Source organism: Paraburkholderia sp. FW306-2-2C-D06C, from assembly GCF_058781505.1.
The window spans coordinates 56,397-113,010 of the sequence record NZ_JBYSWU010000007.1 but is presented as its reverse complement, the minus strand read 5'-3'; the positions used below and the strand labels follow the sequence as shown (position 1 = coordinate 113,010).

Genomic DNA, 56,614 nt, shown 5'->3' with positions numbered 1-56,614 from the left:
GCAAGACCCGTGAGCTCGAGCGTCTCCTCGACGTGACGGCGAACCCGCGCCCGCCCGGTGCTGCTGATCCACGGGCGCAGGCGAAAACCCTCCGTCACTTCCGCACTGATGCGCACGTTCTCGAATACCGTCAGTTCGGGAAAAATCTCGGTGATCTGGAACGTGCGGGCGATGCCGGCCGCAACGCGCCGATACGCAGGAAGCGCCGTGATGTCGAGACCGTCGAACACGATGGTTCCCATGCTCGGCGGGAAAAAGCCGCTGATGAGATTGAAGAAAGTGGTCTTGCCGGCGCCGTTCGGTCCGATGACGGCGCGCAGCTCGCCCTTCTCGACCGTGAGCGATACGTCGCGCACCGCGGCCAGGCTGCCGAAGCGCTTGCTGAGGTGCCTGACTTCGAGCACGCTCATGAGTCGCTCCTGCGCTGAATGAAGCCGAGCAGCCCGCGTGGGAAAAACAGCACGATCGCGACGAACAGCATGCCGACGAACGACATCCAATTGACCGTGATGCTCGAAAGATAATCCTGCAGCACGACGAATACCGCGGCGCCGAGCAGCGGTCCCCACAAGCTGCGCATGCCGCCCATGACCGCCATCATTACGAAATCGCCCGACTGGCTGTAATGCAGCCCGCGCGGATCGGCAAAGTTGTTCAGGAGAGCGTAGAGCGCACCGGCGAACCCCATGAAGAAGCAGGACACCGTGAAGGCGATCCAGATATGCTGATCGACGGGAATGCCGAGAAAGCGTGCCCGCCGCTCATTTTCGCGGATTGCGATCATGGTGCGCCCGAACGGGGAGCGCAGGATGAAACCCATCACGCCGATCACCAGCGTAAGGCAGAACAGCACGAAGTAGTAGAACGCGTTGGCGTTCGACAGGATGTCGATCCGGGCGACGCCGAGATCGAGCGGCTGGCGCGAAAAGCCGCGCAACCCGTCGTCGCCGCCGGTGACGGAGCTCCATTGGAAGGCGATGTAGTAGAAGACCTGCCCGAAGGCGATGGTGACCATCGCGAAGTAGACGCCGCGTCGCCGGGCGATGAGCGCGCCCAGCAGTGTGCCGGCAATGCCGCCGAGCAGCGTGCCGCACAGCAGCGCGAGCGGCGTGCTCGGTGCGAGAAACTTCAGCGCCAGGCCGGCGCCATAGGCGCCGAGCCCGAAATACGCCGCGTGTCCGAAGGACAGCACACCGGTGAAGCCGAGCAGGAAGTTCACCGACATGGCTGCCAGTCCGAGTACGAGCACGCGCGTGCCGAGCGCGGTGTAGCCGCCGAGCAGCGGCATCCAGTAGGGCGCCAGCAGGAGCACTGCCCAGAGTGCTGCGATGACGGGCAGTCGGGGAGGGTGGCGGTATTCGCTCATGTCATCATGCCTTCTTCGCCGAGCAGGCCACGCGGCCGGATCAGCAGGACCACGGCCATCAGCACGTACATGATGGCCTCGCTCGCCGCGGGGACGAACACCGCGGTGATGCCCGAGGCGACGCCGATCAGCAGGCCGCCGAGCAGCGTACCGGTGAGGCTGCCCACCCCGCCGACGATGATGGCGATGAAGCTCGGCATCAGGAGGCCGGTTCCCATCGTCGGCTCCAGCCCGAGCTGGCCCGCGGCGAGCACGCCGCTCAGACCGGCGAGAAAGATGCCGACGGCGAAATTGAGCGCGCGCAGCCTGCCCACGTTGATGCCGAGCGCCGCGACGGTCTCGAGGTCGAGCGTGCCGGCCCGGATGCGTATGCCGAGCCGGCTGTAGCGCAACAGCATGAAGAGCAGTGCAACCGCGATGGTGACGGTGCAGACCATGAACAGGCGGTAGCCGGTGATGAAGAAGAGTTCGTTGCTCAATGACAGCGCCAGCGCGGGCGGAATGGTCACGGGCTTGCCCTGCGCACCCCAGATGAAGCGGGTGCCGTCCTCGATCATGAAGGCGAGGCCGAACGTCAGCAGCAGGCTGTAGAGCGGATCGCGTCCGTAGACTCGCCGGATGAGCACCCGCTCGACAGCGAGACCGATGACGGCCGTGCACATCGGCGCGATCAGCAATGCACCCCAGAACCCGACATACGGCGTGATCGTATAGGCAATGTAGCCGCCGATCACGAGAAAGCCGCCATGGGCGAAGTTGATTACGTTGCTCAAGTTGAGAATGAGCGACAGGCCAAGCGCCATCAGTACGTAAAACGCGCCGATGATCAGCCCGTTGGTGACGTTGAAAAGGAGTAGTTGAGTCATCGGCCGCTCATGTCCTGACGCAATCCGCGCACGAGCCGCGTCGGGCAGCTTGGGCCGCTGTGTTGCCGCGCATGCGTGGCAAGTTTATGGCAACGGTTTCCGGCACGCCCGCGCCGACCTTGTCCTCGGGATCAGACCGGCCACTGCAGCTTGCAGCCGGTCGCAGCTTCGGGCGGCGCAGTCTTGTCGCCGGCGACCACGCGCTCGACACGAAACAGATCCTCCGGGTCGCCCGCCGGCTGAGACAGCGCTTCGCCGACGAACGAGGAGGTCATCAGCTGATGGTCTCCCTTGCGGTAGTAGCACTTGTTGGGCTGCAGCTTGACGTTATCCGCGAGTTCGAACCCGCCGAGCGCCTCGGCGAGCTTTTTCGCATCGAGGCTCTTTTCCTTGTTGGCGACCGCGGCAAGCGTATGAACCGACGTGTAGCCGAACCAGTGGCGTGCAGTGGGGACTTTGCCGCCATTCATCTTGCGGATGTCGGCGACGAACTTCTCGACGCCCGGGACACCCGGTTGTTTCCAGTACCACTCGAACATCCAGAAGCCGACGCGCGCCTCCGGCGGCATCGCCTCGAGCGATTCGAGCTCCTGCTGAAGCCCGGCAATGTGGATCTGCTTTCCGATGCCGAACTGCGCGATCTGCTTCAGGCAGTTGACCATGTCGGAACCTTGCGGCAGCACCAGCAGAACATCGGGGTTGGCGGCGCGCGCCTTGATCAGGTACGCGGAGAAATCGGTCGTGCCGAGCGGCGTGAGCTCGTTGCCGGTCATCGTGCCGCCGAGCCTTTGCAAATCCGCCAGCGCGGCCTTCTGCAGCGTATGGCCGAAGGCGTAGTCCGGCGTAATGAAATGCCACTTCTTGCCGTACTTGGTGAAGAGGAGGTCCGCGACCGCGTTGGCCTCCATGCTGGTCGTATTGCAGACGCGAAATACGTTCCACTTGCAATCGCTGCCGGTGATCGTGTCGGTGTGGCCGCCCGAGACGATGTGCAACACCTTCTTCTCGTTGGTGACCTGGGCGATTGCCTGGGCGACGCCGGAATTCACGTCGCCGATCAGGAACGTGACCTGATCACGATCGATCAGCTTGCGCGCCTTCTGCACGCCGGTGCCGACGTCGTTCGCCGAGTCTTCCACCAGTAGCTCGATGGGGCGCCCGAGAATGCCGCCGTTGGCGTTGACCTGCTGCGCGGCGAGCCTGGCGCCCGTCACTTCATTCTGTGCAACCGCAGCATAAACGCCGGTCAACGGATCGACCATGCCGATGCGCAGCGGCGTCTCGCCACGTGCCTTGATGATGAAGGGCGAGGCGAGCTGCAACGCTGCAGCAGCAGCGACCCCCTTGAGCACCGTGCGACGGCGAACGGCGCGGATATGACTCGGAGCTTTCATAGGGGTTCTCCCTGATTTTTTCACGTCGAACCGGTCAAACGCCTGAATCCTGAACCGAAACGTGAGCATCCTCGGTCAACACAATCTTGATCTTGTTGGATGGGATCCACAAGTCCTCGTTATCCCGCCGGCCGGCTAACGGATATCCATTTTCGCGAGATACCAACGACGGGTTGGAGCCGATATCCGTCTCTCTCTTCGGAGATAGTGTCTTTAACCTGGGTGCCGAGGTGCTGGACGTAGGCAGCGCACGCTGCGACTTTCCGGGCGGCGATGCGCATGCGCTTTATCGCTCAGCACACAAACTATTGTCGCTGCCGGAAGAGACGCGGCTCTATATGTGTCATGACTATCCGCCGCAGTCGCGTCAACCGTGGTGGCAAACCACCGTAGCCGAGCAGCGTAAAAGCAATATTCATCTGCATGACGACAGCTCCGAAGAGGCGTTCGTCGCGATGCGCACTGCACGCGTCCGGACTCTTGATATGCCTACGCTCATTCTTCCCGCCGTGCAGGTCAACATTCATGCAGGCTCATTGCCTGAGCCCTACGATAACGGCACACGCTATCTGAAGATCCCGCTCGACGCGTTATAGAGCCTGCATAGGGAACGCCTCCGCGTTGCCACGATAGCGGTCGATTCACAACGCTGTCCAACTCTAACATTTAGCAAACTGAACTATTTTTCCTGTAATAAAAATCGGGAGAATTTACATCGACTCGTCGACACCGGTATGTTCGATAGCAACTGTGTTATGGAATTACGGAAATACGGCGATTCCTTGACAAACGCGCACTGCGTCACCTATTTTTCATCTGCCGCCAATTACGAATATTTACCTGCAAGTAATCTCCCTAGAAGAACTTGAATATTCAATCCAGATATTTAGATATTCTAAGCAAAGGGCATAGCTTATTGAATCTATGCTCTTTGAAATAAGTTGGCTCTCAACCGCTGTCTGCCTGCGATGCAACGCGAGTGTCCTGAGCTCAGACGCATTTCTTCGGCGATCGCGGCCTTTGTAAAAAGGTAGCTAAACTCAGCACCGAGGATAGAGATGAAACGAGACGAGGGTCTTACCGGCAGTCACCATCATCGGCAACACGGGTTGTCGGGTTTAGGAGCTTTAGTGATCCTGATGATGCTTCTCGGAGGATGTGGAGGAACGGACGGCGGTTCGTCGACGAATACGGCCGCAGCCATGCAACAGACGGCGAACCAGCAGTCTGCCGGACAAACGCAGTCGCAGACGGCCAATCAGACCTACATCGATCCAGTTGCCTATTCGGCCAATGCCAAAGACGGCCTGGATCCGTCCCAGGTCTCGGAGAATGCGGCAGTCATGCACTACCAGTGGCCGTTCGGCCGGACGCCGGTCAATTACACGACCACGACCGGCCATTTGACGGCCGCCGACTCGAAGGGCAACCCCGAAGCCACGATGTCCTACGTCGCGTATACCGCACCGGGTGCGAACGGTTCATCGCGGCCTGTCACCTTTATCTATAACGGTGGGCCGGGGTCGTCCTCGATCTGGTTGCGTCTCGGATCATTTGCGCCGACGCGGGTCGCTACATCCGACCCGGTCTTCGGGAACTGGCCCAATTACCCGCTGGTCGACAATGAAGAAAGCCTGATCGACACCACGGACATGGTGTTTATCGATCCGCCAGGAACCGGGCTTTCTGAGGCGATTCTGCCTAACACGAACCAGAAGTTCTGGAGCACCGATGCGGATGTCAACATCATCCGCGATTTCATCGAGCGCTATCTGACGGCTAATAATCGCAGCAGCTCTCCGATTTATCTGTATGGCGAGTCTTACGGGACACCGCGCACCGATATGCTGGCATTGGCGCTGGAATCCGCGGGCATCCATCTAACGGGGATCGTGCTTCAGTCGGCAATCCTGAATTACTTTGCGGATGCGATCGAAGCTGTCGCCATCACGAACTCGTCCAGCGCGCTCGCACTCGATACGGATACCCTGGCTGGATATTTTCCGGGCTACGCGGCAGTTGCGGCCTACTATAACCAGGCCTCGCCGGCGCCGATCAATCAGGATCTTTATGCGCTGCAGACGGAGCTGTTCGTCACGGCTGAATACAATCGGCTCAGGAGGTTTTCGCAGTCGTGGGTGCTCAGTCAGCTTGGCATCCCGGATGCATTGGGTACACCGGTATTCCCCCGTCCGGCAACGCTTCAGGCGTGGACGATTCCATCCGGTCTGACCCTGCAGGCGCTGCAAGGCTACTTCAATGTCAATCCTTTCTCGAACACCCTCATACCCGGCACGACGATAGGCCGGTACGACGGACGTGTGTCGTTGCCGAATTCAGATCCGCGATTGCAAAACGACTCCGATCCATCCGATATTCTGATCTCGCAGCCGTTCACGACGGCGCTGGCGACACAGATGCCTGACTATCTTGGGTATTCGGCGCCCAATGCGACTTACATGCCGTTGAACGACACTATCATTCAGGTCTGGGACTTCTCGCATGACGGCCAGCCTCTGCCCGATACGATCCCTGATCTGCTAGGTGCGCTGACGCTGAACCCGCACCTCCGGGTCCTCTCGGAAAACGGCCTTCATGATCTGGCAACGCCGTTCTTCAATACCGAGAAACAGCTGGCGCGGCTTCAGACGGTACCTGGCCTCAATCCGGACTTGCAGGTCAACTTCTTCCAGGGCGGCCACATGACTTATCTGGATGACGGCGCTCGCCCGCGGATGAAGCGGGATCTGGTGCGCTTCTATCGGGGCACACCGCTTCCGGATGCGCTCGCGCTCTGGACCCTGCCGCCACCGTGGCGCGACGAAAGCCCCGCCAATCAGCCAACCACCACGGCACAAGCGACGACGCCGTGACCGATGGGATGCGACTCGTCCGTGGTACTCCGTTCACTCTATCAATGCGAGTAATCATGTCTCTTTTCGATATGTTGCGGCGTATTTCCCCATTGATCGTCTTGGGCTGCTTTGTCGGCAGCGCGCATGCGCTGCCGCCTCAAGCGGTGGCGCCCGCGACTCCGCCTGGCGGAGCCAAGGGAGTCGATGGGCCGTTCTTTCCGCAGAACCGTGCTGCGCCCATCACGCCGTCGACCGGCACAACACTGCAGCAGCAGGCCCAGCAGCGACTCGAAGCGAGGTTGGGGGCAAACTCCGCTCTTGGCAACGGCGCGGCGGTGACGAAGGCGCAGGCGCAAACCCAGGGTCTCGGCTATGTCGCCAAGCACTTCGACCAGATCGATACAAGCCATAAGGGGAGCGTGACGATGAGCGACGTCAGACAGTATCTTCAGCAACAAGGCCGGTAGCGAATCGGCGCCGCTCGATTGACCTCAGGATTACCCACATCTGCGGGCTCTGGTGCAAATAGCGCGGTCGAAACGGTTGCAGTTTCGGGCTGAGCGAATTTGAGATCCGACGATGAATAAGTTTAAGAGTCTGGAGGAGTTGTTCGCAGGGCGGCACTTTGATCGCGAGGTGATCATCCTCTGTGTTCGCTGGTACCTACGCTACAAGCTCAGCCTGCGAGATCTGGTGGAAATGATGGCCGAGCGAGGACTGTCGCTGGCGCACACCACGATCTTGCGTTGGGTGAAGCGCTATTCGCCCGAATTCGTCAAACGCTGGAACAGTTTTGGCACGCCCAGCGGTCAATCCTGGCGTGTCGATGAGACGTATATCAAACTGCGCGGCAAATGGGTCTATCTTTACACGTCGAGCACTTCAATCCTGACGTTCTTGCGGAAGTCGGTGCGATCGACGAGGAACTTCAGTCCACGCCATGCCGACTCGATCTGCTGGAACGTTTCGTTGTGCAACGCTCGGCCTGTGCCCGCGTGTCCTGACCGTTGCTGTAGTCGCCCATCACCAGCAGCTTGAGTGGCAGCTCGACCTTCTTCTGTGCCCCACCCGTGTGCAGGTCCAGCTTGATGTTAACTCTGGCCTTCGGCACCTCATTCTGAAAGCTTCCACTCATCTTCAAATTCTGATAATTTTGAGATAACGGTAAGTACAACAAAGATTGAAATGCAGATTAATACCCCGCAACGATATGCGACGGATATCGGATAAATCTGAATTTATGAGAAAGATTGTCAAAATGCAGAAGTTCGTATGAATAATCACGAAGGCACCTTCACAGCGACCTGAAAAGCGTTTACTTTTGGTCCCCAACACGCGCTTTGAGTCGAATGGACCCCAGTCCGGAAATTCGATAGGAGCGCTGACAATGGGAACGTGAACGATGGCCGATCCGCTTGACGCCCTGAAAGAAGTCCCCCTGGGGGATAGAGTCGAGAAGTATGCGAAGGACCTGAAGACCCTGACGGGAAGGCAGTCGTACTTCCTTGACGTGCCAGGCACCGCGAACGCCATGGACCTGTCGGTTGTGTCCTTCAAGGCGGTTGAGCGAATGGGCGACCCGTATCGGATCACCATCGAGCTTACGCACCCGGACAGCCTCACGCGAGGCGACTATCTCGGAAAGGATGCAACCTTCACAATCGATCCGGCCGATGGCACTGAGCCGCGCGTGTTCGCCGGCTGTATCACGCGCTTCAGCAAGACGAAGACGACGAAGGATTTCAGCAGCTACCGGATCGTGGTCGAGGCGCACATCGCGCGCCTGAGGCTCACGCGCACCAGCCGCATCTACCAGCAGCAGACCGCCCCGCAGATCATCGAGGCGATCTTGCGCCGCCACGACTTCAAGGGCCACCAGTTCGTCTTCAACCTGCGCCGCCAGTATCCGCAGCACCCGTTCCGTTTTCAGTACCAAACGACGGATTTAGGGTATATCCAGATCCTGATGCAGAAAGAAGGGATCTACAGCTATATCGTGCCGGGCAAGCATGGCGACGTGGTGGTGTTCTCCGACGATATCGACCACTACATCTATCAGCCGGAACTGAAGGTGCCGTACCGCGAGAAGGCTGGCCTGGAAGCCGGAATCGAAGCGGTCTTTGCTCTGGAGATGCACGCACACACGGTGCCGCAGTCGATCCTTGTGGCCGATTACAACCCCGATCAGGCGTGGGAGCGGTTCAAGGCTGACGCGAACGTCGCGAAGAAGGACACGACGACTTACGGGCAGCCGTACATCTACGGTACGCATCACCTTGACCAGAACGGCGCGCAGTGGGAAGCCCAGCTGCGCCATGAGGCCGAGATCGCCTGGCAGGTCATCTACGAGGGCGAGAGCAATGTGCTTGATGTGCGCCCGGCGCGCGTGCTACACATGGACGAGGATCTGCCCGATGCGCCCAACGGCCAGGTAATCATCGAGGTCACGCATACAGGGGCGCGTGATCAGGCGTATCGAAACAGCTACAAGGCGATCCCGGCCGACCGGCGCTTCCGGCTGAAGCTCGAAGAGCACACGTGGCCGAAGATCACCGGCACGCTGAGCGCCCGGGTGACTTCGCCCAGCAACTACGAGTACGCGTACCTGACGCAGCAGGGCTACTACACGGTGCGCTTCGACCTGGATTTCGATGAATGGAATCCGGGTGGTGAAAGCGTGCCGCTGCGGCTGGCCAAGCCCTTCGCGGGCCGCTTGCAGACCGGGTTCCACTTCCCGGCGCTGCACGGTGACGAAGCCGTGCTGGAATTTAGAGATGGGGATCCAGATAAACCTTACATCTCGCAATTCCATCACCACAGCCAGGCCGTGGACCTGATCACCAATCAGGACCGGTGGCTCTCGCGCAACGTGATCCGTACGCAGGCAAACAGCAAGCTGCGCATGGAGGACTGGAAGGGGTACGAGAGCATCAAGCTTTCCACCGAGCATTCGGGCAAGAGCCAGCTGAATCTCGGCTACCTGGTTGATTCGAAGAAGCAGAAGCGCGGTGAGGGCTTCGAGCTTCGCACGTCGGGGTGGGGGGCAATCCGCGGTGGAAAGGGGCTGTTACTTTCCGCCGACGATCAACCGAACGCAAATGGCCAGCAACTCGATATGGAAGCCGCGAAGGGGCTGCTTCAGCAGGCCCTGCAGCAAAGCGAGGCGCTAGCCGGGGCCGCGAAGGCGGCGCAGGCGATTGGAGCCGACTATGACAGGCAGGCGGCACTTCTCAACGATACGCTGCACCAACTCCAGAAGGCCGGAATTGTTGTCAGTGCACCGGCTGGTATGGCGCTGGCATCGGGCTCCGATCTGCAACTGACTGCTGCTGAAAACCTGATCGCGACCTCAGGCGGTCACGCCGATTTCAGCGTGCTCAAACGGTTTACCGTTTCGGCAGGTGAACTTGTATCCGTGTTCGCGCAGAAACTTGGCATCAAGCTGTTTGCGGCAAAGGGCAAGGTCGAGATTCAGGCGCAGAGCGACGAGATGCGCCTGCTCTCGGACAAGAACATGACGATTACCAGTGCCAATGGGCGCGTCGTGATCGAGGCCAAGGAAGAGTTGCTGTTGAAGTGCGGCGGGTCCTACTTTCGCATGTCGTCAACGGGCATTGAGGATGGCACGCGCGGCGACCGGACCATCAGGTCGGCCGCGTTCAGCCGGCAGGGACCGTCGTCGCTGGCCGAATCGATGAACACGTGGAAGCACGCGAATTTCGATGAGCAATATGCGCTGCAGTGGCCCTTCGATGGACAGCCCGTCAGCAACCGGAAGTTCTCAATTGTTCGGGAAGACGGGAGCGTGATCCGCGGCGTCACCGATGCCGAGGGGAAGACCGGTTTGCAGAAGAGCCTCTTTGTGGATGGGTTGCGGTTGCGCATTGATCCAGAATGACCGGCTAACGGCCCACAGCCAAACTACACCATGAACGAACAGAAGCCAATCGGAGCGACTCCGTATGACTACCGTTGAACGCATCATTCCAGCCAAAATTGCCGACGATGGCTCGGTGCACTATTCCTCCGTTATGTCGCCGTCCGACGACAGCATCGCTGTATGTCACATGGTGCCCGACAGGATCATCCCGGTAATTTTTGTACCCGGAGTAATGGGTACCAACCTGATGAGTTCCACTTCAAAGCCAGTATGGCTTGCCAACAGCACGTGGAGCGTACTGAAAGACTGGGGCGGCAGAGGCGCGGACAAGCGGAAGCAGATCCTTGATCCTCAAAAAACAACCGTATACAGCGGAGGCACTATCCCCCAGGGGACGGGGCAAACCGATGCGGAGTTACGGCGCCGGGGCTGGGGAGAGGTCGGCAACATGAGCTACGGAACATTTTTGCCGTGGCTAGAGAACGCCCTGAACGACGCAGCTTGTGCACGTGAGGGGGTGCGCGCCGGGCTGATGAAACAGCTTGTCGCGCAATCACCTGGCGTCGATCTGCTCAGTCATGATGAAGTGGCCATGTCGTACAAGTATCAATTTCCGGTTCACGCGGTCGGCTACAACTGGCTGCAATCGAATGCTGTTTCTGCGAAGCGGCTGGATCTGAAGATCCGCGAATTCATGAAGCATTACCAAGATAAAGGTTTCATGTGCAACTACGTCATCATCGTGACGCATTCGATGGGCGGCCTGGTCGCGAGGTACTACTCCGAAGTCGATAACCATCGCGCGAACGTGTTAGGCATCGTGCACGGCGTGATGCCTGCAACGGGGTCCGCAACCGCTTACAAACGTGTGAAGGCGGGCACCGAAATGCCGGCCGGCCTGGCATTGGGCTCAGATGCCGCTCAGATGACGGCCGTATTCGCTCAGGCGCCGGGACCCCTTCAACTTCTTCCGAGTCTGGAATATGGAATGAATTGGCTCAAGATCAGGGATGGCCAGAAGCTGGCTAGTCTGCCTACGACGGATCCATACAGTGAGATTTACGTCAAACGGGGCATGTGGTGGAGTCTGTGCGATGACAAGCTGATCAATCCGCTGGATCGAAAAAAGCAGACAATAGGACAGGATTGGGCCGCCTATGAACAGCTCATTAAAAATGAAGTGTTGCTTTTTCATAAGGCGCTCGCCGGACCAGACAGAAGTGGCCTGTATCACGGCAACACCTATGCTTTCTATGGTGACGACCCGAAGCACAGTACGTGGGGAGATGTTGTCTGGAAGCGGAGAATCGCCCCGTACTACGAAAGTCGAGGCGGTATGCCGAAAATGGATAACCCACTCGACGGGAATGTGATTTCTGGCGACGGGAAAGGATTTGTTGGCCTCAAGTCCAATAGCGACGGAAAGCCCGATCTCGCGCTTTTCGATCTCCAACCGGCAGGTGACAACGGCGACGGTACGGTACCGATACGTTCAGGGCGAGCTCCCGGACGGCGAGTCAAGGCCTGCGTGCCGTTTCCAGGTGTCGATCATGAGGGCGCCTACAAGGAACGTGCGCAGCAACTCTTTGCACTATGGGCGGTTACCAGGATCGCGTACACGGTGAGATATACGGATATGGCCTACAAGACATGAAACTCATACCGATCCTGTCGATCGCAGTTCTGACACTGTGCCTGACCTCATGTAACAAAACTAGGCCCCTGACACCACAGGAGAAAACAGTCGTGAACCAACTTACCGCCAAGCTGAACCCACATTGCGTGGGCCGCTATCTGATCGATATGCCGGAAGGCGTGCTGACTTTCGGCGGAGTCGATATCCTGGGAGTATCAGTCAAGGCGACGCCGATGGCGCAGGATGAATACGAACGAGAAATGGCGGCCCGTGAAGCAACCCTTAAATCGACCAGAAGCGTGCTGGGATATCGATTTCTTTATGAATATGGCGAGGCGCAACCAAAAGGCACACGGTATTTTATCCATCTGGCGAGCGACAATGATCCCGGCGATGTGAGCCGACTCATTGAAGCCTACAAGTGGGATTCGGGCTATCAGATCAAGCTGCAGATTGAGGCTACGGATTACACCAATTCAAAGTTCAAGGACGAACCAGTTATCAAGAACAGTTCCTTCAAGACCGACGTTCCGGAAAAGTCCCGCCTGATTTTTGATCTGCTGGCAAGGGTTCGTGGTCGCCCCGAGAACGATATCCCGACCGGGCCGGGAGTGTGTTTTCTCGGCGGGTTCCTGCCGGGTAAGGCGGGCGGTCAGGAAAACCTGACGCTACAGTTTGTGCTGCCCGACCGGCCTGACGTGAGCTTCGACCTCCAGACGGATACCAATATCCAGGAATCGACGAGTCTGCTGGAGCGAGGTGCCAGCATCAATGAGGTACTCAAGCACAACAACGGCCGCACGATTCGAAAGGGACCGGTGGACTTACCTGGAATGCAGGCGGAAGAATGGCTGATGGCGGGAACGACGACGCTGGACATACCCGGACATCATCTGATGCTGGAGGCGAATTCGAAGACCGGCAGTCCCGAGACTCCGTTGGTGAGTCTGGATATGGACACAGGATCAGTAAATAACGTGCTGCAGGATCATATCGACAAAGCCTCACTGACTGAAGGCGAAGCTGTTGCATTGTGGGATGCGGTGTCGAGGACGCTGCGTCCTCGCGAGAACGGCTTCTGATCTGCGGCGCGTACCAGACATGGCCGTTGATTATTCGCTACTTCCACCTGAAGAACCTCTCCCAGTCAATCCGCCGTCGCGGCTTGTCTGGACAATCGTGTTTTTCGTGCTGGTACTGACCGGGGTGTTTGCGGCGCTGCTGCTCTGGCCGAAAAACCTGCCGACGCACACGTGGAAATTCTGGACGTGTCTGGTCTTCTTTCCTGTGGGTATTCCGACGTTGGTTGTCATGCGCCGGTTCAGCCATTACGAAGGCCGCAAGCTGGACGTCGCCCTGCGCAACGAAGCGACCCACGAATTTAACGACGACGTCTTTGCGGTGGCGAGTCTCCCGCTTGCACTGGTCGGCACCGCGTACCGCTTTTCGGCTGATCACGTGGAGAATGCCGTTGAAAGCGTACGTGCAGGTTCCGTAAAGCTCAAGACCCAGGAGCCAATCGCGCGTGATGGCGAACCTGCGAAGGTTCGCTGGCTCGCGGCGCCCGAAGTGACACTCCGGGCGGGTGGAAAAGAAGACGACCGCAACCGGCAGGAGCAGGTGACGAAATGGCTGTTCAACGAACTGCTTGACGCACTCGCGAGCCAGATTCAGGCATTACCGTCGCGGCTCGATCTTGGCGTGCATCTTTCGGTGTCGGGTGGGCTGACTCATCAGGAAAACGAGACGTTGTGGAACGGATGCTGGCGTCGGCACCAATTTCGCCATGCAAGCGTCGCTGAGCCTGCTACAGAGCCTGCAGATCTCATGTCGCTCGACCTATGGCTCGATAAGGTGATCGAGGCACGGGACCGACAGGCGAGGTTGATCGTCGCGGTTCAGTTGCATCCCCTGCTGAGCCGTTCGGCACCGGCCGGTACCGCGGAAGCAGGCGTCGCGCTGTTGCTAGTGCCAGACACCTTGGCCAGTGAGCACGAGCTCACCCGCACAGCAAATCTGTATCGACCGGTAAGGGGGGCGCTCAAGGAGTCGAGTGAAGCATTATCAAAGACCCTTAAATGGGCGAACGTCGCCGCTACGGATATTCCGGGCGGCTGGCAGACCGGCCTCAATGCTACGCAGGCAGGAATGTTCCGCGAGCCTGCGGTCAAGCTCGGGCTGACTGCGCGGGCAACCGATCTCGACCAGACGGTCGGCGACGCCGGCATCGCTGCAGTTTGGCTCGCAGTCGCCTGTGCGGCATCGTCGCTGTCAGGCGATGCCGCAAGCCAGATCATCCTGGCGGGGCAAGGCGAGAGCGTCGACTGTGCTGTGCTGCTGCGAGTGCCCGGTGAGAAGGAATCCGGAAGCGCGGCGGCTCGGACTGCAGTCGCGTGAAATCACGACGGGTGCGAAGGCACAGCGTGCCGAACCGATCCGGTATCCATGGCCGCGAGACGGCAAACAGGGAGCAGATGATGGTGAGACGTTACGACATCCTGAAAGGCGACAGGACAACGGCAGGTGGAACCGTCGAAGGCGGCGACTCCAACGACATGGTGGGTGATCGCGAGCAGGCTTACGAAGATGATCCAGTGTGGTGCCCGGCCTGCGACACCATGGGACGGATTGTCTGTGTTGGACCTCGACAGTCGATGACCGCGCCTGACGGTCGCGAGGGTGCACTGAGCGATGACCTTTGCGTCTGCCTGTGCAATCCGAGCCCGCTGCTGATCCCGTCCCAGTACACGTCGTACATGGATGTCTGATCGATTGCGGTGAAGTTGTTTTTCGGTTACGCCTTGACGATGCTGCGCGTCCCGGGGGCAAGCCACACACACGAAATGAAGGTGTTTTCAGAATAATGAAGAAGCTGCCGTTAGACCTTATCTCGATACTGATCCTTGCGTTGCTGGTCGCGGGAGCAATATTGATCTGGGGCGACTACGCGGGCATCAAGACACCTGAAGCGCGAAGCGTCGCGCTGGGCGCCATGGTGCTGGCAATCATCGCGTCGTTTGACCGTCTGGGCCGATGGTCGGATGCCGTACGCGCACTGGGAAAATGCTTGCATTTTCGCAAACCGGAGATGGCAGGCACGACGCAGGACAGCGTTCTCTCGACCAGGGACGCGAAAAGTCGTCCCCTAACGTCTTCGATCCGCTTCGCCATGAACTGCGGCACGAACATGGCTTTCGCTGGCGCTATCGCCGCCCTTGGCTACTGCTGACCGGCGACGATGCGACGATCGGCCGACTGCTGCCCGAACAGCGCAGATCTGCTCGCGACGAAGGATGTCGTGCTGCGTCCGGATGCGAGCGCGAGCGTCAGCGAACCGATGAACAGCGACGCGGAGTATGTCGGCGTCGTCGCATTCTTCCTCGACGCCGGCAGGGATTCCATCTGGAAGCTGGTTGTGCCAAAGAAACAGTGGAAAAAGACCGACCCGGTGAAGATCGAGGGATTGACAGGGGCGCCGGTTGTGTCCAGCCGGCGCCCCTGTGTTGTCTGGAGATATTGACCGTCCGCTTTCGAGGTGCGTGAACGCGGTGGTTGGACCTGTCGAACTCGGCGCGCAAACAATCACAGCGCTTTATACGCAAAGCTCGCGAACTTCCGTAGTTCGTCGAACTGAGTGACCAGTTCTAGACACAGGACGAACGCCAGCATCGCAGACGGTCCTGGATAGCGTTCAATCCATCGCAACGATTGAGTCGCATAACGCGTTCTAACGGACTCCCGAGTCATGACGTAAGTAATGGCGATCCCAATCGCGGCCCCCGCAAGCAAATCGGTCGGGTAGTGATAGCCGAGATAAGCGCGCGGAATGCAGATGAAGATCACCGTGTACAGGAGCGCCAGCGCACCCACTCGGCGCCAGACAATGAAAATGCCTGTCGCGATCGACATCCACAGCATGGCGTGATCGCTCGGGAACGAACTCCACCCTGTCAGCATGGCGTCCCGTGCCGAGCTGGATGCGAAGTGCAGATGCAGGTTGGGGTCGTAGAGAGGACGCTCCCGGAATGGCAACAAATCGGCGAGAAGTCTTCCGGTGGCGAGTGCCAACATGCCGCTCACGATCGTGGAGATGACTATTTCGCGCTGCCATTCGCGACGCTCGCCAGGTTGGAACCATATCCACCACAAGATGGGGATGAGCACGAGGCCCTTGAACGAGTACAGATCTGCGACGGCTCTTATTGCATGGTTGAGCAGGGGGCCAAAGTTTGGCCTTGTTAGAAATGTCTCGATGACCGTATCGAAGCTGTTCATTTTTTATAGACAATATGTGAGCAGGACAAGCAGAACGGGCGCCGCCTTCTTACTTGAGGGCGCTTGGACAGCAAGTCACCGCGAACATGAAAGCGATCAATTCAGCATAAACCATTCCCTGCGATCCGGTAAGGACGGTAATCGTCTGACAGAGGCGGAACTGCCAACCAGCAAAGCGCGGCAGATCATAAGCAATCGATTGCTTTCCAGGTTCGATACCAACCCGGCGCACGCACAATCCACAGCCGCCCAGGCGCTAGCTGGCGCGTGGATCATCGCGATGCTGGGCCGGGCGCCGATGCTGACCTCGGCACGGCTTCGACATCGATAGTCAGATATCAAGTCAATGCCGTTGGAAGGACGAACCTGCCTTCATCCGCCTGCTTTCCAGCAAGACACTCGCATGTAACAAACCGAAATTATCTTCTCGGCACCGCATGTGCCTGAGCGCATGCGGTCGTCGACGCGCGATCGCGTCCGCCTGTCATTTTCACGGAGATACTCATGCCGACGTCGGCATTTCGGCTATTCGCGCTCATTGGCCTCTTTGCGGCAACAACGCTGCTCGGCGCGTGCGGCAACAGTGTCGATCCGCCCAAGGCGGCGTGCGGCAACGCCGCTGTCGCCAACGCTCGCATGAGCTGCCCGCCGGGCTTCGTCCCGCCCGCCTCCTGACATCGGAATTCAAACCAGGTCCATCGCATGGTCGTCAAAACTCGTCGAGATTTTCTGAAGCTGTCCGCCGGACTCGCCGGCGCGACAGCCGCCACCACCCTGTTTCCTGAATCGATTCGCAAGGCGCTGGCCATCGAGCCGAGTTCGGTCGCCGGCACGATCCAGGATGTGCAGCACATCGTCGTCTTCATGCAGGAAAACCGTTCGTTCGATCATTATCTCGGTCACCTGAGCGGCGTGCGCGGCTATAACGACCGCTTCCCCGTGACACTGCCGAACGGCCAGCCGGTGTGGTTCCAGCCGCGTCAGGAGGATCCGGCGAAAGTGATCGCGCCGTTCCGGTACGACACGAGCAATCCGAATGTCAACGCGCAGTGTATCGGCGGCCTGCCGCACACGTGGAGCACCACGCACGGCGCGATCGACAGCGGCCGCGCCGACAAGTGGGCCGTGCAGAAGACCAACATGACGATGGGCTATCACGTGCGCGAGGACATTCCGTTCCACTACGCGCTCGCCGATGCCTTCACGGTGTGCGACAACTACTTCTGTTCGATTCCGGGCAACACGCACCCGAACCGCATGTATCTGATGACGGGGATGGTCGATCCGCTCGGCACGGGCGGTGGCCCGCTGCTCGACAATACCGACTTCATCGACAACCAGTTCGACAGCATCAAACTGCAGCCCTTCAACTGGACTACCTATCCCGAGCGGCTGGAGGCGGCCGGCATCTCGTGGCAGATCTATCAGCAGGGCACCGGCTTCGACAACTTCAACGGCAACTACGGCACGAACATGCTGGCCTCGTTCCAGAACTTCGTGAATGCGCCGGCCGGTTCGTCGCTGCAAACCCGGGGGATGAGCACGCGCACGCTGACGCAATTGAAAGCCGACGTGCAAGCCAATGCGTTGCCGCAGGTGTCGTGGCTGTTGCCGCCTGCCGCCTATTCGGAGCATCCGAAATTCACGCCGCTCTACGGCGCCAATTACATTTCCACTATTCTCGATGCGCTGACGTCGAATCCCGACGTATGGAGCAAGACCGTCCTCTTCATCATGTATGACGAAAACGACGGTTTCTTCGATCACGTCGTGCCGCCGCAAGCACCGACGCTGCCGGGCTCGGGCATGAGCACGGTGGACATCACGCTCGAACGGCATAACGTCGTGACCCCGACGCAGGCCAGCACGTACACCGCCGACAACCTGCCGTACGGCCTCGGGCCGCGCGTACCGATGACGGTCGTGTCGCCGTGGTCGAAGGGTGGTTTCGTGTGTTCGCAGGTGTTCGATCACACGTCGGTGCTGCAATTCATCGAAAAGCGCTTCGGCGTAGTCGAAACCAATATCTCGCCGTGGCGCCGCGCGATCTGCGGCGATCTCACTACGGCGCTCGACTTCTCGAAGCCGGACCCGACGGTGCCTTCGCTGCCGAGTACTCAAACGTACGTCGCTCAGGCCGACACGCAATGCGCGCGCTCGACGGCTCAGGCCGCGCCGGCCAGCACCGCCCAGCAGGTCGTGGCGGCGCAGGAGCCGGGCACGCGGCCCGCGCGTGCGCTGCCGTACGAGTTGCATGTGAACGGTCAGTTGCAGTCGCAAGGGTATGCGCTGACGTTTGCCAACACCGGCAAGCAAGGCGCGCATTTCTGGGTATATACGGGCGACCCGACGGCGATGCCGCGTCGCTACACCGTCGAGGCCGGCAAGCAGCTGACCGATACGTGGACGTTCGACGCAAACGGCAATTACATGGTCAACGTCTACGGCCCGAATGGATATTTCCGGCGCTTCGCGGGATCGTCCAGCGCAGAGGCCACGGCCAGGCCGGACGTCGTGACGTGTTACGACGTGGCCAACGGCAGCGTCTATGTCACCGTGTCCAACGCGGGGACCACGCCGCTCACGGTCACCGCGGCCGACCTCGCGTATGGCCAGCCGCCGGTGACGTTGGCGGTGCCGGCAGGCCAGAGCGTGGAGGCCCACTGGGACCTTTCATGCAGCAATCAGTGGTATGACTTTCAGCTGACAGCTGCTGGCAATGCAAGCTGGTTGCGGCGCATTGCGGGTCACGTCGAGACCGGCAAGCCGAGCATGACCGATCCGGCCGCGACTGCGCCAGTGACGAAGGCGATTTGAGGGCCTAGGTTAAGGATTCATTTCATCGTCGAAACTGACAAAGTCTATTTGACATTTGGCGACAAGGTGTCGAGTTCGTGAGAGGATGGAGCCTCATTTTTTCTCGAGGAGGTCGATATGGGACTCTTGGATGAGGCAGGTAAGATTGCAGGCGCAATAGCCGCCGTTGAAGCGGCAGAAAAAGTCGATCCGGACGCTGGTCTGCTCACGAAAGGGATCGCAGCCGTAGCAGGCTTTGAAGGCGCCGGTGCATTGGAGTCGTTGGTCGAGAAGAAGGACGACGAGAAGAAAGAAGACGCCGACAATACGCAGGCTACGGACAGCACCGATCCTCAGGCTTGATGTCGTGCTTGCCGTTCACGGGTCAGTCCCACACAGGGCTGCCCCGTTTTGTTCTTTCGAGCCGGGTTTTGCCGGGACATCAGACCCGAGACAACACCCATTCGCGGAAGCGCTTCAAACCCGGTTGTGTCTCGAGGCGCTCCGGGAAATAGCAGAGATAGTGTCCATGGTCGACGTCGATCGGGGCTGTCAGGGGCTCGATGAGGCTGCCGGCGGCCAGGTTGTCGCGCACCAGAAAGGCGGGGATGAGCGCCAGTCCGAGTCCTGCCTGAGCCGCCTGGATCAGCACGGAGTATTGCTCGAAACGCGGACCCGCAAGCACCTGCATGCCGTGTACGCCATAGATCTCGGCCCATTGCCCCCATACCCGTTCAGCCTGGCCGTGCAATAGCCGCGGGACCAGCGCGGCGTCCTGCGGCCGGCGCAACGGATGGCTCTGCTGATAATCGGGCGCGCAGACTAAAAGAAAAGTACGCCCGTCGATGTAATCGCATTGAACCCCTTCCCAACTGCCGTCGCCGTAGCGGATGGCGGCATCCAGATCCAGCGGGAACGGATCGCCGTGCGCCAGGTGCCGGCTGAAACTGATCGTAATTCCCGGCGTGCGGGACAGAAAATCCGGGAGCCGGGGAATCAGCCATTTGGTCGTGAAAGTCGGCACGCTTGCGATCGTCAGCAGGTCGCTCTGGCCGGCCGCGCTCATCAACTCGAGCGACGCGTTGCCTATGTCGCGCAACGGGTTGCCGACCCGCGCGAGGTAGAGACTGCCCGCCCGGGTGAGCACAAGGTTGCGGCCGTCGCGGATGAACAGCTGTACACCGAATGAACTCTCCAGGGCAGCGATCTGCCGGCTGACGGCGCTCGGCGAGAGACCGAGCTCGCGCGCCGCGCGGGAAAAATTCAGATGCCTGGCAGCGCTTGCGAAAGCAAGTAGTTCGGTGACATTCGGGTAAAGGTGTTTCATCGGAGGATTGGCGTCGAAGTGTTCCGGATGCGCACAGCGCAATGCGTGTTTTGTACGTTTTTTTCATGACTACGCCATGTCGTATCCGCACAATTGCAAGCAATTCGAAACCTTTCGCTGAGTCCAGTCATGACACGTGGGCTTCAGTCCGTTTCCCGAGGAATGCCTGCATGCACACGCCCGCCGCACCGGCCATCCAGCCTCGTGTTCCCGCTCATCACCGCAGCAGACGTTCGGTGTCGGTCGGGCGCGTCGCGCTTCACCTCGTAGCGGTGCTCTTTGCGCTCTACATGCTGTTGCCGATCGCGCTGCTGCTGATCGGCGCGTTCGGCGAGACGTGGACCAACACGGTGCTGCCGACCGGCATCACCGGACATTGGTTCGCGGATCTCGCCGCCAACACGAGCTTCCGGCGTTCGTTCGGCGTGAGCCTGATGGTCGCGCTGGCCTGCTGCTGTGCCGCTGCCGTGATCGGTCTGCCGCTCGCGTATGCGCTGCACTACCGCTCGCTCTCCGGGCGCGGCATGACGGCGCGGCTGGTTGCGCTGTTGCCGGTGGGCGTGCCCGCGCTCACGCTGGGTTTCGGCTACATCGCCATCTTCAGCGGCGACACGCTGCCGTGGCTCGGATCGTTGCCGTTGCTGATCGCCGCTCATACGGTGCTGACGTTGCCGTACCTCACGCAGACGCTGCTCGCCGATCTGCGCCACCTCGATATCGCGCGCCTCGAAGCGTGCGCGGCAACGCTCGGCGCCACGCCGCTGCGGCAGTTCTTCACGGTTGTCTTGCCCAACCTCCGGCAGAGCCTGTTCTCGGGACTCGTCATGGTGGCCGCGCTGTCGATCGGCGAATTCCAGGTGTCCAACCTGATCGCCGGCTTTCGTTACCGCAACTATCCGGTGGTGCTGCTGCAGGCCTTTTACGGCGCGACCGGCATGGCGTGCGCCGCCACCGTGGTGCTGCTTTGCCTCGCCGTGATCGCGACCCTGGTATCGATCAACACTGTTCAACGAATCAAGTGAAACGATGAGCCTTCATTTCGACAACGTGAGTTTTACTTATCCCGGCGCGCAGCACGGTATCGATGCCGTCACGCTGTCGGTCGCGCAGGGTGAACTGCTGGCCGTGATGGGCCGCAGCGGCTCCGGCAAGTCGACGATCCTGCGGCTCACCGCGGGTCTGCTGGACGGCTACCAGGGCAGGATTGCGATCGACGGACGCGACGTGGCGGGCGTGCCGGTGTGGCGCCGCGAGGTCGGCATGGTGTTCCAGCAATACGCGCTGTTCCCGCATCTGAGCGTGGTGGACAACGTGGCGTACGGGCTGCGCATGCGCGGCGTCGATTCCGCGAAACGCCGGGCGCGCGCGCTCGAGATGCTCGAACGGGTCGGTCTTGCCGAACACGCCACGCGGCGTACGACGTTGCTGTCGGGCGGCCAGCAGCAGCGCGTCGCGCTGGCTCGGGCGCTGGCGTTCGAACCGAAGGTGTTGCTGCTCGACGAACCGCTCGCCGCGCTCGACGCAGGCATCCGCCAGCAGCTTCGCGATGAGATCCGCACGCTGCAGCGCGCATGCGGCGCCACCACGCTGTTGGTCACGCACGATCAGGACGAAGCGCTGAGCCTGGCGGACCGGGTCGCCGTGGTCGACGGCGGGCGCGTCTTGCAGGTGGATACGCCGGAGCGTCTCTACGATCGGCCGGTATCGACACAAGTTGCGCGTTTCGTCGGTCATTCGAGTGTGATGTCGGGACGCGTGATAGCCGACGGCGCAATCGATGTCTCCTTCGCGATGCTGTCCGCCGATACCGGCGCGTTCCGCCCCGGCGACCAGGTCGACGTACTGGTTCGTCCCGAACACGTGCAGCCCGACCCGCCGGCGGGCGCGGTCAACCGGATGGCCGGCCGCCGTGCCGAGGTGCGCTATTTCGGCGCGACGTGCCGCTATGACTTCGTTCCGGATTCCGCGCCGAAGCCGTTGCTGTGCGAGGGGCGCCGTCTCGCCGAACACGCCGTTGCCATCGACCCCGAACATCTGCGCGTATTGCCCGCGCAGGCCAGTCAAGTTCGTTAATTCACCTTGTTTGACGGAGAACCACAATGTTTGCAGGGTTTAGTCTTTTGTCGCGCGTCCGCCGTGTTGCCGGATTCGTTTGCGCGCTGTCGGCGCTGACTGCCGTGTCTGGCGCTCACGCCGCGCCGGCGGCGCCCCTTTATTCCGGAGAAGACGCGCTGTACGCGAAGGCCGCGGACGAGGGCCTAGTCGTCTCGTTCGACACCGGTCCCGAATGGGCCAACTGGAAGGCGCTGTTCGCCGAATTCAGAAAGCGTTATCCGAAGGTCGAGATTACGTACAACGATATCGGGTCGGCGGCGACCGTGGTTGCGCTGGACAAGTCCCGGCGGCGTCCGCAGGCCGATACCGCGTATTACTTCGCCGCGTCCGCGCTGGACGCCGTCAACAAGGACGTGGTGGCGCCGTTCAAGCCGCTCAATTTCGACAAACTGCCGCCGGTGTTTCGCGAGCGCGATGGCCGCTGGTTCACGGTCCATTCGCTGAACATCGCCTTTCTGGTCAACCGCAAGCTGGTGAAGAATGTGCCGCACGGCTGGGCCGATCTGCTCAAGCCCGAGTACCGGAACTCGGTGGTCTATCTGGATCCGCGTTCGACTGGACAGGGCCAGGTTGCGGTCTTCGCGGCGGCTTATGCGTTCGGCGGCAGCGTCGACAATCCGAAGCCAGGCACCGACTTTTTCGGCAAGTTGCGCGAAGCGGGCAACGTGATGCGCGTCGAAGGCACCACGCCGTATGCGAAGTTCGTCAAGGGCGAGATTCCGATCCTCATCGGCTACGAAAACGACGGCCTGAAAGCGAAGTACACCGACGGCATGGGCGACGCCGCTGAGGTGGTGATCCCGAAGGAAGCGACGGTGTCCGCACCGTACGCCATCAGCCTCGTGAAGGACGGCCCGAATCCGAACGCGGCGCGGCTCTGGCTGAACCTGGTGATGAGCGACGTCGGCCAGGCGCTGTTCGCGCAAGGTTACGTGCGTCCTGCTGTGCCTGACGTGCAGCTCTCGGCGGAGATGCGCGCGAAGATGCCGGACGTGCCGCAGGTGCATCCGCTCGACGTGGTCAAGGCCGCGGCGAAGAAGGCTGAAGTCGACCAGTTGTGGGCGCAGGCCGCGCTCGCGAAATAAGGGGCGGCAGATGGGTGCATCCTCGATGAACGAAGGGCTCGCGCGCCGCTTCGGCGCCGTCCCGGCAGGCCTGCTCCTCGCCCTGTTCTTTGCGTTGCCGCTCGGCGCATTGCTGGTGTCGGCGGGCGAGGGGCACGGTGCGGCCTTCGTCCGATTGGCCCGTGACCCGCTGGTGGTCAGTGCGCTCGGACACTCGCTGGCGCTGGCGCTCGCCGCCGGCACCGTGTCGCTGATGGTGGGGCTGCCGCTCGCGATGGCGCTGGCTGGGCAACCGCCGCAGCGGCGCGGCTGGATGCTGGCGCTGCTTGGTGTGCCGTTGGCGTTTTCCGGGCTGGTGATTGCGTACGGGTTCATTCTTGCTTTTGGCCGTGCCGGCTTTGTGACGAGTGTCTTCGCACGCATGGGCGCCGACCCGGCCACGGTCGGGGCGCTGATCTACACGACCGCGGGTCTGGTCGCGGCCTATGCGTACTACCTGATTCCACGCGTTGCGCTGATGCTTTATCCGGCGCTTGCCAACCTGGACCGCCGCCCCATCGAAGCTGCGCTGACGCTGGGCGCGACGCCGCTGCGGGCGCTCTTCGACGTGGCGTTGCGGGAACTGTGGCCGTCGATCGCCTCGGCGTGGTGCCTCGTCACGTCGATTGCGCTGGGCACCTACGGTACCGCGCTCGCGCTCGCCGGGACGCAGATCAACATCCTGCCGCTACTGATGTACCTGAAACTTTCCGATGGACAAACGGATTTTCCGCAGGCCGCCGCGCTTTCGCTGGTGCTGATGGCCGTCTGTACGAGTGTTCTGGCGCTGGGGGAATGCCTTGCACGGCAACGACAACACTGAATGGTCCAACGCCGCTTATCTGGCGCTGCAGAGACTGGCGATCCGTCAGACAGGTCCGACGCGTCACGCGATGCCGATCGGATTGATCGGACCGCGGGAGGCCACGGCGGAACAACTGCAGGCGGCAAGAAGCCTCGGTTATGCATTGGCGGGCACCGGCATGGCGATTCTCTGCGGCGGCAAAGGCGGGGTGATGGAAGCGGCAGCGTTTGGTGCTGCGCGCGCGGGCGGCATCGTGATCGGACTGTTGCCCGAGGACGATGCCAGCGAGGCCAACCCGTTTCTCTCCGTAGCGCTGCCGACCGGAATGGGGATCACGCGTAATGCGCTGATTGCGCGCGCCTCGCTCTGTCTGATCGCGGTAGGCGGCGGGCTGGGCACGCTGTCCGAAATGGCGCTTGGCCTGCAGTGGAAAAAGCCTGTCTTTACCCTGCCCGGCGCACCGCAGGTGAGCGGGGCAGAGGTGTTCGAAGACGTCGACGCGCTCGTCGCCAGCGTCGCGAACTGGCTTGTATCCGTGGAGCAGCCGCAGGTCATCAACCCGCACGTCTGATGTTCTGGCGGAACGGATGCTTCCCAAAACGCCTCAGGACCTGATGACGCACAACTGCCAACGTACGTCCGCGGACTGATGCAAAAACACCGTGGCCGACAGGTTGCGCGATGGCGTTGATGAGCGCAGCCAGTGCACTGTGTGCGATGTTTCTCGTGTGAAGGCGCCCTCCCTATCCGGACGTGTACGTTTCATCGCCCTGTCATCGCTGCGCGACTAGGATGACTGGTCACGTCCGTCACGCCCTGGTTCAGCATTGCACGCGCGGCTCACATAGCACCGTGCGATTGGCGTACGCGTTGGCGTCCGTCCACTACCGTCCAAAAAACACCGATATGTCGAACAGGAAAACCGCTGACACCTCGCCGTCCGATCAGGCCGCCACCGTCTCGCGCCGTGGGTTTTTGAAGTTGGCCGGCGCATCCAGTCTCGCTACGGCCGCGGGCAGTTTTTCATCGATGGCGCGCGCCGCGAACGGCACACCCGACGGCACGCCGGAGCAGATCCACCTGACATGGGGCAACGATCCGACCAGGGAGGTCACGGTGTCGTGGGCGTCGCTGGCGCAGGCGGTCAACCCGCGGGTGCGCTTCGGCCGCGCTGGCGAGGCGAGAACGACGGTGCACGGCGTGCAAAGCACGTATACCGATGGCCTCAACGGCGAAGTTGTGTTCACCTATCACGCGCGTCTGCATGGTCTGAAGGCCGATGCGAGCTACGAGTACGAGGTGAGCGCCGACAACGACAGCAACGCGGCCCAGCCTTTCACCGCGAGCTTTCGCACTGCGCCGCGAGGCCGCGCGCCATTTCGCTGGACGAGCTACGGCGATCTCGCGACGCCCAATACCGGCTGGGTGTTGTCGTCGCCGCAAAGCCGCTTCGCGGTTCAGGCGGTCGAGCGTTTTGAGCCGCTGTTCCACCTGCTCAATGGCGACCTCTGCTATGCCAATCTGAATCCGACGCATCAGCCGGACGTGTGGCGCGATTTCGGCAACAACTGCCAGACTTCCGCGTCGAACCGGCCGTGGATGCCATGCCCGGGCAATCACGAGGTCGAATTTCACAACGGCGAACAGGGCCTCTCGTCCTATCTCGCGCGCTACACGCTGCCCGAGAATCACACGCGTTTCCAGGGCCGCTGGTACAGCTTCCGCGTCAGTTCGGTGCTGTTCATCTCGCTCGATGCGGATGACGTGGTCTATCAGGATGCGGCGGCGTTCGTCGCCGGCCCGAATCCGCTGGTGCCCGCGGCGAGCACCGGTAATCCGCCGATTCAGCCGGGCACGTCGTTCTATATCCGCGGATATAGCGGCGGCGAGCAGACGCACTGGCTCGAGAAGACATTGCGCCACGCGGCTGAAGACGACGAAGTCGACTGGATCGTTGTCCAGATGCATCAGGACGCACTGAGTTCATCGAAGACCGGCAACGGGTCTGATAAGGGCATCCGCGAAGCGTGGCTGCCGCTGTTCGACCGCTATGGCGTGGACCTGGTGCTGTGCGGTCACGACCACGACTACGAGCGCAGCTATCCCGTTCGCGGTTGCAATCACAACAAGGGTACCGACATCGCCACGGGGCGGGTGGTGGACACATTGCAGCCGCGGCCGGTTGTGCCGGCGGCAGCGGGGGCGACGTCGTTCGATACGAGCCACGGGACGATTCATTTGATTCTCGGCGGCGGCGGGACGAGCGCGCCGCTCGATGTCTATGGCGTGGACCTCGGTACCGGGCTGCCGCAGGCGCGTATTTTCACGCGGCCGAATCGTGCGGCTCCTGGAACGACGGCTGGCACGTTCGCGCGTGCCAGCGCGGATGCCGTGGAGGATGCGATCTGGTCGGCGCAACGGGATACCGGGACGGGCTACGGCATCGCGGTGTTCGATCATGATCCGGGGCATCCGGGCGGCCACACCACGATCACGATGAATTACTACCACGCGCCGGGTGCGGATCAAACGCCGACCCAGACCTATGAGTTGTTTGAGACTATCGAGTTGAAGAAGAAGCGGCGGGAGTGAGGTTTCGAGTCGCTCAGTTTTCCTGGTAGTTGAACTGCACCAACCAATGCACGTGAGGCAGCTTGTGCATCGATTACCACGTATCGATGTATTGGCTGCCTCACGGCTTCTTGCTTCCTGTTTGCTCGAACAGAAGGTGATGCGGCACGCTAGCTGCTATTGATGGCTTAGTGCTGCAAGGTTTGCCGTGATGCGGCTTTGAGTCACCGACTGGCGCCGCCGACAGCCTGTATGATGGCGGCGGCGCCGGACCGAAAGCCCGCGCAGATCGCGCACCGCCCGCTGCCGCTACGCGGCGCCAACTCGCCCATTCACGATGACCCAGAGGAAGACCGCCATGACGGCCGCAACGCAATTCGATCAGGTTTCCATTATCAAACGAGCCAACGTCTACTTCGACGGCAAGTGTGTCTCGCACACCGTTCTCTTCGCCGACGGCACGCGCAAGACGCTCGGCGTGATCCTGCCCGGCGTGCTCAACTTCGGCACCGACGCGCCGGAACTCATGGAGGTGCAGGCCGGCCAATGCCGCATCCGCCTCGAAGGCAGTGACGAGTGGAAGACGTATGGCGCGGGCGAGTCGTTCTCGGTGGCCGGCAAGAGTCGCTTCGATATCGACGTGATCGAAACACTCGACTACGTCTGCAGCTATCTGTAACGACGGACGGGCGCATGGTGCCCGACGATGCACGCGACTTCGCGCGCGAGAGCGCAGCCGCAGACAGGGTAGCCCGAGTTGCGGATGATGGCAGGAACGCGTGCCGGCGTCGCAGGTCGAGGAGACTTAGTTGTCGCGCTCGAAGGTAATGATGGACCGCGTGGTGCCGGGCCAGTTCGGCATCTGTCGCCATGGGGTCAGCACCTCCAGACGGTCGCCGGCGACGTGGAACTCCCGGCACTGTGTCGTGCCGACCCACTCGGGATTCCAGGCGGCCTCAACCTTGGTGCACCACTGATTGTCTTCAGTGCGCTCGATGCCGGTGTACGCCACCAAGGTGTTCAACAGAGCCGTCTTGTCGGCGTCGCTCTTTCCGGCTTTGCGCCCGTCGCCAGTCAACACGAACGCCACCCGGTGGTCCGCGGTGAAGATTACGCGACCGCTCGGGTGCTCGCCCATGGCTGCGATCTTGCCGCCAGTGTCTTTGGATTCGACCTCGTAGGAGACCAAACGCCACGACCCCGACAGCGGGGATTCCTCCGCCCGCGCGGCACCGGACGCCGCTGCGACAGCAACAAGGGCGGCAACGGCCGCCATCGACCAAGATTTCATCGTTTACCTATATAAAAAACGCGTCCCGCTCGCGCCAGTTTCTCGTGTGTTCACAAATCAAATAAAAAAACGACACCGTGCTCGATACCGCGAGGTTCGCCCACGACTTCAGAAGATCGTCGGCGGCATTCGTGGACATTGCTTCCATCAGAACGTCTCCCACGTTTCGGCTGCCACGTCCGTCGACGCAACGGTGGCGGCACCTGTCGCCGCACGGCCCGGCTGCCCAGCGGCTTTCGGTTGCGTATGAATCTTTGGCGCCTTCCGTGCGGGCATGCGCGGCGGCGGCTCCGGCATGACCATGCGCGACACTGACGGACCTGTGTCGGCCAGCCTGAACACGGATACCGCCCCGCTCAGGCTCGTCGCCTGCTCTTCGAGGGACTGCGCAGCGGCGGCGGCCTGTTCGACCAGCGCCGCATTCTGCTGCGTGACTTCGTCCATCTGGCCGACTGCCTGATTGACCTGCTCGATACCTCGGCTCTGCTCTTCCGAGGCCGCCGCAATCTCGCCGACGATATCGGAAACCTGCTTGATCGCCTGCTTCACTCCTCCCATGGTGGCGCTGACGTCCGTCGCCTGCTGCGCGCCGTCCTGGATCATCGCCACTGAAGAGCCGATCAACTCCTTGATCTCCTTGGCCGCCGCTGCCGAGCGCTGAGCCAGGCTGCGCACCTCGCTCGCGACCACGGCAAAGCCGCGGCCCTGCTCGCCGGCGCGGGCGGCCTCTACGGCAGCATTGAGCGCGAGAATGTTGGTCTGGAACGCGATGCCTTCGATCACGCCCGTGATTTCCGAAATCTTGCTGGAGCTGCCGCTGATCTTTTCAATGGTCCCGACCATGCCCTGCACCGCTTCGTTGCCGGCATCGGCCATATCGGTAGCCCGCGTCGCCAGCGCATTTGCCTGCCGCGCATTGTCGGCGTTCTGCTTCACGGTTTCGGTCAGCTGTGTCATGCTGGCCGCGGTTTGCTCGAGCGAAGCCGCCTGTTCTTCCGTGCGCGCAGAAAGGTCAGTGTTGCCTGCTGCGATCTCTTTCGATGCCACAGTGACAGACTCGGTCGATGTGCGAACCGTACCCACCACTTCGCCCACGCGGGTCAACAGATTGTTGAAGGCGGTCGCGGTCTCGCCGATTTCATCCATCCTCTCGAACGGTGCACGCTGCGACAGATCAAGCGACTGGTTGACATGCTGGAGGGTGTTCCGAATGCCGGCAAGACCATTACGGATCGTATGGAACAGGCGCATAGCCATTGCACCGGCTATCAACAGCGCCGCAACGACGACCGCCAACAGGATACCGAACGCTCGCGAATAGGCCGCCGTATTGACGCTGCGCATCGCGTCGCTGAGCTTGATCCGGTAATCGACGTGATCTTCGATGCCCTTCGTCACCGCTGCCGCCGCGGCCACTAGCGGGCCATCGGTCGCCAACGCGGCGCGTGCGCCATCCAGGTCGCCGGCACGTGATCGCGCAAGAAACTTCTCTCTTTCGATGCGATAAGCGGCCATGTTCGACTTGTCGGCATCGGTCATCCTGCGATCGGTGTCATCTGCGATGTCGTTTTTTTCGTAGGCCGCGATCGTCTTGTCGAACTTCGCGTCCACCTCGTTCATCACCTTCTCTATCGCGGCTTTGGTGGCGCTGTCGGGATACATGACATGGCGGAAGGCCGCAATGCGCGAAGCCGTCATTGCCGACTTGGCCGCGTCCAGATCCTTCATGCCGGGAATTGCGCCGGTCTGCACGGACTCAAAGCGTTGCTGCGCCTGGTAGAGCTGCCATAGGCCGTAGCTGCCGGTAAAGATCAGCGCCATCAGCGCGACCGACAGCGTCAAGACCAGACGTTTGATAATTGTCATTGTGAAAATCCCCGAACCCCGAAATAATTTTGTAATGTCGCGAGCTCGAAGCGAGCTAAATCCAGTCGCGATGACCTGCGGGAAGGACTTAGCGCAAGAGTTATGCCATTTGCTTCGAAACGCTCGAAGCCTGCTCGACGCGCACTTGCGCGGAGACAGGCGCAGAGGCGTTCCGGGTATCCGTAAAAGCCGCCCTCGAATCTTCTGAAACTCCAGACATCGCCTTACCCCTAAGCGAATCTTCGGCAACCTGCCTGATGCGTTCCGGTCGGCTATGTAGCCCGAGGAAAGGACGCTCCCCCGTGGGATCGAGTTTGAATTCGAACTTGGTAGCAATCACCACCTGGTCGCGCAGTGGAGCAAGCGCTTCGCCAACCAGTTCCTCGTTTGTGAACAGTCCCGCGCGTGTTACCGGCGTCAGCTGGGCTCGACGGCCAGCAAGTCAGCTGGCGGACGATACCTCAGATGGCGCATATCGCGAGGTAGCAAGTACCTGAGGCGGCACTGGGACGTGTGCGCGTCTGACCAGCGCACCTCCGCGAAACATGAGCAGATCGCCTGGCTGGCAGGTGGTCCATGCTTCATCGGTGAGTGGTGTCGTCGCGATGACTGCCGTGCAGTCTTCCGAGGTCGCATAAGCGGAGAAGTCGACCGACAGATCGGCATCGACGAGTCTCGCGCTTGAGAACGGCCAGCGACGCATCACGTAGGCGAGTCGCGTGGAGCAGTAGGCAAACTGCGACTGTCCGTTCGACAGCAGGAAGTTGAAAATTCCATGCTGATTCAGCTTGCGAGTCATGTCCTCTACTACGTCGAACAGTTCGTCCGGCGTGGTATCCCGATCGATGCCACGCTCGTGGATCACATTCATGATCGTGCAAAAGGCCGATTCGCTATCGGTTGTTCCCACCGGCGCGTAGGGACCCGGCACCCGCCAGTTTCGCTCCTGCAGATCACCGTTATGCGCGAACACCCATTGCTGTCCGTTGTGTTCACGCATGAACGGATGGCAATTCTCAGCACTGGCGCCGCCCTGCGTGGCCTTCCGGATGTGCGCGATGACATTGCGCGATTTGATCGGATAACGCTTCACGAACTCCGCCATGGGGGATCGGCAAGCGGGTTTGTCGTCGATGAATAACCGGCATGCCCGCTCCTCATAAAACGCGATTCCCCATCCGTCCACGTGGTGATCGGTCAGACCGCCTCGAGCCGCAAATCCCGTGAAGGAAAAGGTCACATCGGTCGGTTCAGCGCAACTAAGAGCAAGGAGCTGGCACATAAGTAAGGTATGTAATCGGGGGTAAGAATTAACCGCTTTGTTCGATGCATCAAGTGGATGCTACCTTTCTTAATGACTGGCCAATATAGAACGTTATTTCAAATTGATCGATATGAACGAAGGGTTTTAGTTTTTTCTTCTACCCGCCCCGCGATACAGTGATTCCGTTCCCCGACGAACGGGAATGCAGCTCCGAACCCGGTGCGCAGCGCATTGCGGCATCACACTGGTTCCGGTCTGGCTTCTATGGGATCCAACATTAAAATACCGCACATGAAATCAAGATTCTTATTCGGGTTTGGAGCTTTAGGCATGACTGCGATGCTGGCAACATCGGCGGCGCGAGCGGACAACAGCGTGACGCTCTATGGGCGGATGGACAACGGGGTGAGCTATATCACGAACACGGGAGGGCAACACGAATACAAGATGGACAGCGGCGTCGTGTTCAGCAACTACTGGGGGCTGCGCGGTGTGGAAGACCTCGGTGGGGGCTCGCAGGCGATATTCGACCTTCGCTCCGGTTTTCGCGTTACCGATGGCAGCTCGAAGCCCAGCAGCAGCTACATGTTCGGCAAAACCGCGCTGGTCGGATTGAGCAACTGGCTCGGCACGCTGACGCTCGGCAGGCAATACGACTTCATCAACGACTACACGTCCCGCTATAACATCAGTCAGGACGGCGACGGCTACGCGATTCACCTCGGCGACCTCGACCGCATGAGCGGCGACACGATGATCAATGCGGTCAAGTTCGCGAGCAAGAGTTTCAACGGCCTTAGCGCGGGCGCGATGTACTCGTTCAGCAATACGGCCGGCAGCTTCCACACCGGTTCCGCGTGGAGTGCCGGCGTGCTTTACGCGGCGGGCGCGTTCAGTGCGGCAGCGGCTTACTCGCAGCTGAACAGCACGACGATCGATCCGTACGATGCGCTCGGCCTGTCGTCGTTCCTTGGCACCACGACCGCCAGGGTCAGCAGTTCGACCGGTCAGCGCACGTCGCTGTATTCGAGCACAGGACTGACCGTGAGCCACCTCGATACGGGCGGGATCGGCGCGAGCTACCGCTTCGACAAGCTCACGATCAAGGCCAACACGACCCTGACCAAGGTCACGTCGGCCAATGGCAATGTGTCGTCTTTCATGCACGTGTACGAAGCCGGCGGCGCGTATCAGCTCTCGCCTGCGTTGGCGCTCCGCTCGGGCTACCAGTACACGACCTTCGAGCATCATCACTGGAACGAACTGTCGGTCGGTCTCTACGAGAGTCTGTCGAAGAGTACGCGGATCTACACGTCGGCGGGCTACCTCCGCGCCTCGAGCGGCGTGAATGCGGTGATCGGCTATGCGTTCGCCCCGTCGAGCACGCAGACGCAAGCCAACTTGCGCGTCGGTATCACCCACAACTTCTGAACTTCTGATTGAACCTGTGCCGGGCCTCGGCCGCCGACACGCGTGTCGCGGCCGAGGTCAAATCAAACGAGAAACATCCAATGAAATTGCGATTCTCCGCTATTGCGTTGCTCATGGTCTTACCGCTTGCGAGCGCCTTTGCGAAGCCGCTGGTCGTCTGCACCGAAGCCAGCCCGGAAGGATTCGATCCGGTGCGTTACAGCACGCTGACCATCACGAATGCATCCGCTGATGTCATTTTCAACGGGCTCGTCACGTACGACGATGCGACCGGCACCGTGCAGCCGGCGCTCGCGCAGAGTTGGGACGTCAGTCAGTCCGGCACGGTCTACACGTTCCATCTGCGTCCCAAGGTCCATTTCCAGACGACCGATTACTTCAAGCCGACCCGGACATTCGACGCCGACGACGTGATCGCCACGTTCGACCGGATGCTGAATCCGGACAACGCATGGCGCAAGGCGTTGCCGACGGTGGTAATGCCGAACGTGCAGTCGATGCAGATCACGAAGCTGATCAAGTCGGTCGACAAGGTCGATCCGCTGACGGTGCGCATCGTCCTCAACCGTCCTGATGCGACCTTCCTGCCGATCCTCACGATGAGTTTCGCGTCGATCTATTCGAGCGAATATCTTGCGCAACTGCTGAAGACCAACGCGATTGCAGACCTGAACGCCAAACCGGTATCGACGGGCCCGTTCGTCCTGAAGAGCTATCGGCCGGACGCGACGATCCGCTACACGGTGAACCCGGACTACTGGGGACCGAAGCCCAAGGTCGACGGACTGATCTACGCGATCACGCCCGATCCGACCGTGCGCGCGCAACGGGTCAAGGCAGGCGAATGCGATATCGCGCTCGCACCGAAGCCGGACGATGTCGCGTCGGCGCGCAAGGACCCGTCGCTAAAAGTACTCGACGTGCCGGGTTTTATGACGGCGTTCGTCGCGCTCAATACGCAGCGTCACGGCCTCGATAATCCGGCGGTGCGCCGCGCGATCAATCTGGCCTTCGATCGCGATACGTACGTGAAGACGTTGTTCGGCACCAGCGCAGTCCCGGCGACGGATCCGTATCCCAGCGGCACGGAGGCGAAGACCGGCTATGCGTACGATCCCGCGCTCGCGAAAAAGCTGCTGGCCCAGGCGGGCATGGCGAATGGACTGAGCCTGACGATCTGGACCCGCTCGACTGGCAGCACGCTCAATCCGAATCCGAAGGTGGGCGCCGAACTGCTTCAGGCCGACCTCACCAAGGTAGGCATCGACGCGCGGATCAAGACGCTGGAGTGGGGCGAGCTGCTTCATGAAATCAAGCAGGGGCAATACGACCTGCTGTTCATGGGCTGGGCCGGCGACAACGGCGATCCGGACAACTTCCTGTCGCCGCTGTTCTCGTGCGACGCGGTGAAGGGCGGCACCAATTTCCAGCGTTATTGCGATGCGTCGCTGGATGCGTCGATCGCGAGCGGCAAGGCGACCAGTACCGCGTCGGTTCGCGCGCAGGACTACGACCGCGCCGAGAAGATCGCGCACGATCAGGCGCTCTGGATTCCGCTTGCGCATCCGCTGGTGGCCGCGATCACGCGTCCGAATGTCGATGGCTATCACGTCAGTCCGTTTGGCCGCGTGAACTTCGGGGCCGTGTCGATCCGCTAACCGCGTCCGGCAAACCTTCCGTGTCACGCTTTCACCGGATGACGGTCGTGCAGTTGCACGACCGTCAGTGGAGACTTGCGCGCGTTTTTCGCTGGAGACCGTCTGTGCTGAAATTCCTTGTCACCCGCCTGCTCGGACTGGTGCCGACGCTGCTGGGCGTCACGTTGCTGGCTTTCGTGCTGATTCACCTGCTTCCCGGCGATCCGGTCGATGTGATGATGGGCGAGCATGTCGCCGATCCCGCCGCACACGCGGCCGCCCTGCATCAGCTCGGACTCGACGAGCCGTTGGCGACGCAATATTTCCGTTATCTCCAGCGCCTGCTGCATGCCGACCTCGGACATTCGTTCAAGTCGGGCGATAGCGTGATCCATGATTTCGGCATGCGCTTTCCCGCGACGCTCGAGCTGTCGGTCTGCGCGATCGCGTTCGCGCTCGCGGTCGGGCTGGTTGCCGGGATTGCCGCGGCGCTCAGGCGCGGCTCATGGCTCGACCACGCGGTCATGAGCACGGCGCTGACTGGCTATTCGATGCCGATCTTCTGGTGGGGACTCGTTCTCATCATGCTGTTTTCGGTGAAGCTCGGATGGACGCCGGTGTCGGGGCGAATCGGCCTGGAGGTCGACCTGACGCCGGTCACGAATCTCATGCTGGTCGATTCCGTACTGTCGCGCGATCCGGCGACCATCGGATCGGTCTTGCGTCACCTGATCCTGCCCACCGTCGTACTCGGCACGATTCCGCTTGCGGTCGTTGCGCGGATGACACGTTCGTCGATTCTCGAAGTGTTGCGCGAGGACTATATCCGCACCGCGAAAGCCAAAGGCCTGACGCCCGTGCGCGTGATCGTCGTTCACGTGCTGCGTAACGCATTGATTCCGGTCGTCACCGTGGTCGGCATGCAGGTCGGCGGCCTGCTCGGCGGCGCGGTGCTAACGGAAACCCTGTTCTCGTGGCCAGGCATCGGCAAATGGCTGGTCGATGCCGTGAGCGCGCGCGATTACCCGGTGATACAGGGCGGCATCCTGCTCGGCGCGGTGCTGGTCGTCGCCGTCAATCTGTTGGTCGATGTTGCGTCCCGCCTGATCAATCCCCGTCTCGTCAATTCACGATAATGTCCGATACCACCGTCATCGCCTTGCGCACGGGCAAGCGTGCCCACTTCGCCGGCGGCCGCGCGTTGCTCGAACTGTGGCGGCTCTACTCGCGCAATCGCGCCGCGACAGCGGCGCTCGCCGTACTCGCCATGCTGGCGCTGCTCGCGCTGTGCGCGCCGTGGATCGCGCCACACAACCCCGTCGAACAGTTCAGGGATCACATCAAGATTCCGCCCGCGTGGTCGGACGGCGGCAGTCTGCAATTTCTGCTCGGCACCGACGAGGCAGGACGCGACATCCTCTCGCGCCTGATTTTCGGTGCGCGCATCAGCCTTGGGATCGGCCTTGCGTCGGTGACGCTCTCGCTGTTGCCGAGCATCGCGCTCGGTCTGTTCGCGGCGTATTACCCACGATGGCTCGACGCACCGCTGATGCGCATGATGGACGTGCTGCAAGCGCTGCCGTCGCTGCTGCTGGCGATCGCCGTGGTCGCGGTGCTCGGCCCCGGCCTTCAGAACACGGTGCTCGCGATCTCCGTCATCTGTCTGCCCGGTTATGTCCGGCTAGTGCGCATTGCCGCGCTGGCGGAAACGCAAAAAGAGTATGTCATCGCGGCGCGCGTCAGCGGTGAGGGCGCGTTGCGCATCATGTTTTCGCAGATCCTGCCGAACTGCGCCGCGCCGCTGATCGTTCACGCGACGCTCGGCTTTTCTGCTGCGATCCTCGACGCCGCCGCGCTCGGCTTTCTCGGCATCGGCGTGCAGCCGCCGCAGGCCGAATGGGGCAACATGCTCGCGTCCGCACGCGACTATATCGACAGCGCGTGGTGGATCGTGACGATGCCGGGCTTATCGATTCTGGTTACGGTGCTGTCCGTCAACCTGTTCGGCGATGGTTTGCGCGACGCGCTCGACCCGAAGCTCAAACCGGTGACACGCGCATGACCGACCTCTTGAGAATCAGGAATCTCGCGGTCCGGTTCGGCGACAGCCAGGCGGTCAATCACGTCGATTTCGATATCGCGGGTGGCGAGGTGGTGGCCGTGGTCGGCGAATCCGGCTCAGGCAAGAGCATCACGATGATGGCCGCAATGGGCCTGATCGATGCGCCCGGTGTCGTAACCGCCGACGAGATTACCGTAGGCGGCGTCGATCTGCTGCACGCGAAGCCGGCGATGCGGCGCAAGATCGTCGGCAAGGAGATCGCAATGATCTTCCAGGACGCGCTGACGAGCCTCAATCCGAGCCTGACGATCGGCTATCAGATCCGTGAAATCCTGGTCCAGCACACCAATCTGCGCGGCGCCGCGCTGGACGCACGGATTCTCGAACTGCTGGATCAGGTGCGCATCGCCGACGCGAAAAAACGTCGCGACGCCTATCCGCACGAACTGTCGGGCGGCATGAATCAGCGCGCGATGATCGCGATGGCGATCGCATGCAAGCCCAGGCTGCTGATCGCCGACGAACCCACCACCGCGCTCGACGTCACGGTGCAGGCGCAGGTGATGCGCCTGCTCGAAGAATTGCAGCGCGAGTACCGGATGGGACTGGTGCTGATTTCACACGATCTTGCTGTCGTCGCGGAAATCGCGCATCGCGTCGCGGTCATGTACGCGGGCGAGGTGATCGAAACCGGGCCGGTGCTACGCACCTTCGAGATGCCGCGCCATCCGTACACGCGCGCGCTGCTCGGCGCGATTCCCGAGCGCGCGCGCGACGGACGGATGACGGCGCTGCCGGGCAACATGCCGTTACGGCGAGGCCCGTCGGGCGGCTGCCTGTTCGCGCCGCGATGCGCGGCGGCAACTGATGCGTGCCGCGTCGCTCATCCGGAACTGACGCATATCGACGCGGCCACCGAGGTCCGGTGCGTGCTCGGCACGCCGGCCGGAATGCCTCAACAAAGCAAGGAACATCATGCAGCAGCACGCTAATGGAAAAGCCGTGGTGATGGTGGCGGACCGTCTCACCCGGCACTATCGCGTTCGTCGCGGGATGGTCGGCACCAGCGTCGTCAAGGCATTGAACGGCGTGTCGTTCATGCTCGAACGCGGCAAGACGCTGGCCGTCGTCGGGGAATCCGGCTGCGGGAAATCGACGCTTGCACGCCAGCTTACGATGATAGAGCCGCCGACGTCGGGCAGTTTGCAGATTGGTGGCCACGATGCCGGTCTCGCCGACAGAAACACCTGGCGCAAGCTCCGTCAGCGCGTGCAACTGGTCTTCCAGAATCCGCTTGCATCGCTGAATCCGCGCAAGACGATCGGCCAGACCTTGACGGCGGCGATGTCGGCCAGCGGGATTTCCAGCGCAAGCGAACGTGCCGCCCGGCTCGCGCAGATCATGAGCCAGGTGGGTCTGCACATGGATTGCGCCGGTCTTTATCCGCACATGCTCTCAGGTGGGCAGCGGCAGCGCGTTGCCATTGGCCGCGCGCTTGTCGCCGAGCCGGACATCATCGTGGCGGACGAGCCGGTCTCGGCACTCGATGTTTCGATACAGGCGCAGATATTGAACCTCTTCATGGATCTGCAGCAGCAAGTGGGCGTCAGTTATGTCTTCATCTCCCACAATCTGACCGTGGTCGAACATATAGCCGACCAGGTCATGGTCATGTATCTCGGTAGCGTCATCGAGTTCGGCGACAAGTCGCGGATCTTCTCTGCACCGTGCCATCCTTATACCCGGGCATTGCTGGCAGCGACGCCAAAACTCGAACCTGCGGCCCGTCGCCAGAAAGTCGAGTTGCAGGGAGAGCTACCGTCTCCGATCAACCCGCCTTCGGGATGTGCATTCCACACTCGCTGCCCTCATGCAACACAGGAATGCGCCAAATCGATGCCGGAGTTGCGCAAATATGACGCGAGACTCGTGGCGTGCCATCGCGTCGGGGAAACCGGCATGAATTGAGCACCGGATAACTGCGCTGTCGCGATCTGTCTAGCGGTGGCGAGTGTCCGGCGACGGGGCCGCAACAGATCGATAAAGTCGGCGCGATGGGCGGATAAGCGGGTGAGCACGCTTCCAGATAGCCGTAGGGAACTCAGCGCTCGCGGCAGTGCACCTTTTCATTTTTGCAACGTTTTCGGCGCGTGCATCCATGACGCGGATGAGCACCGCCCTCACTCGCCCGCTGCAACAAACGCCGGACTGCCAGAGCGTCGAAGTCGACAGGTTGGGTACCGCCGTTTTCGCTCAGGAGCGTTACAGGATTGAAACGTTTGTGCCGGTATGGGGTATTGGAGAAACTGCCGCCGCGTCTGCCTCTAATGCCGGACTCGATGAAATCGGGGGTGGCCCGCTATTTGCATCGGCACGTTACAGACCATCAAGACGCTGCATCGAGCAAATTCAATAGAGCAGCACAAGCCGTAAAAAGGCAATACGCGAACCGGGGGGGAAACTATGTCCATACACGCCGGCTGCCGTCATGGCGGCTCAGCAATCCGTTTCTTATCGCCGCGTCAGACCACAGACGCAACAAACCCGTTCGATGACGCTCTGGATGAACTCGTCACCAGGCCGGCAACGCGTCATTCGCATTTCCTGCAGGGCGGGAAACGAAAATACGTCTCGCGTCCTCAGCGTGATCCTTGTCATTTAGTCTCTCGCGTCACGCGCGACGATTGAAAGGCTGCAACCGCGAGCGCTATCAGCGCGGCGTGATCGCGGTCGACATTGGCGGTGTGGTGCGCTCGGGGTATCAGGATAGTGCTGCGCAGGGTGCGTTATTTCGAGCGTGCGCCCCTCACCGACAGCGAATGAACGGTTGGTTTCTATCCTGCAATCAATTGCAACGGGGGAAACGATGGAATTCTTACTTGGCTTTGGAGTGGGAGGGTTCTTTGGCGCGTGCTTTGGTGTGCTGGTCGCAGCAATGCTTCGAGCAAGCAAAGACGACGCCCTGGAGACACGGTTCACGGAGCCGGACGGAGCAGCGCTGTGCAAAGCTGCAGATTCGCCAAATGACAGCCGGATGCCGTGCTGAGGACAGAATCGTCATCGGTTAGCGCCGTGAGCGCATTCACTCCTCGCATTTCACATCCTGCTTTCGCACAACGATAATCGCCGGGTATGTCCCCCGGTCGAGTTCCACGCGCGCGACCACGGCCATCGTCGCACTGTCGATGTCGTCGTACACGCTGACTTTTTCATGCCGAAGGCTTGTGATGCCGGTACAGGCAGACGTGCGACCCTCGTCGGAGACCCGGCATTGGATCGGGTTGTCTGCAAGGTAGCGATATTTGTCTCTGTCGGGGGTCGCAAGGTATTCACGAACGCTCTGTGCCGATCCACCGACGCCGGTGACATACCCAATGGCGCACTGCTGTTTGGGTGTCTCGCCGCCACCGGATGTTTCGGCTTTCGCGGCCGTGCTGGCGGCCGCGATGACCGCCGCGAGTATCGATGCAAGGAGGTATCTCATGGCGCAAATCACGGTTGTCGGATCGAAGTGCTGGATTGTAATGGCATCTTGCCCGTGAATTCGTCATGTTTCGGCGACGCGCCCTAACCTCGTTGATCCGCAAAGGCCTTATCGGATTTGTAGGTCGCAAGCACAAAGACGCTGTGGAGCGCAGGGTCAGAATCCCTTGGTCAGTTCGGTGCCGCCATAAAAGGAACGCGGCTGGCCGCTCGTCTTCTTCACGCCGGCATAGAATCCAATGTCGAACTTCTCGCCAATCTTGATGCCCGTTAGCACAAGGCCGCCTTGCGTGGCCCGATAGTCGGGGTCGCCGTGCTTGATCACTTCGACGCCGGCCCACGCATCGCCGAACGTTCGATGCAGAAAGCGGGCTCGGCCCCAATACGATGCCGGTCCGATCGTGTAAGAACCAATCCCGTTAAAAGCCCAATCCTGACCGAAACGCTGCTCACCCTGCAAACCAAGCGCGAGCCCCCATTGGCTGCCGTCGGCACGCGCGTTAGCACCGGGCGGCGTCACGCGGTTATCGCGAAACCGCGGACCGGTCGATGCTTCAACCCATCCGCCTTGCCAGGCGGCCTGCGCGCCCATGGCTGCCTCGACTGCCTGTCCCCTGACCTTGACGGTCGTTCCGTTCGTGCCGTACTGATAGTAATAGTCGCTGATCGCGAGCCGCTGGGTCAGGAAGCGACTGGAAAAAAATGGTGCCGTGCCGCCGAGGTATTCGTTGCGTTCACCTTGCTCGGCGATCGATGCGCCGGCAAATATCAACGGCTGCCCTGCGAGCGCCGACAGGCTAAATGGCAGGGCGCAAGCGGCGATTGCGATCGCCAGCCGGCGAGGTATTGCTCGATTGATCGGCGTGATTTTCGTCATCTTCGTTCCCGAGATTATGCAGCGTCAGCGAATGACGCGACGTGACGTTGTATAGATGCATTTGCCCAGTCGGTGTATCCAGACTTCCGCTCGAACTCAATGAGACGCGCTGCGTCGTTTCGCTGCCCGCCCGGCGCTGGCGCAGAAATACCTCAAGGCTCGTGTCGAGTTCGCCATTGCTGAGGATCCACCACATGTCGCCGGTATCGCGTACCGCCGACACCACGGCAACGGGTACCGGATGAGCGTCGCGTGACCGGATCAAGAATCCCGGCGCCCAACAAGTACCCGCACCCAGCACACTCGTACTGGTGGGGGTGCCGCGCGCAAGACGCGTCAACAGGGTTGTCCGCTGGTCGGTCACGCCTCCCTGTTCGAATTGCAGACTGCTGCCGAACAGGAACGTCTCAAGTGGGCGACTCAGGTCTGCCGAAGCCCAGCTAAAGCGCAATCCGATCGTTCGATCAGAATTGGCGATGCCGTGATCGCCTCCGACGAACGTAACACTCGCCTTTGTACGTATGACGAGGTTCGGCAGGTGGATCTCGACCTCAGGGCTGCTTTCAGGCGACAACTGGGCGGGAATTTCTCCGTGGTAAAGCGCGCCGCTTGCCGAAAGGTCTTCCGACAGACCCGGAAACGACCTGCCGTCCAGCGTCAGCATCATTGGTATATGCAATGGGAAACGATATTCGGTGCGCCGGTTCTGCGCCCGATGATGACTGAACCATGCAATGACACTCGCGGTTGTGATCGTGGCACACGCCCATACAGCGTTCGCGATGCCAGCACCCACCGGTAACGTGCCGTGAACCATCCGGTAGAGGCCGACCGGAATGCTCGATGCGGTCAGTCCTGCAACGATCAGCGACGGCGATAGCCAGAGCCAGGCGCGGCCTGCAAGTGACAATTCCTTGCTGGTGACCGAGAAGCCGATCTTCCTGCGAAACAGGCCAGCGGTCGTTAACATGAATGCAAAGAATCGCACCATGCCGTACTGCTCGCTCAGAAACAGCGCGCCGTAGCCCCGTGCCAGTTCCGTGTACATCAGCGAAGAAAGCGCGTAGTACGCCAGGAAATAGGTCAGAAATTCGCTCATCGGCGCGCTGATTGGCAAGATGCCAAAGAAGAATACCGCGGGCGAAGTCATGAAGAAGACGAGCTTTTGCCATCCCTCGAAGTAAATGAGCATCGACGCGAGGTAGTTCAGTCGCTGCGCCAACGTCAGCCCAGGGCTGGAAAGAATGCGCTCGCGCCGTAGCACCTGCATACCGCCCATGCCCCAACGAATCCGCTGTTGCAGGTAGGTGTCGATGCTATGCGGGGCCAGGCCGAATGCAAGCGATTCCGGCTGGTACACGGAGCGATATCCCTGCTTGTGCAGCTTGATCGACGTGTGGATATCTTCTGTGACCGTCTCGGTCGCAAAGCCGCCGATCGCTTCCAACGCACTGCGGCGTAGCACCGCGCAGCTACCGCAGAAGAAGGTTGCATTCCACGTATCCTTGCCGCGCTGGATAACCTTGAAGAAGAGCGACTGCTCGTTCCAGACGCGACGCCCTCCCATGCGATGGTTGAATGAATCGACGTTGTAGAAGTCTTGCGGCGTCTGTACGAACGCTACTGTCGGATCGGCAAAGTAGCCCAGCGTCTTGTCGAGGAAATCCTTGCGTGCCGCATGGTCCGCGTCGAAGATCGCGATGAATTCGCCGTTGCTGTGTTTGAGGGCGTTGTTCAGATTGCCAGCCTTCGCGTGACTGTTTTCACTTCGCGCAAGGTAGTCGCAGCCGAGTTCGCGTGCCAGCACCAGCATTTCTTCGCGATGGCCGTCGTCGAGCAACCAGGTCCGGTGCGGATACCCGATATTTTGCGCTGCCTGCAACGTGCGGCGAACCAGTTCGACCGACTCGTTATACGTCGGCACGAACACGTCGACGGTAGCACCGCGTATCGGGGTTGGCACCGACCGTGCGGCTAACCGATAGGTCATCAAAAGGTACAGCAAGCCTGTGACGAAACCGAATAGTTCTGCGCCGTAGAGCGGGATCGAGAAAAGCGGTAGATGCCAGTTGATAGCTGTCAGGCGCCAACTGAAGTACCACAGTCCGCAGATCACGTAAGCAATCGCTATGACGGTGATATGGATCGGCGGTTTTTCAAGGGTCAAATCTTTCATGTGATGCCCTCCATCGTGTCGGGTTCGACATCATTCCCAGCAGGAGAGAAAACCAAACGTCATTTAGTGCAACAGCGGCTCCGCTGGATGACCGGTAATGCGCCACGTCACATAGGCCACGAAACGGCCTCCAGCGCGGCTGCCACGATCGCCATTCCGTGGGACGAGTGGCTCTTGAATTTGAGGGCGAGATCTTGAAAGAAGAACGGATGGGTGAGGACCAGCGCTAAGGCCTTGAGGAGCAAGCAGCCATTAACCGTGGTCACAAGCCCGACAGCCCGGGGCTGCCCGTCGGCGACGAAGACGGCGCTCTGGTATCGCCCCGGCATTCATCAGTCGATATGAAGTATAGGCTGAGTGTGCCGGCGCCGGCGAATGTGACTGCCTCGCTAATGCTGCGCAAGCTCGGCAGCTATCCACGTCAAAATGGTCTGGCCGTTGCTCTGCGTGAGCTGGGCTGGGCCGCATCGAGCGAACGTTGTTCATACTGGACTGGCCGCAAAGCGTGGAACTGATGCGCTACTGCTGTGAACGGGTCGAGAAGGGGCGCTTACCGACGCGCCCCGTATCGGTTGTTTCCCGATGTTGACACGCAATATATGTCTTCGTATATTTCATCGCATCCAATAACCCTGTCGGTTTCGGGCGCTACAGACGCGCGTTGGCTCGCTAAGTAAACGCTTATTCGCCCGCTCTACAGCATGACCAGGGGGCACGGACACGCACAGGCTTCGATCGAAATATTCGGAATTCACATGGACAAGCTGCGTCGCGGGAAGGCAACTGTGGTTGTGGTCGGCGCGGGCATCAACGGGGCTGCGGCCGCGTTCTATCTCGCACAGCGGGGGATTACCGATGTGATCGTGCTTGACCGCGCGTTTCCCGGTGCCGGCGCGTCGAGCCGTGGCATGGGTTTGCTGCGTCAGTACCACGCTAACGAGCCTGAGGCTGCGCTGGCGATCCGCAGCCTTGCCGTGTTTCGCCACTGGGACAGTCTCGTCGGCGGCACGTGCGGCTTCGTGCAGTCGGGCTTTTTGTGGCTCGACAACGCTAGCGTGGCGGGCGAAGTGCGCGCCAACGTCTCGATGGTGAACCGGCTCGGCGGACGCGCGCGCGTCGTCGACAGCCAGGAACTGCGCGCCCTTCAGCCTCATCTCGTCTGCGATGACACGCTGGCGTCGTGGGAGCCGGACGCCGGCTACGCGTATGGTGCCCTCGCGACCGACGCCTTGCACGCAGGCGCCCGCCGCGCAGGTGTAACACTGCTGACCCGCACGCCCGCGCTCGCGCTCGAAACCCGGAATGGCCGCATAAGCGGGGTCGCGACTCCGCAAGGCACGATTGCCACCGACACCGTCGTACTGGCAGCCGGTGCCTGGACAGCCCCCCTTGCCGCGACGGCGGGCGTCGCCTTACCCATCGTGCCGCGTCGGCTGACGATCGGCCGCGTATATCTGCCGCCGGCGGTTCAGCAGGCCGCCATGTTTCTGGACGCGACCTTCGATACCGCGTTCAAACCCGATGGCGCCCAAACTGCGCTGATCTCCATGCGTGACGATCGGTACGGTGCGCCGATCGATCCCGATTCGCTGGCCGACGACGTCGACCTGAAAGCCATTGACTGGGGCCTTGAGCGTATTGCCCGGCGTATTCCTGCGATGCGGGACGCGGTGGCGGCGCGCACCTGGACTGGTGTTGACGGCTTTACACCCGACTACAAGGGCATCTACGGAAGGGTTGACGGCTGCAGCGGCCTGATCGTGTGCGCCGGTGCGAGCGAAAAGGGCTTCAAGGTCGCGTCCGCTGTCGGTATGGGCATTGCCGAGCTGATCGACACCGGTGCCTGTCCATTTCTTGAACTCGATGCCTTCTCCGCCCGCCGCTTCGACGGGTGGGACACGCGCGCGCAGCCGTCCACGCAGGTGTCCGTGACCGATCTGATCTAGTTATCCGTTGTTCTCATCGACCTTCAAAAGGGAAATCGCTGTGACCATTGCTCCTCGTGTTTTACGCGCTGCTGCGGCGGCGCTGTTGCTGGGTACTGCGTGCATGACCGCGGCAAATGCCGCCCCCGGCGACTTCAAGCCCGTCACGCCTGGCGTGCTGACGATTGCCACCGAAGTCGGCAATCCGGGCTGGATGAACGGCACCGATCCGGAAAACATCAGCGGCGGCGTCGAATGGGAGATGGCGCGCGCCATGGCGAAGCAGTGGGGCATCGATAAGGTCGTGTTCCGCAACGTGTCGGTCCTCGATTCAGTCAACCGCGCGCAGGCGGTCTCGAGTTACAGCGCGAGTCTCGCGCCTTATACCGGCGTCGCACTGTGCTTTCTCGTGATCACGATTCCACTGACCCGCTTCACCGACCATCTGAATAGCCGCTACCGCAAGGCCGTGCTGGCGAAGGATTGACCATGAGTCTCATCAACGTAGTGGACGTCAAGAAGCAATACGCGACGAATCTCGTGCTGAACGGGCTCAGCATTTCGATCGACGAACATCAGATCGCCTGTCTGATTGGCGGATCGGGCAGTGGCAAGTCCACGCTGCTGCGATGCATCAACGGCCTCGAGGAGATCGATTCCGGTGAAATCTGGTTCGATGGGGAAGTGATCTCGGGCCTCGGCGTCGACTTCGATCTCGTGCGCAGGAACATCGGCATGGTGTTCCAGAGCTACAACCTGTTTCCCCATCTGACGGTACTGGAGAACGTCGGCTTTGCGACGCGGCACGTGCTGCATGTATCGAAGGCGGAAGCGAATCAGCGCGCGATGGCGCTACTCGCCCGTGTCGGGCTCGACAAGAAAGCGGACTGCTATCCCGACCGCTTGTCGGGCGGCCAGCAGCAGCGTGTCGCAATTGCCCGCGCGCTGGCGATGGAACCGAAGATGCTGCTGCTCGACGAGATCACGTCGGCGCTCGATCCGGAACTGGTCGGCGAAGTACTGAACCTGATGACCGACCTCGCGCGCGCCGGCATGACGATGGTCATCGCCACGCATGAGATGGCGTTCGCGCGCGAGGTCTCGTCGCGCATCTATTTCCTCGATGGCGGCAATGTGCATGAAGAGGGTCCGCCCGACGAGATTTTCAGAAATCCCCAGCGCGAACGCACGAAGGCGTTTCTGCAGCGCAACCGGAGCGCGTCCGCGCCGTAGTGCGATGGGCTGGCGTGGTGGCGCCAGCCTGCAACGTCCATTCAGCAGCAAGTTCGGCGGTTTCGCGGTCGAAGGGATGTATGCATTCGGCGGTGTGGCGGGCGCATTCGGGCAACAGAGCACGATCGCCGGCGGCGCATCGTATAGCAACGGGCCGGTTTATCTGACAGCTGCGTATCTGTATGCACGGAATCCGGCCGCTCAGTTCGTCGACGGCAATTTCGGCTCAAACAATCTGATCAATCCGGCTGAATCAGGGCCATTCGGTTTCGTCGGGGTACCGGCCAACGAACAGATCATCGGCGCGACCGGTGCGTACACGTTCGGCACCGCGACGCTGGGCTTCGCATACACGAATACGAAATTCGGCGACGCCAACGGCACCGACGCTTCCGTACGCTTTGACAGCTACCAGGTGTGGGGCCGCTATTACTTTACGAACGCCGTTTCGGTGGCGGGCGGCTATACGTTCTCTCAGGGCGATGTCGGTTATCTTGCGACCGGCAACCGGCCGCATTACAGCCAGATCAACCTGTTCACAAACTATATGTTCTCGAAGCGCACCGATGTGTACCTGAAGCTCCTTTACCAGTACACGGGAGGGGGCGTGCCGGCACACGTGATCGGCACCTCGAGCAGTTCCGCACAACTGGTGGCGCGGCTGGGGCTGCGGCATCAGTTCTGAACTGCGCCGGCACGCTCACGGAAGACGCCGCTTGACGCGCCATGTTTCGCGGGCGGCATCGAGGGACAGCAGCAGCCACCGTTTCGTGCCCACCCGATGGCGTTTCTGCGTGGTGTAGCCGTCTACTGTTAACGCGAGTTCGTCGGGCGCACGTCGATGACACGTCGCGTGCGCACCCGAACCGTCGGCGAATTCAACGATGGCAACGGCCACCTGCTGCGGATCGGGAAGGCGTGCGATGCGGAGCGCGCACCCTGGGTACAGGTGCGAGTCGGCCACATGGATCTGGATCGAAACGGACATGAGCGTGGTTTCCAGTGGGGAATGCGCGGGGCGTCGGGGGAACGGCCCGCGCGGTGCGAACCGCGTCCTGTATAAGAGCAGCGCTCCGCAAAATTAACGATACATTGTATAATCCACGATGAAATATATGATAACCGTTTCGTCGATGCGTTCCAGCTCGGCGTATCGCTCTGGAGCAGCATGAAGGAACAAACGAATGGCCTGCCATTGGTCGTCAGCGCCTATCTTTTCTGGGGGGTGTATCCGGTCTACCTGAAGGCCTTGAAGGCGGTCGGCCCATTCGAGATCATGGCGCACCGGGTACTGTGGGCGTCCATCGCGATGGCCGGTTACGTTCTTGTCTCCGGTCGGCGCGCGGCGATCGTACGCGCGATCAGGAATCCGCGTGTGCTGCTGCTCTGTACGGTGTCGGCCGCGCTGCTGTCGTCGAACTGGATCGTGTATGCGGGCGCAGTCAACTCCGGGCACCTCGGCGAGGCGAGTCTGGGCAACTTCATCAATCCATTGCTGAGCGTGCTGCTGGGGGCGCTGTTCTTCAAGGAGCGTCTGGCGCCGCTGCAACTGGCGGCATTCATGATCGCCGCGGCTGGCGTCGCCGTGCATGCGATGGCCTCGGGTAGCGCGCCCTGGATCGGCCTGTTTCTCGCATCGACCTTTGCGGTCTACGGCGCCTTGCGCAAGATGGTGAGCATCGGGGCGTTCGAAGGGCTCGCGCTCGAAACGGTGATGCTCGCGCCATTCGCGCTGGCGTATCTGTGCTGGCTGGACGCGTCGAATACAATGCGTTTCGGTCAGGAGCCGGCATCTGTGAATGCTATGCTCGTCAGCATCGGTCCAGTGAGCACGATTCCGCTGACATTATTCGCCGTCGGCGCGACGCGAATCCGGTTGACGACGCTCGGGCTGGTTCAGTTCATTTCGCCGTGTGCGCAGTTTTTTCTCGCGTTCTGCTGGTACAAGGAGCCGCTGAGCGGGCCACAGATGGCTGCATTCGGCATGATCTGGAGCGCGCTGGCGTTGTATGCCGGTCAGGCGATCTGGACCGGCCGCACGGCGCGAGAGGAACCGGCCATGCATTGATGTGTGAGCGAGGTCGGCAATGGCCTCACGTAGTGAGCCGCGTGTCCGCCGGGAGCTGAGGTCTTCGATTCCGTGAGAACGACCGCCGTCTGGTTGTGAAAACAAAAAACCACCTGTGTTGACTGTCCAATGAAACATCCGTCAAATCTGATTACTGCCGATGTCCGCACGAGGATTCGCAGCATGATCCTCGCTTCTGAAATCAGGCCGGGGCAACGGCTGGTCGAAGAAGAGCTGGCAACCCAACTCGAAGTCGGCCGGACGCCTGTGCGCGAAGCCCTGCTGCTGCTGCAGGGCGAAGGGTTGATCGCGCGCAATCGTGGATGGGAGGTGCAGGGCGTTGAACACCTTCAGGTGCGCACAATTTTCGAAAGCCGCGCGGCGATCGAGGCTGCGACGGCCCGCCTTGCCGCGCGCCGTGTGACGCAGGAAGATTGCGACGCACTGGAACGTCTCATCGACGCCATGGAGCACGCCGCGGGCGAGAACCGGCGCGAGCTCAACCGCATCAACACGGAGTTCCATCAGTTGATCGTGACCCTATCGGGGAATGACATCCTGATCGAATTCCACCAGCGCACGCAGTTCTATTACTGGGCGCTGCGCGTTCCAGTCCTGTTTTCGGATGCACAGCTGGTCGAAAGTAATCGGGAACATCGTGCCCTGCTGGCCGCACTGCGCGCAGGCGACGAAGATCTGGCCGAGCAGCTGGCACGCGCGCACGTTGAAAGAACGATGACGATCGTCGAGCCAGCCCTGCAACATTAATCTGCGCGAGGCGGTGCGATACCGTCTCATGCTTCCGGCCTTTTCGATGATGCCCCCGCAGGCGGCGCAGAATCGCCGGCGCGTCATCGCACATCTCGAGCACGTCGCGGTGTGCTTGCGGGTTCGCATTAACGCGCCTATCTCACCGCTGGGCCGCTCCTGACCAAAAGCGCGCCGCTGGGCGGCTTTGCGTCGTGACGCGCGCATCTGACTGCTTCTCTACCCGCACCCGCTTTTTCGTCAATCAGTATCGCCAAACGCACATGGGTTTTCCCTAGTCAATCGAGTATTTTTTAACATATACGATGCGGTATATTATGTTGGTGGCGACGCTTCGAACGTTAGGCGTAACAGACCAGAGTCGGGCCGGTGTTTGTCATATCGTCGCTAGCGTTCCCACCGCGCGGCATCCCATGCGCGGGTTTTCTTTTCGCGGTTTCCAGACTGTTTTATTCACCACCTCAAAAAGGATTCGACGATGCTGTATTACTTTGCGTACTGCACATGGCTCAACGACCCGGAAATCCGCCGTTACTGGCCGCAATGCAAGGCAATCACGAAGGGTTACGCGGCCAATCACCGTCTACAGTTCCACGCGGCGAGCGACCGTGCGGACCGCGGCTGGTGTCATCTGAACGGCGTGTCGGATGCGTTCGGCGAAAACGCGCTCGGCGTCGTGTTCCAGCACGAACCGGAGCAGTTCAACCAGGACTACGACGACTTCGAACGGTTTTTTCTCACGGTCCGCGGTGATGACGGAAAGGTCTACGATTGCTGGACTTATCGACTGACTGATCCGGGTATCGAGATGCGTCCGCCGAATTTCTACTGGGAGCACATTCCGGCTGGTCTGAAGGCATGGGAATTCCCGAGCAACTACATCGCAAAGGTCCAGGCGCGCTTCGATGCGGCGGCCGAATGCCCGCGAGCGGACCGTGCCAATCCGTCGGCGATTCCGGGGAAAACTGCTGATAGTCGCTAAGCGATAACGTCTTCATACGTTGACTCAACGTGCCGACAGGGGCAACTACCATGAGAAAAACCATTCCGTCCTTGCGGCACCTGATGCTGCTTGCTGCCGTGACCGTGTCATCGATTGCGATGGCGCCGCATCTGGCGTTTGCGGCAACCGATATGCAAGCTGCTGTACCCGCAGACGTCAGGGCGCGCGGCGTCCTGCGGATCGGTTCACAGCAGACGTTTCCGCCGGTTGAGTTCCGCGAAGCGGGCAGAAGCGACGTCACTGGCGTGAGCCGCGATCTGTTCGAAGAGGTCGGCAGACGTCTCAATCTGAAAGTGGAGTACGTGCAGGCCGAATATGCCGCCCTGATTCCCGGGCTCGATGCCGGACGCTTCGACATTGCGTCCGGCGGCATCAGTGATACGGAGGAGCGCGAGCAGAAAGTTGATTTCGTGAACTACATGTTTTCAGGTGGGAGCATTCTGGTCTTGAGCGAAAACAAGACTCCGCTCTCGACGATCGATGACTTCTGCGGCCGTAGCGTTGTCACGATGCTCGGAGGACGCGTGATCATGTCTGCGGTAGAGGCAGCATCTGCCCGGTGCGTCAGCGCCGGCAAGCCACCGATTCGCGCCGAGCAGTTGCCGACGGCGCCCGATGCGAGGGCGCAGGTGGATCTGAAGCGCGTCGACGGCTATATCGGCGACTTGCCCGCCCTTGTCTACATGAGTTCGCAGTTTCCTGGCCGGTATCGGATTGTCGGTGGCAATTATCGGCTAACGCCCTATATCACGTCGTGGGGCTTCAACAAGAGCAACCCGGCGCTGCGCGATGCGGTCCGCAAGGCGATGCAAAGCATGCTTGACGACGGAACCTATCAGAAGCTGCTCGGCAAGTGGGGTCTGTCCGGCGCGGCCCTGCCCGAGATTTCCGTCAACCTGCCGGCTGGCAAGCGCAAATGACGGGCCCCTTCCTTGCGCGCAGGAGCGGCCCATGGCGGCGCTTGCCCGACCTGCCAGTTCGTTACCCACCTTTCCAGACCAGGATCGGCAGCATGAACGCAAATTCCCTCACATCGCGGACTTCCGCCTCCGGGCCGACGCGCCGCGTCGTGCATCGACGGCCCTATGGATCGTGGTTCCTTGCCGCAATCGTGCTCATGGCGGTGCTGGGCATGTTCCAGGCGGCTGTCAGTACGCGCGTAATTGACGTCCATGTCTTCCTGGACTATCTGTTCAGCCGGCAGATTCTGATCGGCGCCGGTAGTTCGCTGTTGCTCGGTACATCAGCGCTCGTGCTGGCAGGCGCAGTGGGACTCATCGCCGCGCTGATGCGGGTAAGCAGCAACCCCGTCCTGTCGACGCTCGCGTCAGTCTACGTGTACCTCTTTCGCGGCACTCCAATGCTGATCCAGTTGATCTTCTGGTTCAACGCCTTTCCGACGATGTTTCCGCATTTGCATATCGTCGTACCGCTTACCGGGGCGGTGCTGTACGACACGCCGATGACCAGTCTCATCACACCGTGGATGGCGGCGCTGATCGCCCTCAGTCTTGCGGAGGGTGCCTATATGGCCGAGATCATCCGTGGCGGATTCCGTGCGGTCGATGCCGGCCAGCGCGATGCGGCTCGCGCGATCGGCATGCGCAACCGCGACGTCGTGAGCAAAGTCGTTATTCCGCAGGCCGCACGCATCATCCTGCCGGCAGCGGGCAACCAGTACATCCTGCTGCTCAAGTCGACCTCGCTTGCGTCGGCGATCGGTTATCTCGAACTGCTGCGCGTCACGACCGATATTTATTCGGCCAATTTCCGCGTCGTCGAACTGCTGTCGGTGGCAGCCTTCTGGTTCCTCGTCATGACAGCTGCCGCCACCGCGCTGCAGATGCTGCTCGAACGCCTCTACCCGCACAGGTAAGCCATGAACAATCGTCCTGGATGCAACGCGGTGGATCTTGTCGGTGTCACCAAATACCGGGGTGCGCACGCCGTGCTGCGCGATGTTCATGTCCACGTTCCGCACGGGCAGATCGTTGCGGTGCTCGGACCGTCCGGTGCAGGCAAGTCTACCTTGCTGCGTTGCGTGAACCATCTGGAGACCATCGACGGCGGCAAGATTTTCGTCGACGGCGAGCTGATCGGTTACCGCGAAAAGAACGGCGTGCTGTATGAGCTCGCCGATCAGGAGATCAGCCGGCAGAGGCAAGGCATCGGCATGGTTTTCCAGAGCTTCAACCTGTTTCGCCACCTGAAGGTGCTTGAAAACGTGATGTCCGGGCCAGTCAGCGTGCTCGGCAAGACCCGCCGCGAGGCTGAGGATACCGCACGGATGCTGCTGCGGCGCGTCGGGCTGGAGGACAAGGCGCACGACGCGTACCCGAATCAGCTCTCGGGCGGTCAGCAGCAGCGCGTCGCGATTGCCCGCGCGCTCGCCATGGAGCCTCGCGTGATGCTGCTCGACGAGCCGACCAGTGCGCTGGATCCCGAACTGGCGCAGGAGGTGATTTCGGTGATTCGTCAACTGGCCGACGACGACATCACGATGCTGATCGCCATGCACGAGATGGCGCTCGCACGCGAGTTTGCCGACCGCGTGATCTTCATGGTCAACGGCGAGGTCGTCGAAGATGCGCCGCCGGCCGTGTTCTTTAGCGCGCCGCGCCATGAGCGCAGCAAGCAGTTTCTGGCGCGCCATGCCGGGGAGGCAGCGCATGCCGCCCCGATCGACAATGCAGTTCACTGAAATCAAAGGACCAACAAGTGGCTTCTCCGTTCAACACACTTCACCATGTTTGCGTCGTCGTGCACGACCTCGACAAGACCGTCGGGTATTACGAGAGTCTTGGCGTCGGGCCGTGGTTCGACTATCCGAAGGCCGGTAAATATGTCGAATTCGATGTGCCGAACAAGGCGGCGTCCGATGCGATGCGATACAAGTGCGTGGATCTCGCCAATTTCCAGTTACAGCTGTGCGAGCCGTCCGAGCTTGATTCGCCGCAACGACGCTTCCTGAACGAATACGGCGAGGGCGTCTACCACCTTGGCTTCGAGGTTGTCGATTGCGACGCCGCGGAATCGGCCGGCAAATCGCTTGGCCTTGACGTAATGGCGCGCGGGCGCCGGGTCGACAGGTCGGGCTTCACATACTTTGATACGCGAGCCGACGCAGGCGTGGTGCTGGAAATTCGCAAGACGGTTGACGGGTTCGCATGACGGGCATGCGCCTCAGTGCGCGCCCATGCCCGGGTCGAATCTCAGACCCCGGAGCCGATGGGAGCCAGCCCTGTAGGTCGCGCTCCCGTTGGCCTATGCTATCCGAGGCGTGCAGCGGCCAGGACTTCCCGCTTGGTTTCGAGGATGTGCTGCTCGAGCAGTGTCACGACCTCGTCAACGGCGCGCCGCTTGCACGCGTCGACAATCTGATAGTGGTCACGCTGCACGTCTTCCTTTTGCGTATCCAGCGACATCCGCAGATGCGGATAGCGGTTCGTCGTGCTCAGGCAATACTCCTCGATCATCTTCCTGAGCCGCTCATTATTCGACGGCGCGCACAATGCCAGATGGAATTGCCGGTTGCACTCGGCCCATTCTGCGGGTGTCGTGGCGATGTCGTATGAGGCGAGGATGCGTTTCATCAGATCGATATCGGCGGACACCATGTTCGGCACCGCGAGCTTGGCCGCATAACTTTCGAGTGCGGCGCGGATGTCGAGCAATTCGCAAATCTCGCTCGTCGACATCGCGATCACCACTGCGCCGCGATTGAGTTGATAGCTTACCAATCCTTCCGCTTCGAGCTGCCGCAACGCCTCCCGCACGGGAATCCGGCTCGCGCCGAAGCGCTCCGCCAGATTTTCCTGGCGCAGCTGCGTGCCCGGCGGGAGCGTCCCCCGCAGGATTTCATCGCGCAGTTGATCCCGAATGGATTGCGGCAGCGACCGCTGATCTGCCTTGGCCTGCACTGTCGTCATGAGCAAAAGCCGGTCGTGTGCCGACCGACGAAAAAGGTTGTCGTCAAAATTGTTGGCTGCTAGGATTGTATCCAATCGATGTAGAGATGGATAAATTGTAGTCGAATATGAATCCGATAGACCCTCAGTCAAAGGTTGGTAAAGCCATGCTCGAAGCACCCAGAAACGAACCAATCTTAGCGTATTCACCCGGATCGTCAGAACGTGCGGAGCTTGTCCGCGCGCTTGAGCAGCAATCCGCCGATGTGGTGCAGATCCCAGTAGTCGCGGGTGGCAAGCGCCTGACCGGCGGCGCGACGCAACCGGTGGTGTGTCCCCACGATCACGCACATACGCTCGCGCACGTGCATCAGGCCAGCGGCGACGATGTAGCCACTGCCATCAAAGCCGCCGCTGACGCGCAACGTGATTGGTCGCAGTGGTCTTTCGAGGATCGGGCTGCGGTGTTTCTGAAGGCTGCCGACTTGCTCGCGGGCCCGTGGCGCCAGAAGCTGAACGCCGCGACGATGCTCGGCCAGAGCAAAACAGCCTATCAGGCTGAGATCGATTCCGCGTGCGAACTGATCGACTTCCTGCGCTGGAACGTCGCATTTGCGCGTGATCTGCAGCAGAACCAGCCGGTGTCGCCGGCCGGCATGCGCAACGCGCTCGAATATCGTCCGCTGGAAGGCTTCGTGTACGCGGTCACGCCGTTCAACTTCACCGCAATCGGCGGCAACCTGGCGTGCGCGCCAGCGTTGATGGGCAACAGCGTGCTGTGGAAGCCGGCCGCGACGGCCGCGCTCAGCAATTACTTCGTGTTCGAGTTGCTCGAAGCAGCGGGTCTGCCGCCCGGCGTGATCAACTTCGTGCCGGGCGAAGCGCAGACGGTTTCATCCATCGCGCTAGGTTCGTCCGAGTTTGCCGGACTGCATTTCACCGGCTCGACGGCGGTGTTCGATTCGCTCTGGCGCGCGACGGCCGAGCGTCTGCCGACGTATCGTAGTTATCCGCGGCTCGTGGGCGAGACCGGCGGCAAGGATTTCGTGCTCGCGCATCCGTCGGCGGATGTGGCCGCGCTCAGTACCGCCTTGCTGCGCGGCGCGTTCGAATACCAGGGGCAAAAGTGCAGTGCGGCCTCGCGTGCTTATGTGCCGGCGTCGCTATGGCCTGCAGTCAAGGCACGCCTCGTCGACGACCTCGCCACCGTGAAGATGGGCGACGTCGCGGACCTGAGCAATTTCATGGGCGCGGTGATCGATCGTAAGGCATATGAACGGATTGCCGGTTATATCGGCCAGGCACAGGAAGCGGGCGGCGCCACGATCGTCGCGGGCGGCGGTTCGGACGATCGCACTGGGTACTTCATCCAGCCGACCGTGATCGAAGTCGACGACCCGCAGTTCGTGACGATGCGCGAAGAGATCTTCGGGCCGGTGCTGTCGGTGTACGTCTATCCGGACGCGCAATGGGCCGACGTGCTCAAGCTGGTCGATTCGACTTCGCCCTACGCACTGACCGGCGCCGTGTTCGCGCAGGAACGCACTGCGGTGGTCGAGGCGAGCGCGGCACTGCGCTTCGCGGCAGGCAACTTCTATATCAACGACAAACCGACCGGCGCGGTGGTCGGTCAGCAGCCGTTCGGTGGCGCGCGCCGCAGCGGTACCAACGACAAGGCCGGCTCCGCGCTGAATCTGCTGCGCTGGGTGTCGCCGCGCACGATCAAGGAAACCTATGTGCCGGCCCATCACTATGCCTACCCGCACATGAGCTGAAGAAGCGTCAATGTACGCGGCGCCGCCATCGAAAGCGCCGCGTGGCCGATGAGCAAGAAGCAGTGTCTGCAACGGCGGGACGGACGCCACGTGGGATGCACGCGGTGGGGGACGTTTCGCGTCATTCCACAAAGAAAGAGGAGCATCAGATGGGCATGGGCATGAAACACATCGCGCTGGCCGCGGCCGCCGGCGCGCTCGGTTTGACCAGCGTAAGCGCCTTCGCGCAGGCGCAGGACGTGAAGATCGGCTTTGCCGCACCGCTGACCGGCGGCCAGGCGCACTACGGCGCGGACTTCCGCAGCGGCGTGACGCTGGCGATCGAAGACTTCAATGCCACCAGACCGGTGATCGGCGGCAAGCCGGTGCACTTCGTGCTCGATGCGGCTGACGACCAGGCCGACCCGCGCACCGGCACGACGGTCGCGCAGAAGCTCGTCGATGACGGCGTCGCCGCTGTGATCGGCCACTTCAACTCCGGCACCAGCATTCCGGCGGCGCCGATCTACGCGAAGGCCGGCATCCCCGAACTCGCGACCGCCACCGCACCGGCCTACACCGCGCAAGGCCTGCCGACGACCTTCCGTCTGGTCACGTCCGACTCGCAACAGGGCGGCGTGCTCGGCGAATACGCGGTGAAGGATCTGAAGTTCAAGCGATTCGCCATCGTCGACGACCGCACTGCATACGGTCAGGGCGTCGCAGAAGAATTCGCCAAGGCGGTCAAGGCGGCAGGCGGCACCGTCGTCGCGCAAGAGTTTACCAACGACAAAGCCGTCGATTTCCGCGCAATCCTGACCCACATCAAGCAGTCGGATGCAGACGCGATTTTCTATGGCGGCGCGGACACGCAAGCCG

Annotated in this window: 51 protein-coding genes and 7 pseudogenes (2 of these 58 only partly in view); 41 read left to right on the top strand and 17 right to left on the bottom strand. The window is 61.1% G+C overall.

What is annotated here, in order from left to right:
- The 4 genes from AC3WLT_RS07610 to AC3WLT_RS07595 all read right to left on the bottom strand — a co-directional run.
- Positions 1-410, bottom strand: the 5' portion of a protein-coding gene (locus tag AC3WLT_RS07610; RefSeq protein WP_492591280.1) for an ABC transporter ATP-binding protein. 340 nt of this gene lie to the left of the window's left edge; the window shows 410 of its 750 coding nt (coding positions 1-410); it begins with the start codon at positions 408-410; its stop codon lies beyond the left edge, outside the window.
- On the bottom strand, positions 407-1,366 hold the full coding sequence (locus AC3WLT_RS07605) for a branched-chain amino acid ABC transporter permease (protein WP_492591279.1): 960 nt from the start codon (positions 1,364-1,366) through the stop codon (positions 407-409). Before AC3WLT_RS07605 ends, AC3WLT_RS07610 begins: the two co-directional genes overlap by 4 nt.
- Complete coding sequence (locus AC3WLT_RS07600; protein WP_492591278.1) at positions 1,363-2,232, bottom strand: branched-chain amino acid ABC transporter permease; 870 nt, start codon at positions 2,230-2,232, stop codon at positions 1,363-1,365. Before AC3WLT_RS07600 ends, AC3WLT_RS07605 begins: the two co-directional genes overlap by 4 nt.
- 131 nt (positions 2,233-2,363) lie before the next feature.
- Positions 2,364-3,626 carry an ABC transporter substrate-binding protein gene (locus AC3WLT_RS07595; RefSeq protein ID WP_492591277.1) on the bottom strand — a complete coding sequence of 421 codons (1,263 nt, stop codon included), beginning with the start codon at positions 3,624-3,626 and terminating at the stop codon, positions 2,364-2,366.
- 200 nt (positions 3,627-3,826) lie between these two features.
- On the opposite strand from AC3WLT_RS07595, the pseudogene AC3WLT_RS07590 reads away from it, so the two are divergent.
- From AC3WLT_RS07590 to AC3WLT_RS07575, 4 genes and pseudogenes are all read left to right on the top strand, one after another.
- Positions 3,827-4,222: pseudogene (locus AC3WLT_RS07590) on the top strand (MBL fold metallo-hydrolase); the annotation flags it as partial.
- A 462-nt stretch (positions 4,223-4,684) separates the two neighbouring features.
- Entirely contained in the window at positions 4,685-6,499 is a 1,815-nt protein-coding gene (locus AC3WLT_RS07585) for a S10 family serine carboxypeptidase-like protein (protein ID WP_492591276.1), read from the top strand.
- 56 nt (positions 6,500-6,555) lie between these two features.
- Positions 6,556-6,948, top strand: coding sequence for a 2-oxoglutarate dehydrogenase (locus AC3WLT_RS07580; protein WP_492591275.1), 393 nt, complete (start codon positions 6,556-6,558; stop codon positions 6,946-6,948).
- A gap of 112 nt (positions 6,949-7,060) precedes the next feature.
- Positions 7,061-7,351: pseudogene (locus AC3WLT_RS07575) on the top strand (IS6 family transposase); the annotation flags it as partial.
- On the opposite strand, the pseudogene AC3WLT_RS07570 reads toward AC3WLT_RS07575, so the two are convergent.
- Positions 7,351-7,458: pseudogene (locus AC3WLT_RS07570) on the bottom strand (type VI secretion system contractile sheath domain-containing protein); the annotation flags it as partial. The pseudogenes AC3WLT_RS07575 and AC3WLT_RS07570 sit on opposite strands and share 1 nt — an antisense overlap.
- A pseudogene (locus tag AC3WLT_RS07565) lies at positions 7,458-7,616 on the bottom strand (type VI secretion system contractile sheath small subunit); the annotation flags it as partial. The pseudogenes AC3WLT_RS07570 and AC3WLT_RS07565, both read right to left, overlap by 1 nt.
- A gap of 267 nt (positions 7,617-7,883) precedes the next feature.
- On the opposite strand from AC3WLT_RS07565, the gene AC3WLT_RS07560 reads away from it, so the two are divergent.
- The 7 genes and pseudogenes from AC3WLT_RS07560 to tssJ form a co-directional block, all read left to right on the top strand.
- The gene (locus AC3WLT_RS07560) at positions 7,884-10,379 is read left to right on the top strand and encodes a type VI secretion system Vgr family protein (protein ID WP_492591274.1); all 2,496 of its coding nucleotides are present in this window, start codon (positions 7,884-7,886) and stop codon (positions 10,377-10,379) included.
- A gap of 64 nt (positions 10,380-10,443) precedes the next feature.
- On the top strand, positions 10,444-12,015 hold the full coding sequence (locus AC3WLT_RS07555) for an alpha/beta hydrolase (RefSeq protein ID WP_492591273.1): 1,572 nt from the start codon (positions 10,444-10,446) through the stop codon (positions 12,013-12,015).
- A gap of 92 nt (positions 12,016-12,107) precedes the next feature.
- Entirely contained in the window at positions 12,108-13,079 is a 972-nt protein-coding gene (locus AC3WLT_RS07550) for a T6SS immunity protein Tli4 family protein (protein WP_492591272.1), read from the top strand.
- Positions 13,080-13,098: 19 nt separating this feature from the next.
- Positions 13,099-14,394 carry a hypothetical protein gene (locus tag AC3WLT_RS07545; RefSeq protein WP_492591271.1) on the top strand — a complete coding sequence of 432 codons (1,296 nt, stop codon included), beginning with the start codon at positions 13,099-13,101 and terminating at the stop codon, positions 14,392-14,394.
- Between the two features lie 83 nt (positions 14,395-14,477).
- Positions 14,478-14,765 carry a PAAR domain-containing protein gene (locus tag AC3WLT_RS07540; RefSeq protein ID WP_492591353.1) on the top strand — a complete coding sequence of 96 codons (288 nt, stop codon included), beginning with the start codon at positions 14,478-14,480 and terminating at the stop codon, positions 14,763-14,765.
- Positions 14,766-14,860: 95 nt separating this feature from the next.
- Positions 14,861-15,226, top strand: coding sequence for a hypothetical protein (locus tag AC3WLT_RS07535; RefSeq protein WP_492591270.1), 366 nt, complete (start codon positions 14,861-14,863; stop codon positions 15,224-15,226).
- A 42-nt stretch (positions 15,227-15,268) separates the two neighbouring features.
- Positions 15,269-15,457, top strand: a pseudogene (gene tssJ / locus AC3WLT_RS07530) (type VI secretion system lipoprotein TssJ); the annotation flags it as partial.
- A gap of 122 nt (positions 15,458-15,579) precedes the next feature.
- Here tssJ and AC3WLT_RS07525 read toward each other — a convergent pair.
- Positions 15,580-16,272 carry a phosphatase PAP2 family protein gene (locus tag AC3WLT_RS07525; protein ID WP_492591269.1) on the bottom strand — a complete coding sequence of 231 codons (693 nt, stop codon included), beginning with the start codon at positions 16,270-16,272 and terminating at the stop codon, positions 15,580-15,582.
- A 504-nt stretch (positions 16,273-16,776) separates the two neighbouring features.
- Here AC3WLT_RS07525 and AC3WLT_RS07520 point away from each other — a divergent pair.
- The 3 genes from AC3WLT_RS07520 to AC3WLT_RS07510 all read left to right on the top strand — a co-directional run bounded on the left by AC3WLT_RS07520 (position 16,777) and on the right by AC3WLT_RS07510 (position 19,431).
- Positions 16,777-16,947 carry a hypothetical protein gene (locus tag AC3WLT_RS07520; RefSeq protein ID WP_492591268.1) on the top strand — a complete coding sequence of 57 codons (171 nt, stop codon included), beginning with the start codon at positions 16,777-16,779 and terminating at the stop codon, positions 16,945-16,947.
- Positions 16,948-16,974: 27 nt separating this feature from the next.
- Positions 16,975-19,089, top strand: coding sequence for a phosphocholine-specific phospholipase C (locus tag AC3WLT_RS07515; protein WP_492591267.1), 2,115 nt, complete (start codon positions 16,975-16,977; stop codon positions 19,087-19,089).
- A gap of 117 nt (positions 19,090-19,206) precedes the next feature.
- Positions 19,207-19,431 carry a hypothetical protein gene (locus AC3WLT_RS07510; protein WP_492591266.1) on the top strand — a complete coding sequence of 75 codons (225 nt, stop codon included), beginning with the start codon at positions 19,207-19,209 and terminating at the stop codon, positions 19,429-19,431.
- A 79-nt stretch (positions 19,432-19,510) separates the two neighbouring features.
- Here the strand turns inward: AC3WLT_RS07510 and AC3WLT_RS07505 are convergent, their stop codons facing one another.
- Entirely contained in the window at positions 19,511-20,395 is an 885-nt protein-coding gene (locus AC3WLT_RS07505) for a LysR substrate-binding domain-containing protein (RefSeq protein ID WP_492591265.1), read from the bottom strand.
- A gap of 290 nt (positions 20,396-20,685) precedes the next feature.
- Between AC3WLT_RS07505 and AC3WLT_RS07500 the strand changes: the two genes are divergently transcribed.
- The 7 genes from AC3WLT_RS07500 (at position 20,686) to ppnP (ending at position 27,668) form a co-directional block, all read left to right on the top strand.
- Positions 20,686-21,417, top strand: a complete 732-nt coding sequence (locus AC3WLT_RS07500) for an ABC transporter permease (protein WP_492591352.1) — start codon at positions 20,686-20,688, stop codon at positions 21,415-21,417.
- 4 nt (positions 21,418-21,421) lie between these two features.
- Positions 21,422-22,468 (top strand): ABC transporter ATP-binding protein, encoded by a 1,047-nt coding sequence (locus tag AC3WLT_RS07495; protein ID WP_492591264.1) that lies wholly within the window; start codon positions 21,422-21,424, stop codon positions 22,466-22,468.
- Between the two features lie 26 nt (positions 22,469-22,494).
- Complete coding sequence (locus AC3WLT_RS07490; RefSeq protein WP_492591263.1) at positions 22,495-23,595, top strand: extracellular solute-binding protein; 1,101 nt, start codon at positions 22,495-22,497, stop codon at positions 23,593-23,595.
- A gap of 10 nt (positions 23,596-23,605) precedes the next feature.
- On the top strand, positions 23,606-24,436 hold the full coding sequence (locus tag AC3WLT_RS07485) for an ABC transporter permease (RefSeq protein WP_492591262.1): 831 nt from the start codon (positions 23,606-23,608) through the stop codon (positions 24,434-24,436).
- A gap of 70 nt (positions 24,437-24,506) precedes the next feature.
- The gene (locus AC3WLT_RS07480) at positions 24,507-24,989 is read left to right on the top strand and encodes a TIGR00725 family protein (RefSeq protein WP_492591261.1); all 483 of its coding nucleotides are present in this window, start codon (positions 24,507-24,509) and stop codon (positions 24,987-24,989) included.
- Between the two features lie 335 nt (positions 24,990-25,324).
- Positions 25,325-27,010, top strand: a complete 1,686-nt coding sequence (locus AC3WLT_RS07475; protein WP_492591260.1) for a purple acid phosphatase family protein — start codon at positions 25,325-25,327, stop codon at positions 27,008-27,010.
- Between the two features lie 337 nt (positions 27,011-27,347).
- On the top strand, positions 27,348-27,668 hold the full coding sequence (ppnP, locus tag AC3WLT_RS07470) for a pyrimidine/purine nucleoside phosphorylase (RefSeq protein ID WP_492591259.1): 321 nt from the start codon (positions 27,348-27,350) through the stop codon (positions 27,666-27,668).
- A 126-nt stretch (positions 27,669-27,794) separates the two neighbouring features.
- Here ppnP and AC3WLT_RS07465 read toward each other — a convergent pair whose 3' ends face one another.
- The 4 genes and pseudogenes from AC3WLT_RS07465 to AC3WLT_RS07450 form a co-directional block, all read right to left on the bottom strand.
- Complete coding sequence (locus tag AC3WLT_RS07465; protein ID WP_492591258.1) at positions 27,795-28,280, bottom strand: lipocalin-like domain-containing protein; 486 nt, start codon at positions 28,278-28,280, stop codon at positions 27,795-27,797.
- Positions 28,281-28,427: 147 nt separating this feature from the next.
- Complete coding sequence (locus tag AC3WLT_RS07460; RefSeq protein WP_492591257.1) at positions 28,428-30,146, bottom strand: methyl-accepting chemotaxis protein; 1,719 nt, start codon at positions 30,144-30,146, stop codon at positions 28,428-28,430.
- Positions 30,147-30,375: 229 nt separating this feature from the next.
- Positions 30,376-30,534, bottom strand: a pseudogene (locus tag AC3WLT_RS07455) (aldo/keto reductase); the annotation flags it as partial.
- Positions 30,535-30,588: 54 nt separating this feature from the next.
- Complete coding sequence (locus AC3WLT_RS07450) at positions 30,589-31,428, bottom strand: class II glutamine amidotransferase (protein ID WP_492591256.1); 840 nt, start codon at positions 31,426-31,428, stop codon at positions 30,589-30,591.
- A 312-nt stretch (positions 31,429-31,740) separates the two neighbouring features.
- Between AC3WLT_RS07450 and AC3WLT_RS07445 the strand changes: the two genes are divergently transcribed.
- The 6 genes from AC3WLT_RS07445 (at position 31,741) to AC3WLT_RS07420 (ending at position 38,508) form a co-directional block, all read left to right on the top strand.
- On the top strand, positions 31,741-32,841 hold the full coding sequence (locus AC3WLT_RS07445) for a porin (protein ID WP_492591255.1): 1,101 nt from the start codon (positions 31,741-31,743) through the stop codon (positions 32,839-32,841).
- A gap of 80 nt (positions 32,842-32,921) precedes the next feature.
- Entirely contained in the window at positions 32,922-34,499 is a 1,578-nt protein-coding gene (locus AC3WLT_RS07440; protein ID WP_492591254.1) for an ABC transporter substrate-binding protein, read from the top strand.
- A 104-nt stretch (positions 34,500-34,603) separates the two neighbouring features.
- Positions 34,604-35,614, top strand: coding sequence for an ABC transporter permease (locus AC3WLT_RS07435; RefSeq protein WP_492591253.1), 1,011 nt, complete (start codon positions 34,604-34,606; stop codon positions 35,612-35,614).
- Entirely contained in the window at positions 35,614-36,540 is a 927-nt protein-coding gene (locus AC3WLT_RS07430) for an ABC transporter permease subunit (protein WP_492591252.1), read from the top strand. The genes AC3WLT_RS07435 and AC3WLT_RS07430 overlap by 1 nt, the downstream gene beginning before the upstream one ends.
- Complete coding sequence (locus AC3WLT_RS07425; RefSeq protein ID WP_492591251.1) at positions 36,537-37,532, top strand: ABC transporter ATP-binding protein; 996 nt, start codon at positions 36,537-36,539, stop codon at positions 37,530-37,532. Before AC3WLT_RS07430 ends, AC3WLT_RS07425 begins: the two co-directional genes overlap by 4 nt.
- Positions 37,516-38,508, top strand: coding sequence for a dipeptide ABC transporter ATP-binding protein (locus tag AC3WLT_RS07420; protein WP_492591250.1), 993 nt, complete (start codon positions 37,516-37,518; stop codon positions 38,506-38,508). The genes AC3WLT_RS07425 and AC3WLT_RS07420 overlap by 17 nt, the downstream gene beginning before the upstream one ends.
- A gap of 1,114 nt (positions 38,509-39,622) precedes the next feature.
- Here the strand turns inward: AC3WLT_RS07420 and AC3WLT_RS07415 are convergent.
- The 3 genes from AC3WLT_RS07415 to AC3WLT_RS07405 form a co-directional block, all read right to left on the bottom strand.
- Entirely contained in the window at positions 39,623-40,024 is a 402-nt protein-coding gene (locus AC3WLT_RS07415) for a hypothetical protein (protein WP_492591249.1), read from the bottom strand.
- Between the two features lie 156 nt (positions 40,025-40,180).
- On the bottom strand, positions 40,181-40,900 hold the full coding sequence (gene bcsS, locus AC3WLT_RS07410) for a cellulose biosynthesis protein BcsS (RefSeq protein ID WP_492591248.1): 720 nt from the start codon (positions 40,898-40,900) through the stop codon (positions 40,181-40,183).
- The gene (locus AC3WLT_RS07405) at positions 40,821-43,076 is read right to left on the bottom strand and encodes a glycosyltransferase family 2 protein (RefSeq protein WP_492591247.1); all 2,256 of its coding nucleotides are present in this window, start codon (positions 43,074-43,076) and stop codon (positions 40,821-40,823) included. The genes bcsS and AC3WLT_RS07405 overlap by 80 nt, the downstream gene beginning before the upstream one ends.
- Before the next feature lie 377 nt (positions 43,077-43,453).
- Here AC3WLT_RS07405 and AC3WLT_RS07400 point away from each other — a divergent pair.
- From AC3WLT_RS07400 to AC3WLT_RS07380, 5 genes and pseudogenes are all read left to right on the top strand, one after another.
- A pseudogene (locus tag AC3WLT_RS07400) lies at positions 43,454-43,623 on the top strand (Tn3 family transposase); the annotation flags it as partial.
- Positions 43,624-43,831: 208 nt separating this feature from the next.
- The gene (locus AC3WLT_RS07395) at positions 43,832-45,022 is read left to right on the top strand and encodes an NAD(P)/FAD-dependent oxidoreductase (RefSeq protein ID WP_492591246.1); all 1,191 of its coding nucleotides are present in this window, start codon (positions 43,832-43,834) and stop codon (positions 45,020-45,022) included.
- A 40-nt stretch (positions 45,023-45,062) separates the two neighbouring features.
- Complete coding sequence (locus AC3WLT_RS07390; RefSeq protein WP_492591245.1) at positions 45,063-45,488, top strand: hypothetical protein; 426 nt, start codon at positions 45,063-45,065, stop codon at positions 45,486-45,488.
- Between the two features lie 2 nt (positions 45,489-45,490).
- Entirely contained in the window at positions 45,491-46,234 is a 744-nt protein-coding gene (locus tag AC3WLT_RS07385; protein ID WP_492591244.1) for an amino acid ABC transporter ATP-binding protein, read from the top strand.
- Between the two features lie 4 nt (positions 46,235-46,238).
- A complete protein-coding gene (locus tag AC3WLT_RS07380) occupies positions 46,239-46,919 on the top strand; it encodes a porin (RefSeq protein WP_492591243.1) in 681 nt (226 codons plus the stop codon).
- A gap of 15 nt (positions 46,920-46,934) precedes the next feature.
- On the opposite strand, the gene AC3WLT_RS07375 is transcribed toward AC3WLT_RS07380, so the two are convergent.
- The gene (locus AC3WLT_RS07375; protein ID WP_492591242.1) at positions 46,935-47,222 is read right to left on the bottom strand and encodes a hypothetical protein; all 288 of its coding nucleotides are present in this window, start codon (positions 47,220-47,222) and stop codon (positions 46,935-46,937) included.
- A gap of 180 nt (positions 47,223-47,402) precedes the next feature.
- Here AC3WLT_RS07375 and rarD point away from each other — a divergent pair, with 180 nt between their 5' ends.
- The 7 genes from rarD (at position 47,403) to AC3WLT_RS07340 (ending at position 53,244) form a co-directional block, all read left to right on the top strand.
- Entirely contained in the window at positions 47,403-48,302 is a 900-nt protein-coding gene (gene rarD / locus AC3WLT_RS07370; RefSeq protein WP_492591241.1) for an EamA family transporter RarD, read from the top strand.
- 129 nt (positions 48,303-48,431) lie between these two features.
- Positions 48,432-49,070, top strand: coding sequence for a GntR family transcriptional regulator (locus AC3WLT_RS07365; protein WP_492591240.1), 639 nt, complete (start codon positions 48,432-48,434; stop codon positions 49,068-49,070).
- 478 nt (positions 49,071-49,548) lie between these two features.
- On the top strand, positions 49,549-50,052 hold the full coding sequence (locus AC3WLT_RS07360; protein ID WP_492591239.1) for a gamma-glutamylcyclotransferase: 504 nt from the start codon (positions 49,549-49,551) through the stop codon (positions 50,050-50,052).
- A gap of 50 nt (positions 50,053-50,102) precedes the next feature.
- Entirely contained in the window at positions 50,103-50,993 is an 891-nt protein-coding gene (locus AC3WLT_RS07355) for an ABC transporter substrate-binding protein (RefSeq protein ID WP_492591238.1), read from the top strand.
- Between the two features lie 92 nt (positions 50,994-51,085).
- Positions 51,086-51,949 (top strand): amino acid ABC transporter permease, encoded by an 864-nt coding sequence (locus tag AC3WLT_RS07350; RefSeq protein WP_492591237.1) that lies wholly within the window; start codon positions 51,086-51,088, stop codon positions 51,947-51,949.
- A 3-nt stretch (positions 51,950-51,952) separates the two neighbouring features.
- The gene (locus tag AC3WLT_RS07345) at positions 51,953-52,774 is read left to right on the top strand and encodes an amino acid ABC transporter ATP-binding protein (protein WP_492591236.1); all 822 of its coding nucleotides are present in this window, start codon (positions 51,953-51,955) and stop codon (positions 52,772-52,774) included.
- A 17-nt stretch (positions 52,775-52,791) separates the two neighbouring features.
- Positions 52,792-53,244, top strand: coding sequence for a VOC family protein (locus AC3WLT_RS07340; RefSeq protein WP_492591235.1), 453 nt, complete (start codon positions 52,792-52,794; stop codon positions 53,242-53,244).
- Positions 53,245-53,342: 98 nt separating this feature from the next.
- On the opposite strand, the gene AC3WLT_RS07335 is transcribed toward AC3WLT_RS07340, so the two are convergent.
- Complete coding sequence (locus tag AC3WLT_RS07335) at positions 53,343-54,002, bottom strand: GntR family transcriptional regulator (protein ID WP_492591234.1); 660 nt, start codon at positions 54,000-54,002, stop codon at positions 53,343-53,345.
- 146 nt (positions 54,003-54,148) lie between these two features.
- Between AC3WLT_RS07335 and pruA the strand changes: the two genes are divergently transcribed.
- Positions 54,149-55,756 (top strand): L-glutamate gamma-semialdehyde dehydrogenase, encoded by a 1,608-nt coding sequence (gene pruA / locus AC3WLT_RS07330; protein WP_492591233.1) that lies wholly within the window; start codon positions 54,149-54,151, stop codon positions 55,754-55,756.
- Positions 55,757-55,917: 161 nt separating this feature from the next.
- Positions 55,918-56,614, top strand: the 5' portion of a protein-coding gene (locus AC3WLT_RS07325; protein WP_492591351.1) for a branched-chain amino acid ABC transporter substrate-binding protein. Its footprint extends 440 nt past the window's final position; only the first 697 of its 1,137 coding nucleotides appear in the window; it begins with the start codon at positions 55,918-55,920; its stop codon lies off the right edge, out of view.

Bases quoted from the DNA above. Each gene is read 5' to 3' on its own strand.
- AC3WLT_RS07605 (WP_492591279.1), bottom strand. From the start codon at position 1,366: ATGAGCGAATACCGCCACCCTCCCCGACTGCCCGTCATCGCAGCACTC.
- AC3WLT_RS07600 (WP_492591278.1), bottom strand. From the start codon at position 2,232: ATGACTCAACTACTCCTTTTCAACGTCACCAACGGGCTGATCATCGGC.
- AC3WLT_RS07595 (WP_492591277.1), bottom strand. From the start codon at position 3,626: ATGAAAGCTCCGAGTCATATCCGCGCCGTTCGCCGTCGCACGGTGCTC.
- AC3WLT_RS07585 (WP_492591276.1), top strand. From the start codon at position 4,685: ATGAAACGAGACGAGGGTCTTACCGGCAGTCACCATCATCGGCAACAC.
- AC3WLT_RS07580 (WP_492591275.1), top strand. From the start codon at position 6,556: ATGTCTCTTTTCGATATGTTGCGGCGTATTTCCCCATTGATCGTCTTG.
- AC3WLT_RS07560 (WP_492591274.1), top strand. From the start codon at position 7,884: ATGGCCGATCCGCTTGACGCCCTGAAAGAAGTCCCCCTGGGGGATAGA.
- AC3WLT_RS07555 (WP_492591273.1), top strand. From the start codon at position 10,444: ATGACTACCGTTGAACGCATCATTCCAGCCAAAATTGCCGACGATGGC.
- AC3WLT_RS07545 (WP_492591271.1), top strand. From the start codon at position 13,099: ATGGCCGTTGATTATTCGCTACTTCCACCTGAAGAACCTCTCCCAGTC.
- AC3WLT_RS07535 (WP_492591270.1), top strand. From the start codon at position 14,861: ATGAAGAAGCTGCCGTTAGACCTTATCTCGATACTGATCCTTGCGTTG.
- AC3WLT_RS07525 (WP_492591269.1), bottom strand. From the start codon at position 16,272: ATGAACAGCTTCGATACGGTCATCGAGACATTTCTAACAAGGCCAAAC.
- AC3WLT_RS07520 (WP_492591268.1), top strand. From the start codon at position 16,777: ATGCCGACGTCGGCATTTCGGCTATTCGCGCTCATTGGCCTCTTTGCG.
- AC3WLT_RS07515 (WP_492591267.1), top strand. From the start codon at position 16,975: ATGGTCGTCAAAACTCGTCGAGATTTTCTGAAGCTGTCCGCCGGACTC.
- AC3WLT_RS07510 (WP_492591266.1), top strand. From the start codon at position 19,207: ATGGGACTCTTGGATGAGGCAGGTAAGATTGCAGGCGCAATAGCCGCC.
- AC3WLT_RS07505 (WP_492591265.1), bottom strand. From the start codon at position 20,395: ATGAAACACCTTTACCCGAATGTCACCGAACTACTTGCTTTCGCAAGC.
- AC3WLT_RS07500 (WP_492591352.1), top strand. From the start codon at position 20,686: ATGCTGTTGCCGATCGCGCTGCTGCTGATCGGCGCGTTCGGCGAGACG.
- AC3WLT_RS07495 (WP_492591264.1), top strand. From the start codon at position 21,422: ATGAGCCTTCATTTCGACAACGTGAGTTTTACTTATCCCGGCGCGCAG.
- AC3WLT_RS07490 (WP_492591263.1), top strand. From the start codon at position 22,495: ATGTTTGCAGGGTTTAGTCTTTTGTCGCGCGTCCGCCGTGTTGCCGGA.
- AC3WLT_RS07485 (WP_492591262.1), top strand. From the start codon at position 23,606: ATGGGTGCATCCTCGATGAACGAAGGGCTCGCGCGCCGCTTCGGCGCC.
- AC3WLT_RS07480 (WP_492591261.1), top strand. From the start codon at position 24,507: ATGCCGATCGGATTGATCGGACCGCGGGAGGCCACGGCGGAACAACTG.
- AC3WLT_RS07475 (WP_492591260.1), top strand. From the start codon at position 25,325: ATGTCGAACAGGAAAACCGCTGACACCTCGCCGTCCGATCAGGCCGCC.
- ppnP (WP_492591259.1), top strand. From the start codon at position 27,348: ATGACGGCCGCAACGCAATTCGATCAGGTTTCCATTATCAAACGAGCC.
- AC3WLT_RS07465 (WP_492591258.1), bottom strand. From the start codon at position 28,280: ATGAAATCTTGGTCGATGGCGGCCGTTGCCGCCCTTGTTGCTGTCGCA.
- AC3WLT_RS07460 (WP_492591257.1), bottom strand. From the start codon at position 30,146: ATGACAATTATCAAACGTCTGGTCTTGACGCTGTCGGTCGCGCTGATG.
- AC3WLT_RS07450 (WP_492591256.1), bottom strand. From the start codon at position 31,428: ATGTGCCAGCTCCTTGCTCTTAGTTGCGCTGAACCGACCGATGTGACC.
- AC3WLT_RS07445 (WP_492591255.1), top strand. From the start codon at position 31,741: ATGACTGCGATGCTGGCAACATCGGCGGCGCGAGCGGACAACAGCGTG.
- AC3WLT_RS07440 (WP_492591254.1), top strand. From the start codon at position 32,922: ATGAAATTGCGATTCTCCGCTATTGCGTTGCTCATGGTCTTACCGCTT.
- AC3WLT_RS07430 (WP_492591252.1), top strand. From the start codon at position 35,614: ATGTCCGATACCACCGTCATCGCCTTGCGCACGGGCAAGCGTGCCCAC.
- AC3WLT_RS07425 (WP_492591251.1), top strand. From the start codon at position 36,537: ATGACCGACCTCTTGAGAATCAGGAATCTCGCGGTCCGGTTCGGCGAC.
- AC3WLT_RS07420 (WP_492591250.1), top strand. From the start codon at position 37,516: ATGCAGCAGCACGCTAATGGAAAAGCCGTGGTGATGGTGGCGGACCGT.
- AC3WLT_RS07415 (WP_492591249.1), bottom strand. From the start codon at position 40,024: ATGAGATACCTCCTTGCATCGATACTCGCGGCGGTCATCGCGGCCGCC.
- bcsS (WP_492591248.1), bottom strand. From the start codon at position 40,900: ATGACGAAAATCACGCCGATCAATCGAGCAATACCTCGCCGGCTGGCG.
- AC3WLT_RS07405 (WP_492591247.1), bottom strand. From the start codon at position 43,076: ATGAAAGATTTGACCCTTGAAAAACCGCCGATCCATATCACCGTCATA.
- AC3WLT_RS07395 (WP_492591246.1), top strand. From the start codon at position 43,832: ATGGACAAGCTGCGTCGCGGGAAGGCAACTGTGGTTGTGGTCGGCGCG.
- AC3WLT_RS07385 (WP_492591244.1), top strand. From the start codon at position 45,491: ATGAGTCTCATCAACGTAGTGGACGTCAAGAAGCAATACGCGACGAAT.
- AC3WLT_RS07380 (WP_492591243.1), top strand. From the start codon at position 46,239: ATGGGCTGGCGTGGTGGCGCCAGCCTGCAACGTCCATTCAGCAGCAAG.
- AC3WLT_RS07375 (WP_492591242.1), bottom strand. From the start codon at position 47,222: ATGTCCGTTTCGATCCAGATCCATGTGGCCGACTCGCACCTGTACCCA.
- rarD (WP_492591241.1), top strand. From the start codon at position 47,403: ATGAAGGAACAAACGAATGGCCTGCCATTGGTCGTCAGCGCCTATCTT.
- AC3WLT_RS07365 (WP_492591240.1), top strand. From the start codon at position 48,432: ATGAAACATCCGTCAAATCTGATTACTGCCGATGTCCGCACGAGGATT.
- AC3WLT_RS07360 (WP_492591239.1), top strand. From the start codon at position 49,549: ATGCTGTATTACTTTGCGTACTGCACATGGCTCAACGACCCGGAAATC.
- AC3WLT_RS07355 (WP_492591238.1), top strand. From the start codon at position 50,103: ATGAGAAAAACCATTCCGTCCTTGCGGCACCTGATGCTGCTTGCTGCC.
- AC3WLT_RS07350 (WP_492591237.1), top strand. From the start codon at position 51,086: ATGAACGCAAATTCCCTCACATCGCGGACTTCCGCCTCCGGGCCGACG.
- AC3WLT_RS07345 (WP_492591236.1), top strand. From the start codon at position 51,953: ATGAACAATCGTCCTGGATGCAACGCGGTGGATCTTGTCGGTGTCACC.
- AC3WLT_RS07335 (WP_492591234.1), bottom strand. From the start codon at position 54,002: ATGACGACAGTGCAGGCCAAGGCAGATCAGCGGTCGCTGCCGCAATCC.
- pruA (WP_492591233.1), top strand. From the start codon at position 54,149: ATGCTCGAAGCACCCAGAAACGAACCAATCTTAGCGTATTCACCCGGA.